Genomic DNA, 55167 nt, shown 5'->3' with positions numbered 1-55167 from the left:
CAGGCCGGCAACAAAACCAGATCGGGAAAGGCACCTCCCACCACGCTGCCATCATCACCTGCGTCATGCTGGACACGAGATCACGTGCACCCAGCACAGCCCCAGAGCAGCCACGGCGCCTGCCGGTGCGCTGGCGTACCGCGATGCTGTCCGTACCACTGCTGACCGCCGCAGCCGTCGCCTATCTCATCGCGACGCTGAGCGTCTCCACACAGCACGTCCACCATCAGTCCGCCGCCTGCCGGTACATCGCCGTGCCGTGGGCCCATTTCGCTCTGGCCTACGGCAGCCTGGGCGCCGCCGTACTGGCGGTGACCGCGTACATCATGGTCCTCCGCGTCGCCAAGCGCCGCCGGTTGGCACCGAACACGCAGCGGCGCGACAGCCTGTCCACCGTGTCTTTCATCATCGCCAGCCTGACGGTCGGCCTGACCGCAGCCGCCACGGTCATGACGCGTGCGGATGCCGCTGAGACGGAAGCCAACCTCAGCAAACCCATGTGCGAGGGCTTACCGGCAGTCGGTGTGGCGATGCCAGGCAGCCTGGCGAGGAGGAATGTGATCCTATGCTGGCTGCACCGACGGCCACGGGCCTCCTTTGTGCTGTGCGTCTTCGCAGGTGCCTTCGCTGTCGCAGCCAGAGCCGGTGCCTCAGCTGACCGCGCAGCCCTGATGGCCCGTACTGACGCCATCCATTCTGCTGCCCCAAGCCCAGTCGGCGGACCGGTCGTCGACCCAGATCTTCCGGGCGTAGCACCTGCCGCCGGGCCCGTGGTCGATCGCGTACACGATGACGCTCGATGTGGCTTTGAACGACCGAGCCCGGCCATGGAGCCGATCCGGTACCTCCGCGTAGCCCGATGGGCGGTAGCACCAGGACGTGCCTCGGTACCCGGGCTCCGCGTAGAAGCAGACCTTGCCGTCCCCTTGGATCGGTGTCGATGGTGCTGCAACCGCTATCGGCGTGGAGAGGGCCAGAATCACGACGAAAGCTGCTGCAGTGACGGAATGACGCATGCACGTGCTCCAGGGTGGTCGATACGACCACGCCAGGATCGCAAAAGCTCCCGCTCAAAGACGCCTGCAACACTCGTAGAACGCATATCGCAACGTTCTTGACCTCGCCTTCGCAGGAGGGCCCGCACCCGCACCCATTCCCGCGGCTTGGTCGCGGGGCCCGGCCCCTCCCTCTCGGCGGTACCGCCACGGACTCCGGCTGCCGGAGGCCGGTGACTTCCGCATCCCAAGGTGACGTGCCGGCTGCCCGGGCGACGACAATTCCCCTAGCAGCCGCGTATCCGGTGTCTGTTGTCATGTTCGGGCGGGGTCGTGAGGCTCCGTACTGAAGCGTGGTGGAGAAAGCTCCCCTGCATCCGATATCCATCCTGCGCCGCATCGGCAGGCGCCTGGGCGTGCTGGTCCTGGCGCTGACGGCCACGTGCGGGCTGCTGGCCGGCACCGCGGCACCCGCCCAGACGGACGCCACCGAGCGCTGGACCGTCATCGACTGGACCTGGCCTACGTCATTGTCTTGCCATCGCCGAAGCCGCTCGGTTCGCCTGGTTCCACCGCCGTTTCGCCGCCGTCGGCAGGCATGGGCTGTGACCTGTTCGGGCTGGAGGTCGAAGTGGTGGCCGTAGACTTGCCTGAATTGTGGCGTTGTGGCGATGGCTGGAATGGTGATGGCTTCAGGTTGAAGGGGCGGCTCGGGAGCGCTGCCGAGGGTGTCTTCGGGGGCAGCCCCCAGGTGCCGCGCCTCTGACGGGGCGGTGTACAATCAGGCGATCAGGCGGTTGAGTGGTCGCGTCATCGGAATGTGAACGAGTGCGGGAGTGCGGTGTGAGCGGGGCTGGGGGGCAGGACGGGTCGTCCGTGTCTGACGAGGAGTGGGAGCGGTTTCTACGGGACTCGGTGGCGGGTGCGGCCGGGGCTCCCATGGAGCCGTCGGCGCGCGCCCGTGAAGTGCAGCGGCGACTGCGGGAGCGCCCCGGGCAGCCAGAGGGCTGGCGTACGTACTCGCCGGCCCGGCCCCGGCGCAGAACAGGCTGGTACGTGGCCGGGCTGGTGGCGGCCGTGGTTCTCCTGGTCGTGGGGCTCTTTCCGCAGCAGGTCGTAGGTTGGTTCAGCGGCGGCGACGGGCAGGGCGGGGTGCCGTTGGCTGCCGAGTCTCAAAGCCCGCAGGAGGCGCCCGGCGCCGAGCCGGCTCTGCGTCCCACCCTCGCCGAGCCGTTCCGGGGCTCGCCCGCCGCCCACTGGGCCGATGGAGCGGCGGGAATCACGGCGCCACCGGCCAAGGCAACCGGCTGGATGAACGCCGCCCAGGTCAAAGGGGCGCTGCGGCAAAGCCGGGACTTCCTGGTGGCTGCGGGACTCGATGCCCGTGTGCTGCGCGGTGAGCGGCCCACGAAGGCGATCGCACTGCTGAATCCGCACCAGAACGACGTCCAGAAGTACCTCCGTACCGCCCTGTCCTCGTCCGCGCCGACCGGCGCGACCGACCCACTGCTGTTGTTCAGCCGCTTCAGGCCGGAGCAGACCCGGCTGGTCGGCGACCAGGTCAAGACGCGCGGTCGGCTCACGTACCGGGAAGGGAGCCTGGGGGCGGTCGAGGTGACGGCGGACGTCACCTTCGTCTACCCGGTCACCTCAGCAGGTGACAGCGGGCCGGACGCCGAGGTCGTCCGTACGATCGTACGGCGCAAGATCGTGATGAGCTGGGACGACCCGTCCAAGGTCGACACCGAGCCAGGCACGATGACCCTCGTCTCGTACGCGCTCGACATGACCAACGGCGGCTGTTCCGCACCGACCGGCTACTTCGTGCCGCCCTTCGGCACGGCCGACAAGCAGCGCGCTGATCAGGCGCACCGGGTCGACCCGTACGACCGCAGCAAGCCGATCGACACGGGCGACGGTACGACGGCCACGGGCGCCGACTGCGCGACCGCCACCCGCTCCTAGAGCCTGCCGAAACATGGCACGCCCGAGTCGTCCCACTGATGTCGCCACCCTCTGCTCGCCCATCCCCTTCACAGCGGCCAGCCTCGCCTGAAAGACCTGTCAAGCACTGGCGCTGCCTCGTTGGTGGTGTCCTTGGGGGTGGCTCAAGGCGGGCCGCCCGCGTATGCGGGCGTCAGCGCCGCGTGGTCGGCGCCAACAAATGCTGAGCGGGGCGGGCACACCTGTCACAGACGGGTGTTGCCTGTCACAGACGGGGGTTGAAGGGGGCCTGTACGGAGACTGGCCAGCCTCGCCGTCTCAGGCGGGGCACTGCGGTCTTCGCTCAGCAGGCCCCCGCCTGCCGTTACCGCTCATGCGGGGCATACTGCGCCGCGGTGTCTTCCTGACGAGTTCCGGCCGCACCCGGCATGGGAGCTACGCGCTCAAGCTTGGTCCAGCCGGTCCAACCCCGTTTCTTGAGCAGCTCGATCAGTTTCCGGGCCGGCGGCACAGCGTCGAACGCCAGGGTGTCCATCAGCTTGGCGAACGCTGGTTCGACGTTGATGTCGTCGACATAGCGTTCGCCCTGTTCGTCGGCCATCTGTGTGATGCAGGCAGTCAGTTTGTCGGCCAGTTCGGTCAGCGCCGGGTCATCGTCGGGACGGTCGAGAGCCTGTCCCAGGGTGAGGTAGAAGTCGACGCATCGCGGGTCGGTGATCTGCTCCCGCTTGCGTGCCACCCACTCCGGAATTCGCTCGGGCGAAAGCGCGGCCAGCGGAATCCAGCCGTCGCGTTCGAACTGGACGATCCGCTCGTCGACCCCGAGCGCCCGCAGCCGATCGAGGTACTCCACCACCTCAGGTGGCAGCGCCAGACCGTCCCCAGGAGCCAGACGGGCGATCTTCTCCCGGTGGCGCTGCCGCTCCAGGATCTCCGCCCGTAACCGCTTGTCGATGTCGGTGATCGCCGCGGTGAACTCCTCCTCGTCGGCCTGCAGCAGTTCTCGTACACGCCCCAACGGAATCCCGGCCCCGGCGAGGGTCCGGATCTTGATGAGAGCGACCACGGCGCCGGCGTCGTACCTCCGATAGCCGGAGCGGTCTCGCTCCGGCTCCGGCAACAGCCCTTTGGCGTGATAGTGCCGCACCGCGCGCACCGTCACCCCGGCATACGACGCCAGCTCGCCAATGGTCAGCACCGGACCAGTCTCCTAAAAGTCGGCCTGCCGACCGAGTGGTGTCCTTCGGATGATCTCCGCGATTTCCGAGGCGTGTGTGAAGACCAACCGATGGCCGGTGTCGAGCCAGAATGCAGAGATGTGCGGGCGCTCGCGGGTGAGTCGCTCGATGCCGGCACGCCAGAGCTGATTGTGCCGTGGCGTACGCCCTTCGCCACCGGTGCCGGCGATGAAGGTAGACATGATCATGTGGATGGGGTGATCGAGCTTCCGGTACCGGTCGAGAATAGCGGACCGCACCACATCGATTTCGAGATTCAGGTCGAAAATGTTCTGCGCGGTGAGCAGCACTTGACGCGCGGAGCCCGGTGCCTGCTGGGCCTCTTGCCGCCTCGCCAGCTCCTCCGCCATGGCCCGGAATTCCGTCAGGTCGGTCTCGGTGATGAACGGTTCGGGCAGTGGGTTCGCCCCGTCGATGAGGACAAGTTCGGCGACGTGGTCAGGGCGCTCGGCGGCGTAGTGCACAGCCAGGTCCGCGCCCAGCGAGTAGCCCACCAGCATGGGTGCTGTGGGCAGGTCGAGTTCCGCGAGTACGACGAACAGATCACTGAGGAATGCGTCGAAAGAGTACCGTTCGGCGGCCGAGGCGAGGCCATGGCCCTGGAGATCGAAGGTCACCACGTCGTGGTCGCGTCGAAGAAGCTCCGTCAGCTCGTGCAGGTCGGCCTGTGTCGAATTGAGTCCAGGACACAGAATCAGAGGTCGTCCCCGGCCGCCGCGGGACACCGGGATCGTGACGCCTTCGTGGTGGACCGTGAAGTGGCGCAACGTCCTATCGCTCCTCTCGGGCCGCTGTTCATCATCGGTCGGCATGCTGGTGAGCGCCCGTTGGCGAGGTCCTTGGTCGGCTGCGGCGCCAACTTCGCGGCTGCCGTTCGTCTTGCGTACGTCGGCGCCCTCGGCTCCATTGGCTTTCGCATACATGCCGACCATGTTGAAAGGTTGCCCCTGCGTCAGGGTCAACCGTCGCAGTGACCTCACGTACGCATAGCCCCACAGCCGCCACTCCTCTGCCTTCCGGCCCCACCCGCGCCCGCCCATACACATCGATACACATCGAGCGTATGGTCCTGTTCGCATTGTTACGACCCGTTTCGCGCTGGCAACGGATGGCGTACCGCCATGAGCAGCCGAAGTTCCGCACCTCGCGGTACGGCTCCTCCCCGGCCGAAGGCGCCCGGAACCACGGCACTTATGGGCCATTAACCCATGGCGCTGCACGGGAAACAGGTGTGCGGTCATAGGGAAACTCGTGATAGTTACTACATCTGCGAGGAACGTCTTCATTCGTCGGCAGCCTGGCCGAGCAGCCCAACCCGAACAGACTGGCCCGAGCGGGCCACCCCGAATCCCGGAATCGAGTAGAAGCCCGGTCGCGTCGCTGCGCGCCAGTTCCTACGGCCGGCAACACACCGTGGTTCACCCCTCCCATTCCTATCCAGTAACCCTGCCTATCCTGCTCACGGCGCCGACAGGCTTACCGAAAGACTGCGCCAGGTGTCCCCATCCGAGACCGCACACACCTTCCAAGTCGACTTGCGCGGCCTGGTCCACCTGCTTTCCAACCACCTCTACTCCAGCCCCCGGGTCTACCTGCGTGAGCTGTTGCAGAACGCCGTGGACGCCATCACTGCCCGGCAGGCGGCCGAGCCTATCGAGTCTGGCGCCATCACGGTGCGCACCGTGATGGCGCCAGACTCGACGCCGCCCGGAGCGAGTTCATCGGTCAGTTCGGCATCGGGCTGCTCGCCTGTTTCGTCATGGCGGACGACATCACGGTGGTGAGTCGGTCCGCGGCCGCCCCAGCAGCACCGGCCGTCGAATGGCGCGGGCACAGCGACGGCCGCTACAGCATCCGTACCCTGCCTGCCTCGGCTGTGCCGGAGGCAGGCACCACCGTCCGGCTCACCCCGCGCGCCGACAACGCCCAGTGGACGCACCCAGAGCAGGTCGCTTCCCTGGCCAGGCACTACGGCCGTCTCCTGCGGCACGAGGTCACCGTCGTCGACCCGCTGGGCGGGGCCCGCCAGGTCAACGAGATGCCCCCGTGGGAGCAGGCGCACCGTTCGCCGCTGGCTCGTCGCGAGGCGCTGACCGCGTACTACCGCGGCCTCTTCGACTTCACTCCGCTCGATACCATCGAGCTCGACCTGCCAGCGGCGGACTGCGCGGCGTCGCGTACGTCCTTCCCGTGTCTGTGAACCCGGCCCAGCGGGCAGGGCACCGCGTGCACCTCAAGGGCGTGCTGCTGACGGACCAGGCGCCCGATCTGCTGCCGGACTGGGCGTTCTTCGTGCGGTACGGGGTCGACACCACCAGTCTGCGGCCGACCGCGTCCCGGGAAGCGCTGTACGAAGACGGAACCCTGTCCGCCGTACGGGACGCCCTGGGCGAGCGGATCCGTGCCTGGCTCACCGGGCTCGCCGCCGGCAACCCGTCCCTCCTGCAGCGTTTCATCGACACGCACCAGCTGGCGGTCAAGGCGCTCGCCCGTCACGATGACGAGTTGCTGCGCATCGTGCTGCCGTGGCTGCCGTTCGAGACCACCGACGGCAACGTCACGCTGGAGGAGTTCGCACGGACCCACCCGGCCCTCCTGGTCACCCGCAGCGTCGAAGAGTTCCGCCAAGTGGCCCCCATCGCCGCAGCCGCGGGCCTGGGGGTGGTCAACGGCGGCTACACCTACGACCACGACCTCGTACACCGGATGCCCGCGATCCGGCCCGGTACGTCCGTCACCGACCTCGACCCGGCCACCGTCACCGCCCATCTCGACGCTGTCGACGCGAGCGCCGAACTGCGCGCGGCGGGCTTCCTCGCCGTCGCCCGCGAGACAATCGGCGTCCACAATTGCGACGTACTCCTGCGCACCTTCCAGCCTGTCACCGCCCCCTCGCTGCTCCTGGACGACCGGGAGGCGCGCCACGAGCGGACCCGGGCGAGTCTGGCCGCCGACAGTGACGGCCTGTGGGCCGACATTCTCGGCTCCCTGCACCACGAGACCCCACGCGCCCAGCTCGTGATGAACCACCTCAACCCGCTGGTCCGCCAGGCAATCACGGTCACTGAGCGCGGACTGGCCGTAGCCACCGCCGAGGCCCTGTACGGCCAGGCCTTGCTGCTCAGCCGCCCGCTCACAGCGAGCGAGGGCGTCCTTGCTCAACCGGGCCTTCACCGGCCTGCTCACCCACGCCATGCACCACACCGGCACGGCGGCACCCGGCTCCGAGCCCCGAAAGGAACGGCAGATGCTGGACACCCCCGCGGCCGTGTTCGAGGCGCTGCGTGAGAACCACGACCGCCCGCACAGCCTGCAGCGCACCGTCACCGCCGAAGAACTGGTCGAGGCGGCCGCTGCCTTCGAGAAGCCTGACGTCCTGGTAACGGCCCTGTTCGAGCTGATGACGGCCTACGAGTTCACGGGTGAGAACAGCAAGTCGCCCGTCGCCTTCGCCCGGCTGCTCAAGCTGTGGGACACCGCTCCCGAGACGTTCAGCGAGTGGGAAGTCCGTCAGGTCTTCTGGCGCTTCAAGTGGGTGATGGCCTCCCTGCTGCAGGTGCCCGAAGTGCCCCTGGGCAGCATCGGCGGCTGGATCGACCAGATGCAGGCCCGCTACGAGGCGGCCGACCACGGCCTGCAGCCCGTAGCCGCGATGCACTATCACGTCGCGTACCACACGGGTACCGATGTTGACGGCGCCTACGCCCTCTGGACTTCTCGTCCTCGAACCGAGCTGAGCGACTGCGAAGCCTGCGAGATCCGCCACCGCGCCCGGCACCAGGTGACCACGGGCGACGACGCCGGGGCCATCGACACCTGGCAACCGGTCCTTGACGGCGTCCTCACGTGCAGCGAGGAGCCACAGATGAGTCAGGCACGCGCACTGCTGCCGCTGCTGCGCGCCGGAAACCTCGACGCGGCCCGCTCCCACCACCTCACCGGCTACCGACGGGTCCGCGGCACCACCGGCGTGCAGGAAGAGGCCGGAGAGCACCTTGAGTTCTGCGCCCTGTCGCGCAACGAAGGCCGCGGGCTGGAGATCCTCGCGGAGAATCGCTCGCTGTTCGACGCGAGCGGCACCCCACTGGCAGCCCTGCCGCGACGGCCCTTCCGAAGGATTTCGTCGCTTTGGTGCGCGCGGCATGACGCCTGGCGAGCACGGGTCACCCCGAGAGCACCAGGCTCTGGGCGCGGGTCGCCGAATGTCTGGAGGACGGCACCGCCTCGTACGAGGACGAGTTGGGCCTGGACGAACGTCTGCGCGCGGAGCTCGCCGAGCACCGCGCGTATCTGCTCGTGCAGGACGACCTCTACGGGGAGGCTGTCACCGAGCTGAAGCGGGCCGCCTTTGGGTTCGAACAGGCGGAAATGCCCTGGCACGCCCTCGCCGCGCGGGCGCGCTCCCTTGTCTGGCTGGCCACCCCCGACGACGATACGGACGCTGCCTGCGACGCCCATGGAGCGGACTCCGAAGAGGGCCGGCAGCCAGCCGGTGCCGAGCGGCCCGACCCGGCCCTGATACAGGCCGGCGCCGATGCGGCCCTGCGCGCAGTGGAACGCCTCAAGACCAAGGCACCGCTCACGGGTGAGAGCCTCGGAGAGGGCGAGAGGACGTCCGGGCACGACGTCGCAGCGGAGCGGGTGCTGGAGTATCTGGTCGCGCTGTACTCCTGTACCTTCGTCGCCTTCCAGGAGGCGCTGCGGGCACCGGAGGAGTCCAGCCCCGCGACACAGAAGTTCGAAAAGTTCGTCCATACGTTCCATGACGAGGCGGAACGTTGGGCCGCCCCGCACCAGGCCGCCAACGCGCGGCAGCTCGCCGCCGAACTGGCCGACCGCCGGGATGATGCCGTACGCGCCGAGGCGGAGCTGCGCGCGGCGGTGCGGGACGTGGACGCCTCCGGACGGCCCTGGCGCGGTTCGCGCCCGCGCGCTCTGCTGGCTCAGATCCTGCTGGCCAAGGACGAACCGGCGGAGGCGGCCGAACTGCTGCACCAGGCGATCACCGACGCAGTGCGTCACGGCGACACCGGCTTCCCGCCGGCTCCGACGTACGCGTTGCTCGGCCGCGCCGCCTCGTACATGGGGATTTCGGCGGCGCCGTGCGCCACCTCTCGGAGGCCGCCGCGCGCTTCGACCAGGACGGAGCGCACCAAGAAGCCACCGAAACGCGGCTTGAGCTCGCCGGCCTCCTGGCGCACACCGGACAGCAGGCCGATGCCGCCGTGGTCCTGGAATCGCTCGTCCGCTACGAAGCCGCCGCTGCACTCGACGAGCGACTGCTCGCCCAGGCCCGGCTGAACCTGGGCCGCGGCCTGCGGGAACTGGAGGAGTACCGGGCGGCGGCCGAGGAGTTCGTGCGGCTGGCGCACACCTGCGCCGGATGGGAGGACGACCGCGCGGTGCACACCCTGGTGGCGGCAGATGCAGCCACCGCACTGGCGATGGCCGACCAGTGGGATGCGGCAGCCACGGCGTACGAGCGTGCTCTGGTGGCCCACGGCGAAGCCCCGAACCCCTCCTTGATCATGCACATGCTGTGCGAATTCGCGCACCCGACGATGCTCGCCCAGCCTGGACACGGCGCTGGGCCACCTGGCACGTGCCGACGCGATACGGACCGCCGAACCCGAAAACACCGACGCCTTCGCCTCCTGGTTCGAGTGCGGCTTCGCGCACTACCGCCGTGCCTGCGTCCTGCTGGAAGCCGAGCGCTTCTCCCCGGCTCTGGTCGAGGCGGAGGCCACCATCGCCACCCACGAAAGAGGAGGACCGGACGGCGAAACGCCGCGCGCCGAAGCCGTCCGGACCGCTGCTCTGATCGAGGGCCGCGGTCTTGGCCGGTTCCAGGAAGCCGCCGCTCGCCTGGAGGCAGCTGCAACACGCTGTCGGCGGGCGGACCTTGCGGAAGCCGCCGGCATTCTCGATCCTCTCCGGGAGGACTGTCAGACCCGCCAGCAGGGCTGAGCGCCCTTCAACCCTGCTCCCCGACCGCAGGGGTCCGGGCGGACTTGTCGCCGGCTGCGCGCGGCTGGCGACAAGGCGTTGCGGTTGATGGGCAGCGACAGGCACTGCACTTCGCCTCGTGCCGGCATGCGCGGCGCAGTCTCCGGCTCGCGCCTCGGGGGCGTGGCGGGATTCAATCCCCTCACCGCGTGACGCACATCACTTGCGCCTCCTACGTCACTCGCGCATCGACTCACAGTAATCCAACATGGCGCTTCATTGTGCACATATACCTTTTGCGGCTTTAGTGGTTCGATGTGCCACCCAAAGCGATGCGAAGTGGACTTTGTCGCATCGGAGGACATCGCGAGCGAGGGGGTGGGGAACCCGATGAGGCACCTGTGCCCTCTTTCCTGTCAATCTTGATCCAAGATGCAGGTCATTTTAGAGTTCATCTCACGTTCGTGGTGCCGCAAGCTGGCCTTCACGATTCGGGTGGAGCGGGGCCAACTTTCGCCTGGTGACGGGACTCGCCCGAACGGAACGTTCCTTCTCCTACGCTCAGAGGACGGCATTATGGCTACGCCTGACCGTTTTTCCGCTGCTGCGATCCTGCGTGAAGGTGGTGTCTTCTGGATCACCGGACTCGCGGAGTCCGGCAAGACCACGGTAGCTAGTATTCTGGCCCGGCAACTCCGGCAGATCGGTATCAGGCCCGTACTCCTGGACGGGAACGTCGTGCGCGAGGCCCTGGGTGAGACCAGGTCGTTCGACCGCGAGGGCAGGCGCAACATGGCCTACACGTACGCCCGCTTCGGTCGCATGCTGGCCGGTCAGGGCCAAGTGGTGATCTGCTCGACCATCTCCCTGTTCCACGACGTGCAGGCATGGAACCGGGAGAACATCGAGCGATATTACGAGGTGTTCCTCGACGTACCGTTGGAGGAGTTGAAGAAACGAGACAGTAAGGGGGTCTACAGCACAGCAGACCACAAAGAAGTGGTCGGGATCGGCGTCAAGCCGGAATTTCCGAAGAACCCCGACCTGCGGATAGCGAACTTCTCCGACACCGACCCCGAGTCGGCGGCGTCCCGCATTCTTGGGGAATGCATGGCGGGAACAGCCCGCTGACTGCCAGCCGCGACCAGTCGCTCGGACAACCTTGCGCGACGGGGGAAGGAATTCACGTGACTGCGACCCTCAAGCACGGCGACTTCACCAGCCTGGCCGAGGACTACTCCCGATACCGTGAGGGGTACGCACCCTCAGTCGTCTCCGCGTTGACCGGCCTGCTCGGCGGTTCCGCCGGGTCGTGTGATGCCGTCGACGTGGGGGCCGGCACGGGAATCTGGAGCCGCATGCTCGCGGAAGCCGGATTCCGGTCGGTGACGGCCGTCGACCCCAACGACACCATGCGGGCAACAGGAGAAAGGGACTCCGCGCACCACGACATCACCTGGCGTGCGGGGAGCGGCGAGGACACCGGCCTGGCCACCGCGTCGGCAGACCTGGTGACAATGGCCTCCTCCTTCCATTGGGTGGACTCCCAGAAGGGCACGAAGGAGTTCAGCCGCGTCCTGCGTCCCGGGGGTGGTTCGTCGCGCTGTGGAATCCTCGCTACATCCAGGCCAGTCCCCTGCTCACGGACATCGAAGCGGAACTGGACCGGTTGAAGCCGGACATGAAGCGGGTCTCATCGGCCCGGCAAGGTCTCATGGACGAACTCTCCGACCGGCTGGCGGCGAGCGAGCACTTCGACGATGTCATCCTCCTGGAAGGGCGTCACGAGGTGCAGCAAACCGTCGATCAGTACATAGGCGTATGGCGCTCGGTCAACGATGTCCGGGTGCAGCTCGGTGAGGAGAAGTTCGAGCAGTTCCTCGACTACGCGCGACGGCGCATCGGAGACGCGAAGACGGTGCGGACCATCTATCTCACCCGCGCCTGGGCGGCCCGCCGCGTCAGCGCCTGAAGCCGTTTGCTCACCGGGCAGGTGACAGGCGGATGAGCGTGATGGACCTCTTGCGTCCGGGCAGGTTGTAGAACATGACTGGTTCTTGGTGTGCTGAGCGGATTGGTCGTCACCGAACTTCCTTGCTCACCGCATTGCTCACGACCACGAACTTCCTCGTCGTCTTCGACGGCTTGGTGGTCACCGTGGCACTTCCTGCGGTGCAGCACAGTCTGGGTCTCGGCCAGGCCGGCGCGCAATGGATCATGACGGCCTACACCCTCCCACTGGGCGGCATGCTGCTGCTGGGCGGCCGATGCAGCGACCGCTACGGGCGTCGCCCGGTGCTCATCACCGGATTCGGACTGTTCATCACCGGCTTGCTGCTGGCGGGCTTCGCCCCGGCGCTGTGGCTGCTGTTGCCGGGTCGCATGCTGCAGGGTGTGGGCGCCGCGCTCGCGGTCCCCACATCCTTTGCGGTCATCAGCGCCCAGCGGTCGCCACGTGACCGTAACCGGTTGTTCGCCGCCGTCGCGGTGGCCGGCGGGCTGGGGGCGGCCGGCGGCGCCATCATCGGTGGCGTCGTCACGCAGGGGCTCGGCTGGCGGTACGTCTTCCTGCTCTCCGTGCCGGTCGCGCTCCTCGCCGCCCTGGTGACGCCCAGGATCTTGGAGCGCCAGCCGCCGGCCTCGACGACCGGCGGGCTGGACCTCCCCGGCGTCGTGCTTTCCACGGCCGGTCTCATGCTCCTCGTCTTCGCCATCACGAACACGGAGACCGCGGGTGCGGTTTCCTTCAGCGCGCTGGGCCCTTTGGGGCTGTCTGCTGTCGCGTTCACCGGCTTCCTCCTTCACGAACGCAGAACGAAGGACCCCCTGCTGCGTCTGGGGACTCTTTGTGTGCCTTCTTTTCGTACCGCGGTGCTCGCCATGCCGGCCAATGAGTTCGCCTACCAAGGAAGTGTCTTCATCGGGTTGCTCTTCTTCCAGCAGGCCCTCGGTTACAGTCCCCTCGGTGCAGGGCTGGCCTTCAGCCCTCTCGGGCTCGTGGTTCTGGCCGGCTCGTCCGTCGCCAACCGGCTCCTGCACCGCTTTCGCTGGACGGTAGTGGCAGCCGGCGCCCAGTTCGTCAGTGCTGTGGGACTGGCGCTGCTCGCCCTGGCCGGTCCGGGGAGCGCCTACCTGCCGCACATCCTGCCGAGCATGCTCATTTTGGGACTGGGAACGGTAGTGGGGGCTGTCTCGTTCAATGTCGCCGCAGGCAAGGACATTTCCGCCCATGACAAGGGCGTGGGCTACGGCGTCTTCGAAACTGCCAAGTACGTCGCGGGCGTCTTCGCCGTTGCGGGGTTGGGCAGTATCGCCGCGGCCCGAACCAGTTCAGCGGAGACGGTCAGTCAGACCGCGGCGCTGGCAACCGGTTATCAATGTGCCTTCTTCGTCGCAGCAGGCATCGCTGTTGTCGGCGGGCTCCTGGTCGTGGTGCTGGGCGATTCGTCGGGGCCGAAGAGGGACCGTCCGGATCAGGCCTCGGCAGCCACCGGCGGCGCAAGCGACGCGCACTCCTCTGCACGTCCTCCCGGCCAAGCAAACAAGGGAAAGCGATGAGCGAGAAAATCTACTACCTGCTCCACGGTATACAGGACCGCTACAACGCCCTCTACCAGGACAATATGGAGAAGCTCGGTGACCAGGACATTGCGGTCGCCAGCATCGGAGGTTCCGGCCAGTCGCTCCTGGGCAACATTCTTCTGGAGCTGGGGCTCAACTACGCAGACCCCTACATCGATACCGTGAACGCCGACGGCACGAGCAGCCCCGTACCAGCGTACGCCGAATACCGCAGCAGGCTGGCTGCGACCGATCGGAGCAACTGGCACGAAGAGGCCCGAGACAGGCCCCGGTGGCCCCGGTTCGTGAAGACACACCTCGCTCCTGAGTTCCTGGAAAACCGCCCTCTGCTGGGGGCGTGGATCCTGATCAGGGACCCTCGTGACTCCCTCTACTCCTGGCACAAGTTCCGCACCAACTTCGCGAAAGACCCGTTGGATCTGCTTCCCCACACCTTCGAGCAATGGCTCGAACAGGCAGGGCCTGCCGGGGTCAGCCGGCTTGAGGACTGGTCATCATTCTATGACGCGTGGGACAAGGCGCGCGGCGCCTTTCAGCGAAGCACCGTGACAACCTTCGAAGACCTCAAGACCAACCCGGTACCGGCCCTACAGAAAAGCCTCGAAGACCTCGAAGTGGACGTCAAGCACGCCGAATTACTGCAGGCGATCGAGCGAAGCAGCTTTGAAAGCATGCGAGCACACGAAGAAAAGCGCGCGGGCAGTAGGAGTAGCGGAGGCAGCGGAGACGGAACCAGGACCCGCATCATGCGCAGCGGGACTCCAAACGAATGGCACGGCTGGATGACTCCCAGTCTGCACCAGAAATTCAGCACCGGGAAGATCGCCGACGTTGCCCAACGCTTCGGTTACGAGACGACCGGCACGTAGACACGTGACGAAAGCGTCGGCAGCGGTGGCGTTGCGGGTGGAGAAGGAGAAAGCACCCTCCTGGGCGGCGGCGCCGGACAACTCCAGACAGACACGGCCTCCCGCGCACTCGACGCGCTCGATCGCGCCAGCGGCACCGTCCAGGTGGCCACCCGGGACCGTTTCTCGCCCTCGTTCCGCGGCATCCCGGAGGCGGAGAACGACCAGTCGGTACGGGTAGGGGCTAGCTGCGTCCTGCATGTCCTGGGCACTGGTCCGGCTCCAACGGTTCGCCCTGCTGGACAGCCGTCCCATGCCCGCGGGCGTCACCCCCTATGCAGCGGCGATCACACTGGCATCTCCACCACCATCGCGACCGACGACGGGCGATGTATCGACAGGTGGGGGCCGCGGGAAGCAGGGTCAGCGCGAGACCAGGGCAGCCGCCAGGCCCAGCATGACGGCCTGGCCACCGATCACCAGCCGCAGGCTGCGCCGCGGACCCCAGGCATCGGTCGTCCGGCCCGCCAGCAGAGCTCCGGCCAGATCCACCGCCCCGACAAGGAAGAGCAGGAAGGACAGCAGCCCGTAGGATTCGGAGGCGACCTCGGCAGTGTAGGCACCGAGGTAGGCGTAGAACATCAGGAACATCAGCCCGCCGCCGGCCGCCAGGAACGTGATGGTGACCAGCCGCAGCACGGCAGGGCTGCTCAGCGACGAAAGCCGTCGGCGCAACGGGGCCGGTTCACCGCCCGGCACGGACGGGACGGTCATCAGCAGTCCCAGGGTTGCGACGATCCCTACGGCGGCGATCAGCCAAACCGCCAGCCCAGCGTGCCTCCCAGCCAGGACCCGGCTGGGGCACCGGTGAACAGCGCGGCGGTCATCCCCGCCGTCACGACCGGCAGGTAGCGGCCCTGCGCCCCGGCCGGCGCCACGGCCGCCGCGGTGAGGAAGCCGCGGGGGTGACCACCGCCGCGCACGCTACGGCCACCGTCCGGGCTGCCATCAGCCACCAGTAGCCGGGCGTCAGAGCGGCGGCCACGTTCGCCAGGACGATGACGGCCAGCGCGCTGACCATGACCGTCCGGCGGGGCAACCGCTCGCACACCACCGCCAGCGTCGGCGCACCCAGGGCATACACCACGGCGAAGGCGGTCATCAACTGCCCGGCCGCCGCGACACTCCCCCAGGCCCGCGGCGACGGCCGGCAGGACTCCGGCGATGATGAACTCGTCCGTGGCCAGCAAGACCAGGAACAGGACATACAGCCAACCCGGCAGCCCGGGCTCGTTTCCCGCAACAGTTTCCATGCGGCTGCACGTTAAGTACTGACACCGGCGTCACCTTCAAGCCGCGGGGTCCACCCCGGCCTGGCGCAAGAGCTCACCGAAGCCCGCGTCCGGCCGGCCGGCGCGCAATCGCACAATTCGCTCGACGAGCTCGGCCCGGTAGCGAGCCGGCTCCGCGGCCTTCGCCTCCACCGCGGCCAGGCGCTCCTCATACATCGCCAGTACCTCGGCGGGGCTGTCCTGGCAGGCCAGGAAGTCCGCTGTCTTCATGTCCAGGCAAGGCGCCACCTGGCGGATGTCCTCCACCCGCAGCCCGGCTCCGAGCAGTTCTTGTACATTCAACACCCGGTGCACCGCGTTCTCGTCGTAGCTCCGCCATCCTCTGCCCGTGCGCTGCGCCTCCAGCAGCCCCTGCTGCTCGTATTAGCGAATCGAGCGTCAACTCGTCCCCGTACGCCGCGCCAGTTCCCCGATCTGCATGGCCCCTCCCCCGTTCCGCTGATGCGGCCACTCCACGAATTCCCGAGCTGACCGCGCAGGTGCGTTCCTGACGCCCACGTCTGGTCCCGCGTTCGGCACCGAGCGGGGTGCATGTGGTCACGGTCGCAAGGAAGCACCAAAAACCGGGGCCCGGGGATGATGATGAGCAGATGACTGTCACCTCACGCACTCATGCGTTCAACTCCGCTGCCGCTCAGTACGAGGCGAGCCGCCCCTCGTATCCGCCGGCACTCCTCGACGTCGTCGAGGCGTTCCTGCACCGGCCTTGGGCCGAGGTGCGCGCCGCCGATGTCGGCGCGGGCACAGGCATCGCGACCGCGCTCCTGCGTGAGCGGGGCGCCGAGGTGATCGGCGTGGAGCCGGGTGAAGCGATGGCTGCCGAGTCCCGCCGGGTGCTGCCGGACGTACCGATCGTCCGCGGCGACGGCAACCACCTGCCCCTCGCCGCTTCCTCGCACGACCTCATCACCTACGCGCAGTCGTGGCAGTGGACCGACACCAGCCGTTCGGTCCCGGAGGCGCTACGGGTCCTGCGACCGGGCGGTGCGCTCACCATCTGGTGGAACACCACAGCCTTCGACGTGCCATGGATCCACGCCCAGCAGGAACGCATCGCGCAGCACTGCGGGGTGCCCCCGCGCTCCGCGGTGCGTCCCGACGACCATGAGGCCATCCGGCTCGCCGGCCTGACCGGGTTGCAGGTCACGCGTCGGCACATCCGCTGGCAGCGCACCGTCCCCCTCGACACCCATCTCGCCAACATCAGCAGCCGCTCCGCCTTCCTCGTCCTCGACCAGAGCACGAACCGTGCCTTCCTCACCGAGGAGCGCGAACGACTGCGTAAGGCTTTCCCTGAGGAAGTGGTGGAAGAGATTTATGTTGTCGATCTGCTGCTGGCCGCTCGTCCATGACGTGGGCTGCGCTCTGACGCTCCCGTGAGAAGAGATACCGGCGATGTGTCTGGAGAAGCTGGAGAACCGTCGAATCCGAACTCACGGCCTCAGGACACCAGGAGGCGCGAAGACTGACGTGCACAGCGCGTCGATCTCTTCCTGGAGCGCCTGAAGGGCGTCGGTCAGCGTGGTCGCTTCGCGGTGAGCCCTCGCCGTAGAAGTGCTCGCCGAGCTGGATCTCGAACCCTGGCTCCCCGCGAGTAATCGGTTCCAGACGAAACTGGGGACACCCTTCAGGCTGCTCACCGAACTGGCTGCTGAGGTGGAACATCACCTCGATCCCGGCCTCGCCGAGAGTACGCTGGCCCGCCTCCAGGGCGGACAACAGCGCCAGGATGACATCACCGTGGCCGGCCTGCTGCTGCCCGAGTGCATTCTCGATCACCTATTGACTCTGGCGCGGCTCACTGCCTTGCCTGTCGGGACTGCGTTTTGCTGTGTCCAGACGGTCCGGTACTTCACCATGGTCAGAAGCATGGTTACGGCCGGGAGGGGCCCCACCGTCCGTCACCTCGCTCGGAACAATCCCCCAGGTGCCGCGCAGGTGCATGGCGGCGTTCCACATCGAAGGCGGGATTGCTCGGAATCCGAGCCCCTGCGTGCCGTTCACGGCGGACACAGCCCACCACCTTGAGCGAACGCCCCAGATGAGCGGCCTGGTGCGAGACCCCTTTCGGCCTCACACTCAACCGACGAACTCAGGCGGCACGGCGCGACTTACGGCGGCGTACTGCGAGCACGGTGCCGCCGCCGGCAGCGACCAACGCGGCGGCCACGCCGACGATCGTTGGCATGTTGTCGTTCGTGCCTGTTTCGGCGAGGCCGGAGCCCTTGGCAGCAGTCGGCGGTGCGCTGTTGGCCTTCATGGTCTTGTCGATCCAGTCGGCGTAGGCGGGTGCGCTGGTGTAGAGACCAGGGCCCTGCGAGCACGGCACATTCGGGGCACCGGGCCCCGAGGTGACGCCGATCAGCTCCCAGCGGCCGTTCCGGCCTTTTTGCACCTGCGGTCCGCCGGAGTCGCCGAAGCACGCCATGGCCCGGGGCACGGTGGTGATCGTGCACAGCCGGGTCCGGTCCGCGTAGCCGGGAGCACACTCGGACTCGGCGCCCCTGCGGGTGTTCAGCTCCTGCAACCGGGCCGGGAACGTGAACGCGCCGTCGACGGTGGTGCCGTACCCCAGGAGCCGGGTCGGTGTGCCGGGCGGCCCCGCCTGCTTGGCGATCTTGATGGGTTGCTGAGTGACCGGGCGGTCGAGGCGTACCAACGCGATGTCGTCCTTGTTGGCGGTCTTGTCGTCACCGTTCACATAGCCGGGGTGGACGAAGGTCCGGTCGATCTTCCGGACGGTGCCGCCGGACTTACGGTGGTCGCTGCCGACCCGCACGATGCCGGCCAGTTCGATCCCCTCGACCTTCAGGCAGTGAGCCGCCGTCAGCACCCACTGCGGATCGATCAGCGACGCTCCGCAGTTCGCGTCGTGCACACCGCCCTTCGGGGCCGACTCCGGAATGGTTGCCATGAAGGGGTAACTCTCGGTCGAGTTCGCCCCGTTGACGATGGCTCCGGCGCTGCCGGTCATCACGGTGGCACAGGCCACAGCAGTGAGCACGCCGACGGCAGCGGTGCGGACGGTACGGCGGCGTGACGGCTTCGAACTGAACACAGTGGCTTCCCTTTTGCACTGATTGGTGCTGGTTGGTGCTGGTGAATCCGTATGCATTCAGCTTCGTTGCCCGAAGGCCGTCGGACCATCCGGACAACGGGACGGTCCATGGTGTAGCCAGCCCCCTCCGCACCGGAGGTAAAGGCGAAGGCCGGAGGCTGCCAGTCCGTTGGTACGTCCGCTCCGCTACCTGCTTCCTTCGACGGCAGGAGCCGCGGACACGTCACCGACTGCCCACCCCGGGCGGCTGCCGCCGTTCAGACAGCGTCGCTTCCTTGCCGCTCTTGCCCGTTCCGACACTCTCCGAGGGCACAGCATCCAGGGCCGGGGCAATGATGGCGAAGGCCCGGTCGATCAGTTCGGCGGGGTCCTCGACACCGTCGCTGCTGCTCCACCGTTGCAGCACGGCATCGAAGGCGGTGAGCGCCATCCCGGCGGCCAGCTGCGGGTACAACACGGTGTCGGGGGCGAGGCCCAGACGCTGCGCCAGCTCTGCCGCCAGGTCGCCGCGCCACTGGTCCTGGCGTTCCAAGAAGCGCGCGCGCAGGGCCGGGGTGCGCAGAATGAGCTGGACCACGCGCAGAGCCCGGACGGAGTGACCGGGAGGGGCGGCGCAGGCGGCCATGGAGACCCAGACGGAGTGCCGTAGGGCCACGGAGGGCGGCTCCTCGACGGGGCGGGCCGCCAGCTCTGTGCGGATGCCGGTGCCCATGTCGGCCAGGAACTGGACGACCACGTCCTCCTTGGAGGCGAAGTACCGGAAGAAGGTCCGTTTGGACACACCGGCGGTGGCGGCGATCTCGTCGATGGTGACCGCGTCGAACCCCTTCAGCGCCAATAGCTGCAGGGCCGCTTCGCTCAGCTCGTCCGAGACGAGTTGGCGTTTGCGCTGGGCCATGGAGACGGGGTTGTCAGAACTCACCGCACCATCGTACCTCCATGCCAACCGTGACACCCGGAGACAGCTTGACACCGAGTGCCACTCGGGGCAACGTGTGCCACATGATGAAGAAGCAGCGCTGGACCGCCGAACAGATCCCGGACCAGGCCCGACGGGTGTTCGTCGTCACCGGAGCCAACAGTGGCCTCGGCCTGGCCACCACCCGGGCACTCGCCCGTAAGGGCGGACGCGTGATCCTCGCGGTACGGGACGTGGCAAAGGGCCACCGGGCCGCCGCGGAGATCACCGCGGAGCAGCCCGGCGCCGACCTCGCGGTGCGCCACCTCGACCTGGCCGATCTCGATTCGGTCCGGGCCTTCGCCGACCAGCTGCGCGCCGAGCAACCGCGGCTTGACGTCCTCGTCAACAACGCCGGCGTGATGGCGCCGCCCCGTTCACTGAGTGCGCAGGGCCACGAGTTGCAGTTCGCCTGCAACCACCTCGGCCACTTCGCGCTCACCGCCCTGTTGCTCGACCTGCTGGCCGCGGGTACCGATCCCCGTGTGGTCACGGTGACTTCGGCCAACCACCGGCAGGGGCGCCTCCACTTCGACGACCTCTCCGGCGAGCGCACGTACTCGCCCATGGGGTTCTACAACCAGTCGAAGTTCGCCAACGCCGTCTTCGGACGGGAGTTCCACCGGAGGCTGGCCGCGGCCGGCAGTCCGGTGCGCAGCGTGCTCGCCCACCCCGGCTATACCGCCACCAACCTGCAGACAAGCTCGCCGGTCGGCATGGTGAAGCTGCTCTTCGGCCGCCTTCTCCTCCCGCTCGCCCAGACTCCGGGGCAGGGTGCACTGCCTCAGCTGTACGCGGCCACCGCCCCCGAGGCGCAGGGTGGTGAATTCATCGGCCCGGACGGCTTCTCCGAATTGCGCGGTGGACCAACGCGGGTGCAGTTGTCCCCTGCGGCGTCCGACCCTCAGACCGGCCACCGGCTGTGGGAGCTGTCGGAACAACTGACCTCCACCCGGTTCGCGTTTCCGGTCGCCTCCTGAGCAGCCTTCGTCTTGGCAAGGGCCTGCCTGGCCGCCTCGGCCGGCGCGTCGGTCAGTGAAAGCTGAACCTCAACAACTAGCAACAGGAGATCACCCGCTCGCTGGTACAGGCGCGTTCGGCGACGAGGACCAGGCAGTTGGGGCGGTTGGTCCGGTATCCGTCAAGGAACTGCGTCTCGACGCCGGTGCGCCGACCGGAGTGGGAGCGCAGTTCCCCGTAGGGAATGGCCGCTGCGGTGAGATCGCGGTTTTCGAGGGGATGAGACAGTTGGCGGCCAGGGCCCGGAAGTAGGTGCTGCGCGGGTGGATGTGGCAGACGTAGTGCTCGTCCATGGCGCCGGCCTCGGGGCTCGTACCGGTGGGTGCGGCGGTGTCGTTCTCGCACCAGGTGACCAGGACGTAGCGGCGAGTTCGCGTCCGGCTGGAGCGTGAAACGAGAGGGCGGCCAGGACGGGGAGTGTCGTCTTGCCCCGGTCGCAGGTCGATCAGGGCGGGCTTGCCGGTGACGGCGGCACTCCCCCAGGTGCCTTCCAGGTCGTTTGCGGCCTGCCCGCAGAAACTTGCCCTGCCCCGACCCGGTGTTCGGCGCACCGTCAGCGGCCCACCAGCCGAAGTGGCGCAGACCCACGTTGCAGGCGCGCACGTGCAGCGCCTGGTGGAACCAGGTGGCGCCTCCCAGGAGCCATCCGAGGTCGTACAGAAAGCTGCTGTTGAAGTATTGGTGTACGAGCAGTGCGACGGCACCGGAGCCGTCATGTGCGGCGTGCCCTCGGTTCCGAGGCCCGGTGCTGGGGGCCACTTCGACCAGACGGGTACGCGTCCTGCGGTGAGGCCGCTATCGTCACCAGATGTCTGACGCCACGGAAAAGTTTGACGCCGCCATGTCCGCCTGGAGGGAGTGGCAGGAGGCTCCTTGGGGTCGGCTGCGCTACACGATCGCCGAGGCGAATCTTGTCCGGCACTTCGACGAGCCGGCCGACTCGCCCCTGCGTGTACTCGACTTGGCCGGCGGAGACGGCGGCGACGCCCTGCGCCTGGCTGCGCGGGGGCACCATGTCACGATCGTCGACTACACACCCGCGATGCTCACCACGGCAGCAGAGCGGGCTGACGCGGCCGGGCTGACGGATCTGATCGCCTGTGTCGAGGCCGATGTGAACGCGCTGCCTGCCGAGGTCGCCGACGGGGAGTTCGACGTGGTGCTGTGCCACAGCCTCCTCCAGTACGTGGACGATGTCCGCCATACACTCGCCGCGTCCCTGGCCCCTCTGCGATCAGGCGGCCTGTTCTCGGCGATGGCGATCAACCGGCATTCGGTGCCGTTGACCGTTGCCGTCCGTGAGATGGATCTGGCCGCCGCAGTGGCCGCACTCGACACGGACCAGGCCCGAACGCAGATGTTCGACTCGGCGCTGACGCTCCGCACGGCCGAGGAGATTGCCCGTCATCTGTCCGATCTGGGCTGCCAGGACCTGCACCATTACGGCATCCGCAGCGTCTGCGACTACATCACCGACGATGCTCGTAAGCGCGACCCTGCGTTCTACGAGGACCTTGAACGCCTCGAACTCGCCCTGACGGGCCGCCACCCCTATATGCACACTGCCCGCCTCTTCCAACTGGTCGGCCGGAAGCTCGAGTGATGCCCGGCCACGCGACATGTGCCCTCAACGCGGGTCAGGCAGCTGACGACACCTCGTACGTCGGCGGCTCAAGCTCCGTCACGTGCGTCCACGGGCGTGTACCGGGGAGAAGGGAACGGCGAGGCGTTTGACCTCGTGAAGGGTGGGGACGGTGTCGATGCTGTGGATGCCTGGCAGGGTGCCGAGGTCCTGGTCGACGTAGGTGTACAGGTCGGCCGGCGTGCGGAAGACGCCGTTGGCGACCAGGTTGGCGGAGCCGGTGACGGCGGCGGCGAAAGCGATGTCGGGGTGGGTGGCAACGGCTGCACCGACGCTGCGCAGGCGGGCGGGGGCCACCGTCAGCCACAGCTGGGTGCTCATGTGGTGGCCGAGCAGTTGGGGTTCGAAGTCGACGAAGAGGTCGAGTGCGCCGTGGTGGCGCAGGCGGTCGAGGTGACGCTGGATGCTGGAGGGTGAGCAAGCGGCGGCCTTGCTCAGCACCGGCAGGGTGGCGCGGCCGTCGAGGGCGAGTTCGGCGAACAGGGCTTGGTCGGTGGCATCGAGGCGGAGCGGGATGTCGCTGTCGGGGGAGGCTGTCGCAGGGGCGGTGGTACGGAAGCGGGTGGCGTGCCAGGTGGTGCTGGCGCCTTTGAAGATTTGCAACATGCAGTGGGCGGTGACGGACATGAGGTTCGGGGTGCGCGGGAGCGCTGTCAGCAGCAGGTCGTTGCGTTCGTCCGCGGTGCGGGCATCGATGGCGCAGTAGACCTCGGTGCCGCTGGCGGCGCGGGTGACCCAGCTGGTGTCAGGGCGGCGGGCGAGGCTGTCGGCGAGGGGGCCGGCCGCGGTGGGAGCGCAGCGCAGGCGCAGCAGCCAGCGGGTGTGCCCCAGTCGTACCAGATTGGGCCGGCCGACGATCCGCAGGCCGAGGCCGCGCAGGCGGCGGTAGCGGCGGGCGGCGGTGTGCTCGGACACGCCCAGGGTGCGGGCGAGCCGGCTGAAGGGGGCCCGTCCGTCGAGCTGAAGGGCGTGCAGCAGGCGCTGGTCGAGATCGTCCGGGCTGCCGGAATCCACCGCGCTCCCCCGTTCCGTTGCCGGTTCTTCCCGTATCCGAGCGTACGGCTTCCGGCCGGGAAGCAAGCGGCGGAAGGTGACCGGAAGCGGCCGGACCACCCGGCCTTCGGCCTCCGCGCTCTCGTGCGGGGAAAGGAGCAACTTGCCATGCACCGTCCGGCCATTGCTGTCATCGATCTCACCTGGTGGTCCGAGGGCCGTGGCGCCCGGGACCGGCTCGCGGCCACCGTCGACCGTTCCTTGCAGACCAGCGGGTTCCTCCTCGTCCGCGGCCACGGCCTCGACCCGCAGCTGCCTGAGCGGCTGAGGGCGGCGGCCCGCGCGTTCTTCGCGCTGCCCGGGGAGGTCAAAGCCCGCCTTGCCCGGCAGGACAGCCGGACCGGCTGGTTCGGCCGCGACCAGGTGACCACGGCGGCGTCCGAGGGCACCATGACTCCGCCCGATCTGAAGGAGTCATGGGCAGCCGGGTTCGAGCCCAGCACCGACCCCGCCCACACGGATCTGCTGCCCTCCCACTGGCCACCCCAAGTACCGCTTCTGCGTACGTACGTGACGGAGTTCGCCGACCGTATGCGCGCGCTGTCCGACACACTGTTGCAGATCATGGCCACCGCGTTGGGCGAGCCCGAGGACCTCTTCACTCGGCACACCACCCGCCCGAACGGAAACGTCCTGATCAACTGGTACCCGGCCAGCCACACCACCGGGCCCGCCGCGCCCGGTCAGTTCCGCATCGGACCGCACACCGACTTCGGGCTCCTGACCCTGCTGGACCGGCAGAACGGCAGAGGAGGGCTGCAGATCCATGACGATGTGGCCGGCTGGCAGGACGCACCGTGGGAGCCGGGCGCCCTCACACTCAACATCGGCGACCTGATGCAGCGCTGGAGCGGCGACCGCTGGCACTCCGGCCGCCACCGTGTCCTGCCGCCGCCCGTCGAGGCCCCGGCCGAGGAACTGACCTCCTTGGTGTACTTCCACGCCTGCGCCCCCGACACCCCGATCCCCTCGCTGGCCGCGCCCGTCGGACGCAGGCAGTACGAAACGGTGCGGGCCGGTGACTGGATCCGCGACAAGTTACGGGCCATCAGCTCTTGACGACCGTACCCACCGTTTCGTGCCCGGCAGGTGGTCCGCAGAGATCCGTACGTGCCGTGGACGTCCGGACGGGGCACACCGCTGCTCGGCCGGTTCTTGTCGTAACGAAGAATTGTCCTCCGCGCAGCAGTCCCGACAAGAGCAAGGCCAGTCGATTTCGAGAAGCGCGCCTCGCTCGGGTCCGGTGCGCCCTACGGTCGTCCCGGCGGTAGCGGCCGGGCGGTGGCGCCAGGTCAGGCAGAGAGGTCCGAGGATGGTCAATGCCCGTACGTATCCGCTGTGGCGTGATCTCGCGATGCGTGATGGCCTCCCCAAGGAAGCCCTCAAGACGGTGGTCAAGGCACCGATCATCCCTGAAGCGGCGCAGTCGTACGCACCTGTCTCGCAGCACAGCCTGGACATTCATCGAGCCGATGTCATCGGCGCGATTGAAGTACGCGCTCCAGGAGGCAAGGGCGCCGTCGAAATTGGCCTCGACGTAGCTGCCGCTCCTCGGAGAAGCAGTGCGCGACGGGTTTCACACAGCTTCACACAAGGGAGTGGGCCAGCTCGCGAAAGCGCCGCAGGAGCGGGTCGCTCGTGCGGCGGGTCGGCCACAGCAGGTGGAGGGCGACTCGCGGGGCGTGCCGCAGGGGCAGGTAGGTGACGCGGGCGTGGGTGTGGGCCCGGGCGGCTGAGATCGTGGTGGAACCGATGCCACGACCAGCGGCGATGATGGCGAGCCATTCGTCGTAACTACCGCATTCGACCACCTGGGCAGGCTGCTTCTCCGGCGGCCAGTCATCCGGGCTCGTCGCTCCGCTGACGGTGTTGACGACCAGGGGTGCGCGGACAGCTCCGACCAGTCCAGCTCGTCGCCGGTGGTGAGTGGCGAGCCGGCGGCGACTGCGGCCAGCCGGTCCTCTTCGAAGAGCAGCGTGCCGGTGACGCCGGAGGCATGGACGTCGCCGCGTACCAGTGCGGCATCGACATCGCCCGAGTGCAGGGCGGCGACGATGTCGTCACGCCGCAGGAGGGTCGCCCTCGCGCCTGTAGCGGTTTCGAACGCGGCCAGCAGGTCGCTGGTCCACGGGTCGGGCAAGGCCCACTGGAAGCCGATCCGCAGCCCCGCATGCCCACCCGCGGCGGCCAGGGCCGCGTCGAGGTCGCGCAGCACACCGCGCATCCGCTCGAACAACTCGCCGCCCGTTTCGGTGAGTTCGACGCCGTGCGATGTGCGGTCCAGCAACCGCGCCCCGACCGTCTCCTCCAGTTGCTGGACGGTACGGGACAGCGCCGGCTGAGTGATCAGCAGCTCGCGGCTCGCGGCCGTGAACGTACGCCGTTCCGCGACCGTGACGAACGCGCGCAGGTGCCGCAGTTCTACCTCCATGTCCCGCAGCCTAAGGGGCTTTCAGCCGCTATGCCCAGTGCGCATGGCCAGGCAGGGACAGGCATTTCCCTCGCGCGTCCCGCCTTCCTACCGTGGCAAGGGCGACAGATGACTGACCAGGAGAGGACGGGATGCGGCATGACGTCATTCACCGGCTGGATCGTGCGGGACACGGCGGACGGGCCGCGCGCGACGTTCGACCAGCTCGACACCGAGATGCTGGACGATCTCGACACGAGCGTGCGGGTGCACTACTCCAGCATCAACTACAAGGACGCTCTCGCCCTGCAAGGCAGGCCCGGCGTGGTTCGCCGCCACCCGCTCGTGGCCGGCATCGACGTCACCGGGGAAGTGGTCGCCTCCCGGCACCCGCGTTGGCGGGAAGGCGACCTGGTGACCCTGGACGGCGCCGGGCTCGGTGAAGAACTGCACGGCGGGCTCGCCGACCTTGCCGTGGTCAACGGCGACGACCTCGTCCGCGTACCCGACCCGTTCAGTCCGCGGCAGGCCGCGGCGATCGGCACGGCCGGGTTCACCGCGGCTCTGAGCCTGCTCGCACTCGAACGACACGGTGTGGACCCCGGGAACGGGCCGGTGCTGGTGACCGGTGCCGGTGGCGGCGTCGGCTCGATCGCCGTCGCGTTGCTCGCCGGAGCGGGTTACGAGGTCATCGCCGCCACCGGACGTCCTGACGCGCTCGGCGGCCGTCTCACGGCGCTGGGAGCTGGCCGCATCGTCGGCCGGACGGAGCTCACCTCGGCCGGCCGGCCCCTGGGCAAGCAGCGCTGGGCGGGCGCGATCGACGCGGCCGGAGGGAGCGTCCTCTCCGGTGCGCTGGCCGGCCTTCAGCACTCCGGTGTCGCCACCACCTGCGGGCTTGCCGCGGGCGCCGAGTACCCCGGCAATGTCCTGCCGTTCATCCTGCGCGGCATCTCCCTGGTCGGGATCGACTCGGTCCGCACCCCCGTCAGCCGTCGCGAAGCGGCCTGGCAGTGCCTTGCGCGCCACCTGCGCCCCGCGCTTCTCGACACCATCACCCGCGTCGTACCACTGACCGACGCCCAGGAAGCGGCAGCCGAACTCCTCGCCGGGAACGGCACCGGCCGCATCGTGGTCGACGCGACCCAACAGGCCTGAAAACGCCGGCAAGGGAAGAAAGAATGAGCACCACACCCAGGAAAGCAGGCGCCTTCGACGAACTCATGGCGCTGCGCGCCGCCCCCGACCGGCCGCCGGCGAGGTCACGGTCACCGGGACGGACCCGCTCTTCGCCTCGCCCTTCCGGATCGGCGGGACGCTCGCCGACGCACTGGCGGCCCGCGCGGTCGCGGCCAACGATCTGTGGGAGTCGCGCACCGGCCGCCGCCAGCGGATCGCGGTCGACGTGCGCGCCGCGGCCGCGACGGCCCTCGGCGGTGCGGACATGACGCTCGTCCGCGGCGCCGACGGCGGGTACCGGCCCGCGCCGCTGTCACCCGACGTCGAGCACATGGTCTCGCTCACCCAGCCCTGGCAGACCGCCGACGACCGCTGGTTCCTGCCGCACTTCAACCTTCCGCACCTTGAACGGCGGGTGCTGGAGGTGCTGCACTGCGAACCCACGCCCGTGTCGGTGCGGGCCGCGGTCGGCAGGTGGAAGGCGGACGACCTCGAAGAGGCGGTCGCCGCCGCCGAGGCGTGCGGCGGGGTGGTGCGCACGCCGGAGGAATGGCTGGCGCACCCGCACGGCGTCCACCTCGCCGCGCGGCCGGTCGTGGAGATCACCAAGATCGGCGACAGCGCCCCCGAGCCCCTGCCCGGTGGCGCTCGTGCCTCCGAGCCGCTGTCCGGGGTCCGGGTGCTCGACCTGACCCGGATCCTCGCAGGCCCGACGGCCGCACTCAGTCTGGCCGAGCACGGAGCGGACGTACTGATGGTGACGGCACCGCAGCTGCCTCAGGTGCCGCCCTTCGTGCGCGACACCAGCCACGGCAAGCGCAGTACCCACCTGGATTACACCAAGGCGGAGGAAGCGGCCCGGCTGCGCGCACTGGCCGCCACCGCCGATGTCTTCGTGGAGGGCTATCGCCCCCACCGCATGGAGGCACACGGGTTCGGTCCCGACGATCTCGCGACGCTCCGTCCGGGGCTGGTGTACGTGAGCGTCAACTGCTTCGGTTCGGGCGGCCCTTTCGGGACGCGTGCGGGCTGGGACCAGGTCGCCCAGGCCGTCACCGGAGCATGCACCATCCAGGGCGATGCGGCGAACAACGGCCGTCCGCAGCTGACGCCGGTATACCTCTGCGACTTCCTCACCGGATACCTGGCCGGCTACGGTGCCCTGCTCGCCCTCGCCCGGCGCACGCGCGAAGGCGGCTCGTATCACGTGCAGGTCTCACTCTGCCAGTCCGCGACGCTCCTGCAACGCCAGGGCCTGATCGACGACTTCGCCGAGGCCCCGGGCCGCCTGACCGCCGACGAGTTCGAGCGTTACGCCGTGACCGACGACGGAACCGCCTACGGCGATCTCAAAAGTCTCGGCCCGGTCATCCGGATGAGCGAAACCGCACCACGCTGGTCGAAGCCCACCCCTCGGCTCGGCAGCTCCCGCCCCGAGTGGTTGCCTCGTTGAGAGAGCCGCCGAGGAAGTGCGGGGCCGAGGGTGGTCGAAGGCTGTCTGTGAGCTGCGGGTGGACCGGATGACGCAACTGGTTGGCTGGTGGCCGTACCCGAATTACGGGGGTGTGCCACCGGCCGGCCCTTCGTTGCTCCTGCCGCTCACCGGGCTTCTTGCCCCTGCCAGTCCGGCTCCCCCGGCCCGGTCAGCCGTACAACGCCACGCGGAACAGGGCCGCAAGCGCGTGATCGATGGGGTGGGGCTGTGGCCTGCCGGAGGAGTCGAGCCTGTTCCACCTCTGCATGTTCACCGCCACCGCCATCCGCCGCTTGCCGTCGGCACGGGTCATGGCCAGCGCTCCACCGCCCCAGACCGTACCGCCGTGTCCCCAGAAGGTGCCTTGGCCGGGCCCCTCCATCGGGTGCAGTCCGAGGCCGTAGTCGATCTTCCTCCCCTCTTGGGAGATGATCGGGACCGTACGTTGCATCTCCGCCAGCGCCGACGGGCTGACGATCGCCCCGGTCAGCAGCATGCCGAAGAAGCGGTTGAGGTCCGCGACGGTGGATATCAGCGAAGCCGCCGGCCCCACCCATGACATGTCGTAGACGCTGTAGTCGCGCGGCGGGTCGATCATGCCGAACCATGCCTCGTAGAGCCGCGAGTGCGGTCCCTCGACGTACGGTCCGGCGGGGAACCCGGTGTTCTGGAGCCCGGCGCGCTCGATGACGTTCCGGGTGATGTACCGCTCGGCCGTGGTGCCGGTCACCTCTTCCAGGAGTTGGACGAGGAGCAGGTAGTTGGTGTTGGAATACACCCCTGACGGACCGCCCGGGGTGCCGACGGCAGGTGCGGCGACCCCCATCCCGATCAGGTCGACCGGGTCGAACCGTGTGAACCGGTGGTCGTCCAGACTCTGCGGTCCGGTGTCCCCGAGGGCGGGGAACCCCTTGAGGGAGGGGTAGGCGTACGGAAGATACTCGGCGAGGCCGCTGGTGTGGTTCAGCAGCATCCGGACCGTGATCGCGTCACCGCGTTCGCCGGGGACCAGCTCCGGAAGGTACCGGCCGATCGACGTGTCGAGACCGACCTGGCCGCTGTCGACCAGCTGCAGGACCGCGGCGGCGGTGAAGGGCTTGGTGATGCTGCCGACACGGTGCCGCATGCCGGCGGTGACGGGGCGGCCGGTGCCGACGTCGGCGACCCCGGCGGCGCCGCGCCAGACCTGGTCGCCATCACACACCTCGGCGAACAGGCCCGGTATCCCGGCGCGATGGACACTTTCCAAGGCGGCGCTCAGCATCGCCGGGTCCAGTGGATTCTTCACGTCATGCGTCCTTTCGCATTCCCAGGAGCGAGCGCCGTAACGGTCGCCCGGCCCTGGGCAGCAGGGCACGAGTGGTATGCCGGCTCGCCCGGCATCCTCTTGCCCTCATTATGCACGCGGTGCGTGCAACACCAAGTGCACAGCTAGGATGAGACTCGGCGAGAGGAGCAAGATGACAGCCCGAAGGCGCTGGTCGACCGAAGAGATCCTGGACGCGGCAGCGGAACTGTTGCGCACGAGCGACGCCGAGTCGTTCAGCGTGCGCAAGCTGGCCGCGGCGCTGGGGACCGACTCCTCCAGCCTCTACCGGCACTTCCGCAGCAAGACCGAACTGCTGCGTGCGGTCGCCGACCGGATCCTCCTGGCCGCGATGGACAGCTACCGCCCCGAGGGCGACTGGAAGCAGCGCATCATGTCGCTGGCCCAGCGGGTGAGGGAGGCCTTCGGGCAGCAGCCGCAGCTCGCCGCGGTCTGGGGACGCTACGCATCGAGCGGCACCGGCTCCCGGCTGGTCATGGAAGAACTACTGCAGGCCCTGCGCGCGTCGGGATTGCCCGACGAGGAGATTCCGACGCGGTACCACCGGATCGCGGTCCTCCTCGCCGCGCTGATCGCCGCCGAGGCCGGAGTCAGCGCCATCACCCCCGAAGAGTACGAACAGGGCATGGAACTCTTCCGCGTCGCGGTCCTCGGCGCCGACCCCGAACGCTTCCCCGCCCTGTCGCACTTCGCCCGCGACGTCCGCCCCCTCGGCGCGGACCGCCACGCCGCGTTCGAGGAGATCCTGGCCACTCAACTCGCCCACATCGAGGCCGCGATCCGCTCGCGCTAGCCGACCGGTTCGGAGGGCCGGCCCCGTAGGGGTCGGGGTCCGCGCGGCGAGGCAGGCCCAGCTGAGGGTGAGTGCTTCGGACCTGGCAGAGGCCGCCGACGCCGCGATTGCCGATCACATGCTGGACAGGCGAAGGGCTCCGGACCAGCTCTCGCACCGGACGCGGCCGGAGTCGAAGATGATCTCCAATGCGAGCCGCTCGCTGTCCGGGTCCCCGTCTTCGCTGACGGCCAGGACCGTGCCGCCAAGGTGAGCGGCGAACGGGGTCTCGCCGCTGATCGGTGCCACCTCGACGCGGCCCGACTCCGCCATGTCGTACCCCGCGACGGGAGCCGACGTCTCCACGGGCAGGCACCAGTCCGAACCAGTCGTGACGTGCGTGGCGACCGCCTCGCTGTCGATCAGCCACACGTCCAGCGGACCGGACGGGGCCTCCGCGCCGTACCGGTGCCACGAGGCGACCACCTGCTCAAGCCGCCGCCCGACCAGGTGATCAGGACGCACACCGGCCCCGTGCAACGGACACTCGCTCACTCTCTTCGCCTCCACCCGACGACCGTACCGTCAGGCGAACCCCCAGCTCACAGCCTTATTCGGGGCAAGCCTCAGCCGGCGTCGTGAGTGGCGGGGAGGTGCAGGGTGAAGGTGGTGCCGGGGTGGGGGTGGTGGGTGTGGGCGGTGAGGGTGCCGTGGTGGCGCTGGGCGATGTCGCGGGCGATGGCCAGGCCCAGCCCGCTGCCACCGGTGTCGCGGCCGCGGGCCTCGTCGAGGCGGGTGAAGCGTTCGAAGACCCGTTCCAGGTCTTCGGGGGCGAGTGGGGTGCCGTCGTTGTGTACGGAGATGTCCCACCCGGGCCCGCGCCGGGTGACGGTGAGGGTGACGTGGTTGGGTGGCGTGCCGGTGGGCGTTGTCGAGGAGGTTGCGCAGGAGCCGGTGGAGTTGGAGGGCATCTCCCGTTGCGGGGGCTTCCTCGGGGAAGGGCCCCAGAACGACCGGGTGACCGCGGTGAGCGTATTCGTGTGCGAGTTCGTGGGCGATCTCGACCAGGTCGACGACATCCCCGGGGCCGGGTGTGTCGGGGCGTGCGAGGTAGAGGAGGTCGTCGGTAGTGCGGCGTAGCCGGTGGGTGGCTGTGAGAGCGTCGTGGACGGCGTCGGTGAGGTGTTCGGGGTGGGCGAGGGCGACTTCGAGCTGGGTGTGCAGGGCCGTGAGGGGCGAGCGGAGTTCATGGGAGGCGTCGGCGACGAAACGGCTCTGCCGTTCGGCGGCTTCTTCGAGGTGGTTCAAGGTCGTGTTGGCAGTCTCGGCCAGCGCACGGATCCGGTCGCGGGCGACGGGGACAGGGACCCGCCGGTGCAGATCGGTGGTGTCGGCGATGTCCGCCACCTGCGCCCGGATGGCCTCGACGGGTCTGCGGGAGCGGCGTGTGGTGATCCAGGCGGTGGCCGCCACGATCAGGGTCACGGCCGGGACGCCGGCCTTCAGAGGAACGTCGAGGGTGGCGACAGCCGCGTCGGTGTCTTCGGGCGGGACCAGGTGGTAGACCGTGCGCCGGCACCTGCCGGGCGCATCCACCGGGTCCGTACAGCGGTGGTCGGGGAGGGTGTAATGGGCGGCGACCGCGATCAGATCCCGGTGGAGCAGGCGATCGATGCGCTGGCGGACCTGCTCCCGGACGGTCTCAGCAGCCGGATCGTTTCCCCGGGGAAGGGCGGGCTCGCTCTGGGCGGGCCACCGCCGCGCGAGATCACGGGTCCGCTCGGCGCTGAGGGTGACGGTGCGGGACCAGGTGGGGCCGGCGTCGGGCGGGGTGGGCGGCAGGAGTTCGGCCAGGCCGTCCAGGGGGACGGCGATGCCTGGAGCAGGGTGCAGACGACCGCTGTCGTCGATCTCGACCTTGGGCCAGAAACCCTGCTCGAAGACGTGGCTCTGGTCCATGGTCGCCTCGGTCGCCGCGGTGGTGTGGGCCTGCACCGCGGCGAGCTGGGCGGTCTGCCCGAGGGGCTCGTGCTCAGTCACTGGTGCTCCCGGTGGGGGCGAGGCGGTAGCCGTAGCCGCGAACGGTTTCGATCGAACGCGTCCCATAAGGGGCGTCGATCTTGCGGCGGAGAGCGGAGACGTACACCTCTACGGTCGAGGCGTCACCACGGAAGGCCGAATCCCACACCTCGTCGAGGATTTCGCCCTTGGACAGCACCCGCCCCTCGGCGCGCATCAGCGCGACGAGCACGCCGAACTGTTTGCCGGTGAGGTGGACGGCCGTGGCGCCGCGTCCGCCCGGCGAGTGGCCAGGTCGGCCCACAGGTTCCCGTAGGACAGTACGGACGCAGTGCCGGCGCGGCCGCCGCGCCGCAGGAGTGCCCGCAGCCGGGAGAGGAGGACGACGCAGGAGAACGGCTTGGTGAGGTAGTCGTCGGCTCCGGTGTCCAACCCCTCGGCTTCGTCGTGCTCGCCGTCCTTCGCGGTCAGCATCAGTACGGGTGTGGTGACACCGGCGGCCCGCAGCCGGCCGCACACCCCGTAGCCACCGGATCTTCAGGTTTTCTTCGGGTCGGTGTGCGCAGAATGCGGCCGTCCAGCTCTTCCGGTACCGCGCCGGGAAGCACCGCTGCGCGTGCTGCTGCCGTTCCGCCTGCCATGCCCGGACGGGAAGAGGCAGTCCGGCCGGCCCGTCGGCGCCACCCGGTCATTTCGAGTGGACTGCCGACGAGAGCTTCTTTCGTGCCGGGCCACCTCGTCTTCTCCTCGCATGACCAGGACGGATACGGCCGAATTGAACTCACGTTGCTTTTAAAGTTAAACGACTCATGCACATCGTTTTTCTCATGCACAACGATTACGGCATCGGCGGCACGATTCGAGCCACGTACAATCTGGCTTCGGTTCTGGCCGAGCAGCATGACGTGGAAATCGTCTCGGTGTTCCGGCACCGCGATGTTCCGATCATGGGTGTTCCGGCGAAGGTGGGACTCACCCCTCTCGTGGATCTGCGTGCCGCGTCTGTCAACGCACACACCGCTCGCCAGGCCCGCCCGGCCGGTGTCCGCGTGGGGCAGGAGCACCTGACCTTTTCGGGGCATGGTTTCCGGTTGCGGCACGAGATACGCCATCGCTATCAGTTGCTGGACGCCGTCACCACCGTTTCCGAATTCGACGCCCGGTCGTATCGGCAGCTCAATCTGCCGGGGGTGCGGGTGGAGGCGATACCGAACAGCGTTCCCCGGACGTCCGTCGCGTCAGCTGACGGTAGCGGCAAGGTGATCCTCGCCGCGGGACGACTGATCCCGCTCAAACGGTACGACATTCTGGTGAAGGCGTTCGCCGAGGTGGCCGAGAAATACCCGGACTGGCGTCTCCGCGTCTTCGGCGAAGGTGACACCACGGGCAACGAGAAAGAAGCGCTCACCCAACTGATCGATGAACTCGGACTGGGTGAGCATACGCAGCTCATGGGCAAGGTCGATCCGCTGGAACCGGAATGGGTGAAAGGTTCGATCGCCGCCTCTGCTTCTGATCGCGAGTCGTTCGGCATGACCATCGTCGAGGCGATGCGGTGTGGTGTGGTCTGCCCGTGGTCTCGACGGACTGCCCTGTGGGGCCTCGTGAAATCGTCGAGGACGGTATCGACGGTTGTCTGGTGCCGCCCGGCCAGGTCGACGCCATGGCCAAGGCACTGCTGAAGCTCGTGGGCGACGACCAACTGCGGCGGAGCATGGGTGAGGCGGCGCTGAAGAACTCCGCTCGCTTCGATCCCTCGCTGATAGGTGAGCGGCACCAGAATCTTTATCGGGATCTGCTGCGCTGCGGCCCTGGACGTCGTTCGATCGGCTTCCGGCGGGAAGCTGGATTTCGAGCACGCACTCACGCCATGGATACCGCGCACGCCGTGCGGGCCGCTACGCGTTCCATGGCGAGCCAGTTCGGCGGTTTCCGGTAGCTCCAGGGCGAGTGCGCGGTCGCGGGCCTGCCCGTCTCGCGGTGAATGATGGATACGCCTACGGCCCGTTGGCCGATGAATGGCTGTGGGGAGGCCATGCGAGCACGGTGGTGACGTTCGGTGCGTCGGTGACGGGCGCCGCGACATGGTCGGGCCACTGCCAGGCACGACTGGAGGCCGGGATGACGAGCAGTGTCTTCCCCAGCGCCACGAGCTGAGCGAGTTGTGACTGGGTACGTACCTCCGGTCCGGGCCCGTCCGGGTAGGACCCGTCCAGCCGAGGCCAGCGGGCGATGGGCAGGTCCGGCACATTGCGGACGTCCGCCAGCGTGAGTTGACGGCGTGACGCGAGCGGATATCCCGCGGGAAGGAGCGTGACCAGGCCTTCGACGCTTGACCTGCTACGGCATAACGGCGAAGGGCCGGCCTTGGCCGTCGGCCTCCCGGCCAAGGCCGGCCCGTCAAAGCCAGCCGGATTTACCCGGCCACGCCAGACATCACCACCGGCTCCAGCAGGGCTTCCAGGCTCTTTCGGGCGATCTGCTTGCGGAACTCCCCTTCGTAGGAAGCGTCCCCGGAGTCGTGCACCGTCTCGGTCACCCAGACCGCGGATGCCTGCCGCTCCCACGTGTGGTTCAGGCAGGTGTCGGAGTAGCTGTCGAGCAGACTGGAATCGTGCTTCTCGATCTGCTGGGTCAGCGCGTGGGCGAGCACATCGGCGTCGTGCAGGGCGAGACTCATCCCTTGCGCGCTCATCGGGCAGATGAGGTGCGCGGCGTCCCCGACCAGGTAGAGCTTGCCGTGACTCATAGGGCTGAAGACCACCCCGCGGAGCGGCACGACCTGCTTGCTCGTGATCGGGCCCTTGGGTGCCACGGGCGCACCGAAACGAGCTTCCAATTCCCTCCAGATCCGCTCGTCCGGCCATTGTCCGGTGGTGTCGGTGAGCGGGCACTGGAGGTAGAGACGGCTTGTGTTCGCGCCGCGAGTGATCTGCGCGGCGAAACCGCGGGAGTGCACTGCCAGCACGGCCAGGGGGTCCGCCGGGACCTCCGCCATGGCGGACAGCCAGGCGTATCCGAACTCATGGGTGGAGCAGGTGAGGACGTCGGCGGGGATGGCTGTCCTGCTGACGCCGCGGTAACCGTCGCTGCCGGCGACGAAGTCGCAGCTGACGGTCTGTGTCACGCCGTCGGCGTCCCGGTAGTGGACGAGGGGGTGCTCGGTGTCGATGTCGTGGAGTGAGATGTCTTCGGCCTCGAAGCGCAGGTCGCCGCCGTCACGGAGAAAGACTTTGACGAGGTTCCGGACGAGGGTCCGCTGGGGGCAGTACACACCGTCGACACCATCCACGGCGCCACCCATCTTCCACTGCCGCTTCTCTCCGTCGATCAGTGAGCCTTTTCAGTCTGCCCACTGATCGGGTGATGGTGAGGCGGTGCGCAACGCACGAGGCACCCGTGCCGTTGAGGGAGGTGTTCAACGTCTCGACTCAACAGCGCAGGTGCCTCGTTGGTTCCTTATCCTGCCGCACTCGACTTGCCGCACGCCGTGGTCGAGTGGGTCACGATGCTCATCGTCACCCGCGAAGGTGACCGCCGGTGCAAGCTCCCGCCGCACCAGCGTGCCCTGATCGGTCTGGTGTACCTGCGCCGCCACGACACGCTTGCCCAGCTCTCGGCCGGTTTCGGCATCTCCGTCGGGACCGCTCACGCCTACGTCGGCGCCGTCATCACTCTGCTCGCCGTCCGTGCGCCGGGCCTGCTCAAGGTCCTGCGGGAGAGCGATCCCGGCTTCGCCCTGCTCGACGGGACTCTTGTCGAGTGCGACCGCGTCGGCGACGGCCAGGCGGACTACTCGGCCAGGCACCGGCGTCACGGAGTGAACGTGCAGGTGGTCACGGATCCGGCGGGACGGCTGCTGTGGCTCTCGCCCGCTCTGCCGGGCCGAACCCATGACCTCACCGCCGCCCGCACCCACCGGATCATCAGGATCTGCGGACGCCAGGGCGTCCCACTCGTGGCCGACCTCGCCTACCAAGGAGCCGGCCCCTGGCTGACCACGGCGGTCAAACGACGACCCCGCCAAGAGCTCACCCTGACCCAGAAGACCGTCAATCACGCGCTCGCCCGCACAAGAGTCCCGGTCGAGCGTGGTGTCGCCCGGCTGAAGACCTGGAGGATCTTCCGTCACGCCCGCTGCAGCCCGAATCGAATGACGTCAATCGCCAGGGCTGTCCTCACCCTGGAGCGGCAACGCTGAAAAGGCTCAGTAGCGGCATACCTGCGTCGGAGGAACTGTGGCTATGGCCCTCTATGACGTCGCCCAACCCCCACTCGTGCAACACGCGTACCCCGTAGGCGTCGAGAGATCCAGCCCGGTGCCGCTGCTCCACGTATGCGCGGCTGTACTTTTCCAGGACGACGCAATCGATCCCCTTCCGCAAAAGGAAATTACCCAGCGCCAGTCCGGCGACTCCGCCTCCGACGATGACGACGGCTGTGTCCTTGCCGGTTTCAGTCATGTGTTTTCCAGCTCCTTGCAGAGTGCGGTGCGGGGCCGAACGCGGGAGAGCGTGAACGGCCGTGCCGCCCGGGTGGTGCGGCGCGCTGCCCTCCACACTGGCCCCGGCAGGTGGCGTCGACCACCGGCGAATGCACGCGGGATACCGGAAAGCCGCCAACCTGACGTCGTCCACCTCGACGGAGCCCGTCTTCTGTCCGTCGCGACGTGCGTGGCCCCTCACCGTCGTTCGTTACGCAAGTCCGCTTGGTAGCTTCCGGGTGTCTGCCCGACGATCTCGGTGAACGCCTCGATCAGGCTGGTGGGGTTCGACCACCCGCACGCCATCGCGGTGTCGGTGACCGACATGCCGTTGGTGAGGTGGGCCAGGGCGTGCTGAATGCGCAGGGTGGTGCGCCACCGGTGGAAGCTCATGCCGAGTTCGGTGTGGAACAGACGGCTCAGGGTGCGCTCGCCGGCTCCCGCGACGCGTCCCAGCTCGGCCAGGGTCGCGCACTGAGCAGGGTCGGCATGGAGGAGGTCGGTGACGGCCCGGAGCCGGTCGTCTCTGGTTGCGGGCAGGTGCAGGGACTGTTCGGGGGTGTCGGAGAGTTCGTCGATGACCACGGCGAGCAGCCGCTCGTGAGCGCCGGGGCGGGGCTCGGGCCGGTCGCTCGTCAACGCCAGCACGGCCTCTCGAAGCAGGGGGCTGACGGCGAACACGCTGGGGTATGCCACGAGTTGGCCGCACAGGTCGACCGGAATGTTCAACAGGCGTGCGTCGGTGCCGCCGTAGAAACGGTGGGAGTGGGCGAAGCCGGGCGGCGTCCACGTCATACGGTTGGCCGGGGCGACCCAGGTGCCGCGTTCGGTCGTGGTGGCAAGCGTGCCGGCCGCGGCATACACGAGCTGTCCCTGGACGTGGGAGTGGGGGGCCAAGTGATAGCCGTGCGGCAGCCATCCGGCGCCGCTGGGACTGTGCTGCGGTTCCGGATCCGAAGGTCCCGACGACGGTTGGCGGCCTTTGGGCATGGGGTGCAAGCCTACCGACGGGGCGCCGGCGGCTTGCACTTCGGCGAGTGTCCGCCGCGCGACTTCCGCGAAGTCGTCGCGGTTGGCCGCGTCCCTCCAAGCCTCAAGCAGGATCCACGGGGGCGGTCGGCTCGGTGGAGTCAGTAGGGTCGTGGGTGATCAGGTCGCCCGGCTGGCACTGGAGGACGTCGCAGATTCTCGACAGGGTCGAGAAGCGGATGGCCCTGGCCCGGCCGTTCTTGAGCACGGACAAGTTGACGACGGTGATGCCCACCTGCGCGGACAGCTCCGTGAGCGTCATGCCGCGCTCGGCGAGGAGTCGGTCGAGGTGGATCCGTATCGCGTGGAACTCCTCTTCGGGCATCAGATGGTCCCTTCGAGGTCCTTTCTCATGTGCACGCCCTCGCGCATGATCTTACCCATGATCACAGCGGCGAGTCCGGCGAGAACGAGCACCAGTGGTCCGGTGACCGTCGGCCCGGAACCCGCGACCGGCGCCATGCTGCCGACGAGCCAGGACTGTGACCACCCGGCGACGAGGCCGGCCAGCAGCGTGCCCGCGGTGACGAACCAGCCGAGTACGGAGAGCTGTCGTGACACCGTGTCAGTGAACGGCCCCTGCTGCACGACAGCCTTCAGCAGTCGGAAGAAGAGCAGCAGCGCGAGGGAGCCGAACAGCAGCCAGGGCAGTTCGCCGCCGAGGTCCGCGGCGCGCTGCCCTGCCGAAGGGCCTGCCTGGCAGAGGCGCGTGGCACTGCCGGACGCTTTCACGCCTTCTCCGACCGGCAGGTCGTCCGACAGGAAGGCATTGCGCCAGAAGTCCGTCTGCACGCAGACCTCCCCGTCGTCGAGCATGTGCGTGACCCCTGTGCCGATGAAGGCGAGCCCGCAGAGCACCGCCAGCGCAAAGGTCACCGAGGTCAGGGCCCTCGTGAGTCGCGTGTCCATCGCAGCCTCCCCTATCGTTTTTCGATACCCCCAAGACTAGAGCGGCATATCGATAATCGACAAGTCGGGGGCTGGCGCCTGGCGCCTGCAAGGCCGCGTATCCGTGGTACAGGGTTCCTGTCGTTCAGGAGGGTGTGAGGGTTCGGGAGGGCGCAAGGCTTCAGGTGGACGCGGGGCCGAGACGCGCGCTCGGTAGCATCAGGTGGAGATGTTGCACTGTGTCTGACCAGGAGAGGGAGTCATGAGCGACGACATCCTGTCGATCTTTCCGGTCGAGCCGCAGTGGCAGCCGGAACACGATGCGGTTGAGCGCGTCGTGTCGCTCGTGGAGAAGCTGGTCCCCGGCGCAGGCCACGGTGGGGGCGTGGAGTTGAACGTGCGGTGGCACGACGCGGTGACCTTCGTCGACTGCGGGAGCAACCTGGAGACGATCAGCTGCCCCCTGTGCCAGGCAGCGATCGACACCCAGTGGTGGAGCGACGCCCTCACGGACCGCTACGACGGCGGCTTCACCGCCCTCACGGTCGATGTTCCGTGCTGTGGGGGAACAACCAGCCTGGACGCACTGGATTACGACTGGCCTGTGGGATTCGCCCGCTTCGAGATCGCCATCTGGAACCCTGAGCGCGCCTGGTTCAGCGAGGACGAGCTGGCGGCACTGGCGGACGGGCTGGGGCATCCCGTCAAGCAGATTCGGGCTCATCTCTGAGCCGCAGACTCGGTGCTACGGATTTTCTTCCGGCGGAAGGCCCGGAAGTGACAGCCATCAGCGTCATCCATCGTCCTCCGGATCGTTCTTCGAGGCGCGCCGCCCCCGTGTCATCGCGAGGACGCTGCCGGCGACGGCGATCACAGCGATGGCCAGGGCAATGCTGAATCCGCCCTCCGTGTCCCAGTACACGTCCTCCAGGCTGATCAGCAGCGCCGCTTCGTCCACCACGAGGGCCAGGCCCACCCCGTAGGCCAGTCCCATCCAGGCGCGTGCCCGTGCCGTGCGATCGGCCAGGCTCGCCGCGCCCACCACCGCGAGCAGCAGGATTCCCCAGACGTAGTGGTGGATGTGCACGCCGCCGGCCTGCATGTCGCCGACCCCGGCCACGTCGATGTGGATGAGCCAGGTGAGCAGACGCATTCCGCCGAAGGTGACGGCGAATCCCCACCAGGCCAGGATGAAGCCCCGGCGTTTCGGGGAGATGCCTGGCAGCAGGCGCAGCCAGGGTGAGGGACGTTTCGTGTGCCCGGACGGTGCGTGGCCGGACGTCTTCGAGGACTTCATCCGGTCTCTCCCGCCGTGAACTTTTCGATCAGTACGGCCATGGCGTCCGGCGCGCTGTAGTGGGCCGCGTGGGCCGCGCCCGGGATCTCCTCCGCGCGGCCGTCGGCGACCAGACCTGCCACGCGCCGGGTCCATGTGCCGGAGGCGATGGTGTCACCTGCTCCGCGTACGACGAGCGTGGGCGCGCGGACGTGGGACAGGTTCACCTCGAATGACTCGGCCGCGTCCCGCAGCGAGCGGTGGAAGGAGGCGGCGCAGCGCAGCGGGCCGGTGACCAGGTAGTCGAACGCCGCCAGACAGAGCAGGCTGAAGGGTTCTCCGGGGACGTCCGCGACGAGCCGTCCGAACTGGCGCCAACCGGAAACCCTCGGTTCGAGCGCCGGGCCGACCAGCACCAGGCGGCTCACCAGGTGAGGATGGCGGGCAGCCAGGGCCGCGGCCACCTGGCAGCCGACGGAATTGGCCACGAACAGGCTCGGGTCCGACGACAGCCGCTGATGCAGGCAGGCCAAGGCATCGGCGAGCTGTTCGACATCGGGTGCGCGGCGTGCGGCGGCCCGCGAACGCGCGTTGCCCGGCAGGTCCGGCACCACGACGGTCGCCCCGCTCTCGGCCAGCCGGCGCGCGAGCGGCACGAAGTACCGCCCCGAGAGTCCGAGTCCGTGGACGAGCACCATGACCGGACGGCCCTCACGTGGCGGGGGTCCGAATCTGCGGGCGAAGAATCCGATGTCACTCATGTGATCCACGTGCCCACCATCGCCTCCCGTACAACACACGGCCAGCTCGACGCGCAGGCTGGGCGACCTGCGGCGCCGTGCCGTCGGCCCGCGTGCGGGGGCGTACCGAGGCCTGTCGGTCGGATGTCGGGGCGCTGTCGGCGGGGTCCGGCACATTGACGGGCGTCCTCCCGGGCGCCCACCCGGCAGACGTACGCCACGTAAGGAGCCTCCATGCCCACCTCCGGCAGCCCCCTGATTCTCATCCCCGGCGCTCAGCACGGCGGCTGGTGCTGGCGCAAGACGCTCGCACCGCTGCGAGCCCGGGGCCACGACCCGTACGCGGTCACGCTCACCGGCCTCGGCGAGCGAGCGCATCTGCTGACCCCGGACGTCGATCTGGACACGCACGTCACCGACGTTCTGCAGCTGATCGAGGCGGAGGAACTGACTGATGTGACGTTGGTCGGGCACAGCTACGGTGGCATGGTCGCGGCCGGTGTCACCGCCCGGCTGCGGCACCCTGCCGTGCGCCGGCTGATCTATCTGGACAGCCCGGTACCGGTGGACGGCGACAGCATCGTCAGCGTGACCCCCTTCGGCGGCCACCTCTCCCGCATGCGCACGGTGATCGACGGTGTGGAGGTGCTCCCGCCGGGCGACGCGGCCGCCATGGGGGTACGGGGCGACGACGCGGCCTGGGTGCAGCGTCGGCTGAGCCCGCATCCGTACGCCACGGTCGCCACGCCACTGCACCTGCCGGACGGCTGGAACGACGGCGTCGAGCAGGTCTACATCCGCTGTGTCACCGGGGACGGGCAGGACCACGGGCCGTGGGCCGACATGTCCCGAGTCGACACGTCTGCCGGCTGGCGCTCCTTCGAGCTGCGCAGCGGCCACGACGCGATGATCGACGAGCCAGTCAAGCTGGTCGAGCTGCTGGACGAGGTGTGCACCACCGAGGGAGTCGTCGCATGAGGAGAGGGCGGTGACGGCCGGTCACCGCACCGATCGCGCGTCCTCTTCGTGACCTGCCTCCCCGGCGAACGGCTCCCGAGCCGTGCCGCGTGGCCTTGGCACGTCCAGGCCCGCCTGTGCCCGCCCGTGCCGTCCAGGCCCCTCCGTTCAGGGCAGGCTGTACGTGCCTGGCGCCAGGGGGATTGCCGGTCTGTCAGGGGGTACGGATGCGCTGCCCCGCGGGCCCCGCGGTGACGTGGTAGTCGCTCCACAAGGGCCAGCCCAGTTCGCTGTACGGTCGGCGCTCGCGCTGGCCGCGCACCTTCATGAAGTCCAGGCCCCCCACCATCCGGCCGGTGGCATTGCCCTGTCCGTCGCACACCAGGCGGCACAGGCCGTCGCAGTTGAACGGGGTGTCCACCGGTGTGACGATCACGCCCCCGGGCGGACCTGGTGCAGCCAGGCCTGGGGGATCTCGCGGACGGCGGCGGTGGACAGGATGCCGTCGAAGGGCGCTGCTTGCTCGTAGCCCTGTTCCCCGTCGCCGGTGACGACCGTCGGCGTCATGCCGAGTTGGGCCAGTTTGCTCTCGGCCCGGGCGGCGAGGGCCGCATCGATGTCGACCGTGACGAGGGCGGCGGCACCGATGCGGTGGGCGAGCAGGGCGGAGTTGTAGCCACTGCCCGTTCCGATTTCCAGGATTCGCTCGCCGGGCCGGGGGTCGAGATGGTGCAGCATGCCGACGACCGCGGCGGGACACGAGACGGAGCTGGTGAAATCGCCGCAGTCGGTGGGCCCGTCCTCGGGCCGGATCTCGCCGAGGGCGATCTGGGTGATGAGCGGGGCGAGCGGCCGGTAGATCCGCTTGAGCCAGGCGTGGGGCCGCTCGGTGCGGTCCAGCACCGGGAAGCGGCCCTCGCGTTGGGCAGTGGACCAGTACCGGTCGGGGACGAAGTGTTCGCGCGGGATGTCGAGGAAAGCCTGCCGCAGCCACGGACGGCCCTCGAAGTAGCCCGGCCCGTAGGTGTCGATCGTCGCTGCGCACCGCCGGCGCAGCTCGGCCGCATCCAGGTGTCGAGGGGGCTCTCAGGAGCGGCCTTCGTCGTCATCTTCGCCTTCGTCCTCACCCTGCGGCGCCGGGTTTCCCGGGTCGCCCGGGCTGGAGAACGGGCCGCCGACCTGGCCGTCGGCCTCCTGTCGGTGTCCCATGGGCCTTCCTTCCCTGCTGAAGTGGTCTACGCCGACGAGTCTCCCCACCCCGCTTCTTGATCACTAGATCCCGGCGCATTTGTCCAGGTTCAGCTCACTCGTCAGAGTCAATCTGTTGGTGATTGCTGCCGGAATCGTTGACGAAAGGTGCCGCGGTCAGCGCACGAGCGGGAGGAAGACCGTGTCGACGATCTCCTCGAGTACGTGGTCGGGGACGGGGGCGAAGGTCGTGAGGATCTCGTGGCGCAGCAGGTCGAAGGGGAGGGACTTGATACGTCCGGTGAGGCGTTCGGGGGTGATCTCCCCGCGGTCGACGGCTCGGTCGAAGAGTACGTCGGCGGCTTCCTCGCGTCCCGTGGTGAGGAGGTCGCCAGGGCTGGCGCCCGTCTCCTGGTAGTAGCCGGCCAGGTGCACACTCATGACGGTGATGTGCTGGACGCGGGTGGCGTTGATCGTCCGCATGAGGGTGAGGACGTCCTCGCGCAGACTCCCCGTGTCGGGAGTGTCGACCCGCCACTGTTCCAGGACGTGGGTGATGACCGCCCGGACGAGTTCGTCGCGGTCGGACCAGCGGCGATAGAGCACGGGCGGGCTGGTTCCGGCGCGCTGGACGACGGCGTCCATGGTGAACCTGGCGTAGCCGTTGGTCGTGAGTTCCTCCCAGGCCGCGTCGAGCAGTGCCTTCTCCAGTGCCGCTCCGCGGCGCCTCTCGGGCATCCGAACCTCCTTTAGATAGACTTGCCTATCTTATTCCGGGCGCCTACTCTGACGACCGCAAGATACGATCTTATATCTTAAGGCGGTTGTTCCATGAGTTCTTCCCACCCGGAGCGGGGCGAGGCCGCGACTGCGGCAGCGGCCGAGGCCAGGCCCACGGCAGCGGTCGGAGCCGGTTCCGCGCCACCGGACCCCGACCGCGTCGACCCCGCCGTGTGGCGCTTGGCCTTCACCGTCATCGTCGGCGCCCTCGCCGTCGTCTTCGACACCACCGTCGTCACCGTCGCCCTCAACGACCTCGCAGCGGAACTGGGCGCTCCGCTGTCCACGATCCAGTGGGTGAGCACCGGCTATCTGCTGGCCGTGTTCGTCACCATCCCGCTCGCCGGATGGGCCCAGTCCCGGCTCGGCGGCAAGCGCCTGTGGATCACCGCGCTGGGCACGTTCCTGCTCGGCTCGGTGCTGTGCGCGCTGGCCTGGGACGCGACCAGCCTCATCGCCTTCCGCGTCGTCCAGGGCATCGGCGGCGGCATCATGATGCCGCTCATGGCCACTCTGGTCGTCCAGGCCGCCAAGGGCCGCAACATCGGCAAGGTCATGGCCACCGTCACCCTGCCCACCGCGCTCGGCCCCGTCCTCGGCCCGGTTCTGGGCGGCGTCATCCTGAGCCTCGCCGACTGGCGCTGGATCTTCTTCGTCAACATCCCCTTCTGCCTCGTCGGCATCTGGCTCGCCCGGCGCAACCTGCCCGACGACCGCCCCGCCCCCGGCCGCCCCCGCGCCCGCCTGGATGTCGTCGGCCTGCTCCTCCTCTCCCCCGGTGTCGCCGCCGTCATCTACGGGCTGTCCCGGGTCGAGGGCAGCACGGGCGTCGTCAGCGCCACGGTGCTCGTGCCGCTGACCGGCGGTATCGCCCTGGTCGGCGGCTTCGCCGCCTGGGCGCTGTCACGTGCCGGTGCACTGGTCGACCTGCGGCTCTTCCGTCACCGTCCGCTGGCCTCCGCCGCTTCCTTGAGCTTCCTGGGCGGTGTCACGCTGTACGGGGCGATGCTGCTGCTGCCGCTGTACTGGCAGCAGGTCCGCGGCGAGGACGCGCTCGGCGCCGGGCTCCTGCTCATCCCGCAGGGCATCGGCGCGTTCCTCGCGCGCACCCGGGCCGGTCACTACACCGACCGCGTCGGCCCTCGCTGGGTCGCCTTCGCCGGGTTCGCCCTCGCCACCGCGGCCACCGTGCCGTTCGCCTTCGCGGGAGCCGGCACCGACAAGGTGTGGCTCATGGCCGCACTGCTCGTACGCGGTATCGGCATGGGCGCCGCCATGGTCCCGCTCAACGGCGCCGCCTACATCGGGCTGACCCACCAGGAGATCCCCGACGCCAGCATCATCGCCCGGGTCGCCCAGCAGCTCGGCGGCTCGGTCGGCACCGCCGTACTCGCCGTCGTCCTCCAGCACACCCTCGGCGACGCCCGTACCCCGGACACTCTGGCCGGCGGCTTCAGCGACGCCTTCTGGTGGTCGATCGCCTTCAGCGTCGTCGCCGTACCGCTCTGCCTGCTCCTGCCCGGCCGGCCTGAGCCACAGGCCGCGGCCAGATGACCGGCCAGGTGACTGGGAGGCATCTGGTTGAAGTCAGTGGTGGGAATCAGATGGCTGGGGGTGGGGGCTGCGGGGTCTGTGGGGTCAGGTGACTGGGGACGGGGTCAGGTTCTGCAGGTAGGTGCCGAACCCATGGGGGGCTCGGGGGTGGTCCGTCCTGAGGTGAGGACCGGGCAGTGGTCGGTCCTGAGGATGCGGGCGCCGGTGCGTCGCAGCGCGGTTGCCAGCGCGTGGTCTTCGCTGTGGGTGAGGGCGGGGAAGCCGTGGGCCCGATGGTAGGCGTGAGCTGCGACGCCCAGGTTGGCGCCGTGTACGTGGGGATGGTCCCAGGCATGGCCGCGCTCGGGGCGTCCGGCGAAGTAGCGGGAGTGGTGATGCTGGGCGGTGACATTGCTGAGGGAAGGGTGAGGGGCGATGCGTATGGTGCCCAGTACGCAGTCCCATCCGGCGATCGCCTGCTCGACCTGGTAGGTCAGCCAGGTGGCGGGAACGAGGGTGTCGGCGTCGGTCGTGGCGATCCAGGCCCGGTCCGCCGCGGGCCCCAGCAGGCCGAGACCGTGTGCGACGGCCGCGGCCCGGGCCGCTCCGACGTTGCGCCGGGCCAGCTGAACGACATGGGCGCCGTGGTGCCGGGCGAGAGCGGCAGTGCTGTCGAAGCAGGCGTCGGCGGCGACGACGGTGACCACCGGCAGGTCGTGTGCGAGCAGCCGTGGATGCTGAGTGGCGGTGTGCAGGGCGCGGAGGGTGGCAGGCAGGGTCGCCGCCTCGTTGTGGGCGGGAATGGCGACCACCAGGGCGGTGGGAGGCAGGGGCGGGCGGTTCACACCAGACCCTCGGCTGCCGCGGGAGTGGGGGCGGTGCTGCCGTCGGGCAGGCGCCGGGTGAAGGTCTGCAGTACGAAGTCGGGGTCGTCCAGCCGGGTGACGGGGGCGAGTTCGGGTACGGCGGCGAGCAGCGGGGCGAGCTGGGCTCCGGTACGCAGGTGGTCCTCGACCGGGTGGTCCCAGTGCACGGTGACCAGGGTCGCCCCGGGCTGAAGGCTGTCGACGGTGCGGTGGAGGACGGTGTGCAGGGTGGCGTCGTCGAAGTAGTAGAGCAGTTCCGACAGGACGACGAGGTCGAAGGTCCCGTCGGGCCACTGGTCCGGGATCGCCAGGGGGCGTACCTCGACGTGCGGCTGGTCCTGGTTGCGGGCGGCGGCCGCACGGACGGCTGACGGTACCCGGTCGGTGGCCAGTACTTCGTCGCACCGTTCGGCCAGGAGCCGGGTCAGGACGCCGACGGAGCAGCCCGGCTCGAAGGCCCGGCGGTAGCGGCGGCGGGGCAGCGCGGCGACGGTCAGGGCGTACTTGCGCTGTTCGTACCACCGGTCCGCCAGGTGCCAGGGGTCGGCGGCGTGGGCGTACATGTCGGCGAAGTAGGACGGGGGCGTTGCCTGGCTGGTGCTCATACGAAGACCGTCTCGAAGGGGCGGGTGTGGTGGGCGAGTTCGGTGGGAGGGAGGATCACGGTGTCGGGGGCAGGGCCGGCGTCGGTGTCGGCGTTTGTGTCTGCGTCGGTGTCGGTGCCCGCGTGGGTGACGGCGTCGGTGGCGAGGCTGAACGGGGTGATCTGGCTGGTGAAGTGGTGGATCGCTGCCTGCTTACGGTCCTGCGCCCAAGGGGGCAGGAGCAGGCGGCGCGCGGTGGGCCAGGGCACGCGCGGGTCGCCGGGTGAGGCCCCAGTGCCACATCCATATCGGGTAGTGCCAGCAGGGGATGCCGGCCTGCCGGGCGGCGGCGGCCGCGGCGCGTCCGGCGGCCTCGTGGTCGGCGTGCAGATCGCCGGTGAACGGTGCGACGCACAGCCGGGCTCCGGTCTGCCGCAGCAACGTGGCGAGCTGTCGTGTCAGCTGTTTCTCGTGGGCGCCGACGTCCGTGTCGGGGATGTGCAGCCGGTGCGTACGGCAGTCGCGCGGGGCGAGGGCACCGAGGGCGCGTTCGAGTTCGGCCGCGCGCAGTGCGGCGATCCGGCCTGCGGGAAGGTGCGGGTGCGAGCCTTCCCCGTCGGTGACGGTGACGAGCTGGATGGCGCCGGTGAGCTGCACCATCGTGCCGCCGAAGCCGAGTACCTCGTCGTCGGGGTGGGCGGCGACCACCACGACGGGCCCGGACGGCGGCGGTACGGCGGGCAGCTGTGCCAGGCCGTCCCAGGCGGCCCAGTGCTCCTCCGGGGTGCCGGGGGCCTCGATAGCCGCGGCGGCGGTCTCGCGGTCGAAGGTTTCGGTCATCGGCGCGGCCCGGCTTCCTGCGCCACGAGGGACCCGAGTTCGGCGAGGTTGCGGTCGGCGTGATGCTGGCGGATGTAGACGGTCAGGTCGGCGACGTTGCGGGCGTGGCGCGGGTCGTGGCACAGAGGCCCCGCGCCGGTGGCCCGCCCGACCCGGTCCAGGACGTCGCGGCAGGCCTGCTCGGCGATCGCCCTGACGCGCAGGCCGCGCAGCCGGGCGGTGCCCGAGGTGTCCGACGGGTCGGCGTCGATGGCCTGCGCCGCCTGCTGCAACACGCTGTGCGCGCCGTGCAGCGCCATGTCCACCGCGCCCAGGTGCGCGGCGGTCAGCGGGTCCGGAGTGCCGGCGGAACCGGCGGCGGTCTGGAGAGTGTCGGCGACGGCCCGCGCACCGCCGAGCCAGCATGCGGCGACTCCGATGCCGCCGTGCTGAAAGCCCGGCCGGTCCAGGTAGGCCCCCACGGCGCCGACGGGCCGGGCCGGCACCGCCGTGAAGCGCACGTCAGGGGTGTCGCTGCCGGCCATCCCGATGGCCTGCCAGGTTCCCTCCAGGGGCACGTATCCGGGGTGGTCGGTGCGTACGGCGAAGAGCCGGCGCCCGTGCGGAGTGTCGGCGGTGACCAGGGCATGGGTGCACGAGTGTGCGCCGGAACAGTAGGCCTTGTGCCCGTCCAGGAGCCACTGGCCGCCCTCCTCACGGGCGAGCAGGCCGGTGTTCGGTGGCTGCGCGGCCCACACGCCCCAGCACTCCCCCGGGCCGGGCGGGGCGGAGCCCAGTTCGTGCAGGATGGCCGTGGCGTCGGCGTGGCCCTCGGCCAGGCGGGCCAGTGACAGGTCGGTGCGGCCGAGTGCGTACAGGGCGGCGAAGCGCTCCTGGGTCCGTCCCGCTCCCGGCAGCGGCAGGGCGTGGGCTTCGGTGTCCACCCAGGCGCGGAACCGGGCGGCCACCGATCGCCGCATGTCCTCGGCGTCCGGGACGAGTCCGCTTTCCTCTCCCGCCGTACCCGCGGTTCCCACAGCTCCCGCGGCTCTCGCAGTTCCCACAGTCACTTCTGGTCTTACCTTTCGCGCAGCTTCACCGGTTCGGCTGTCGCCTTCCGGGAACGGTCACGGCCCGCAGCCTCGTACCGGGCCGGTTCGCTCCCGAATACCCCGTGAGGGGTCTCTTATACGGTGCTGTCGCTCGGGTCACTTCCGCGCCGGCGGAGGGCTGGCAGAGGCCGGCGGAGGGCTGAGGGCATGACGCCGTGCCGCCCTGCCGTCCTGCACACGTACGGCGCCATGTGGCGGTGCCCGTACGGGACCGGGCTGCCTGTGCACCGATGAGTGGCCGGAGCGCGGCTCCGCAACGTTCTGCCCACCCCGCGATCGCCGCCATGGCGCTCCTCCGGCGGACTCGGCCGGGGACATGCGAGCCCTCGGGCCGCAGCCCCGGACGGCGCGCCCCCGGCCAGTACGTCCGCTCGGTCGATCTTTTTCGACGGCGTCTCCATCGCGAAGATCTACAAGCTCGGTGACCACCACTACCGTGCGGAAGGCTTCGCGGACGGGGCGTCCTTCGGCTCCATCGAGGCCCGGCCGGACCGGCCGTACGCCGCGGGCAACCTCACCGCTCATGTGATCGGCACCGTGGAGGCGGACACGCACAGGCCGTACGGGGTCTTCCGGATCGGCGGCGTGTGGGCGGCCCGCAGACCGTCCTCAAGAACAAGTACGGCGTGGTGCTCGGGGGCGTCAACCACCACCACCCGGAGCTTGCCACGCTGGGCCTGAAGATGACCGACGTCCTCAGCGGCCGGCCCACGCTGCTCGACCGTCGTCCCACGGGCGGAGTCACGCCGCGGAGCACCCTCTTCCCCAAGCTCCCCAAGGGGTGCTCCAAGAGCGCCTGAGGGCTATGATCACGGTCGATCTGACAACCGAAAATCCAGTCGGGCCGTGTTTCGGATGTGACACGGCTCGACGTCGAGGGGGAACTTCACATGCGTATCCGTACGGGGGTGGCGTCCGCCGCCCTGGCCGGTCTGCTCGCTGTCGGCGTGGCTGTCCCGGCGCAGGCCGACAGCGCCGGCGCCGCGCAGGACCGCAGCACCTACAGCAGCGAGTCCGCCCGCGCCGCGGCCGGGGTCGGGGCCTTCCAGACCCTGGGTGACCGGGTGCACTACTCGCACACGGTGCAGGGAAACATCAACGCGCACGGCTGGTGGAAGCTGCTGCGCGGACCGCGGGCCAAGGCCAAGGTCACGGTCTGGCTCCAGGTCAAGACCGGGTCGGGCTGGAAGACCCTGAAGAAGAACGACAAGACCGTCTGGCCCGGTGGCGGGAGCAACAAGCGGACGGCGGCGGCGTGGAAGTGCACCAACCTGATACAGAAGCACACCTTCCGCAGCATCATCGACGTCGACCTCATCGGGTATCCGGACGACGCCTACAAAAAGATCACTGACCCGCAGACGCTGTACTGCGGCACGTGATCGGGCTCTGACAGCGGCGCCGGAGGGGTCCCCTTCCGGCGCCGTTTGTTCTTTCTGTTCTTTGGAGTGCATGTGCTTTCCCCCACCATGATCGTTGGGCTGCACGGGGTCTTCACGCCCTTCCCGTGGTTCGACCGAGTGGTCGAGCGGGATGACGAAGACGCTGAAGGTGTCGAAGGCGCCGGAGGAGTCGAAGGCCCCGAAGACGTCGAAGGCTCTGTCGAGGAGGATCTCCTCGGCTCGGCGATCGACCGGGCCGGTTCCTACGGCTGGCAGACCGTGAGCAGCTGGCTGACCGAGGACGGGGCGACCACGGCCGCTCATGAGCCCACCGCGTGGGCTCATGAGGAGGTCGGCGGTGACTGGGCGCAGGACGGGAAGGTGCACCAGCTGGGCTGGTTGCAGGCCGGAATCCTCACGGACTCACCGCGTCCCGGGCTCCCCCTCCGGCCGATCGCCCTGGTGTTGACCGAGACACTCACTCGCGTGGGCACGATGGAGTTCACCGGTGTGCATGCCGTGCTGCCGCTTGCGGCGGTCAAGCGGAACACGGCTTTCCATCAGGCCGAACTGGCGCCGTGGTTCGGTCTGGCGGATCCGGACGCCCGGCATGAGGTGGTGGTCACCGTTTCCTGCCGTACCGGCACGGGCGGGGTGGGCGACGGCGGGATGCGCGCGGGCGATGCCGAGGCCGTGTGCGAGGCGGTACGGGAGATGGCGCAGGGGGCCGTGGACTTCTCCGTATCCGTTGACTCCCTCGAACCCGCCAACTGCCCCGACTCCGCAGGCTCCCCCGAACCCGCCGACTCTTCCGGATCCGGACACCGAAGTGCTCTGCCAGGGCTGGACCTCGACCTCGACAGTGGGGTGCACACCGTGGGGATGCGCGAGGTGATGCGCTGGGACTGCCGTACGCGGGAGTGGTCGCCGGACATCGCGGTGTGGCTGACGGAGATGGTGGTGGACGGTTTGCGCGGGCTGGGGCGGTCGGTGCCGGTGGCCGTGACGGCTTCGCTGGCGTCTCCCGTGTCACCGACAATGGCGTCTCCCGCGTCGCCTCCGACGGCGTAGCCCGCGCGCTCCAGGGTCTTGAGGAAGGCGACGGACCGGCATAACGTTTGGGGCCAAACGTCAGACACCACTCCGCGAACGTGAACACGGCCGGGAGTCCGGATGACCGAGCCCCACCCCCGCATGACGCTCGTACTGACCGAGAACTGGACCATGACCGGCGGCAGGTGCGACCTCGGCGCTCTGGTGCGCTGGGCCCGCGAGGCGGAAGACGCCGGATTCGACTCGGTCATGCTCAGCGAACACATCGCGCTCGGGCCGGACTCCGGCGCCAAGGGCCCGATGCCCAACCCGCGCGAGTACGCCCTTCCGGGAAACCAGGCCCCGGACACACCATGGCCCAGCTCCGTCGTCCTGCTCTCCGCCATGGCAGCCGTCACCGAGCGGATCCGGCTCGCCGCCGCGGCCGTACTGGCGCCGCTGCGCCACCCCTCCTCCTGGCCAAGGAGCTGGCCACCCTCGATCTCCTGAGCAAGGGCCGGCTCGTCGTGCTGCCGACGGTGAGCTGGAGCGAGGACGAATACGCCGCGCTCCAGGTGCCGTTCGCGCGGCGCGGCAGGCTGCTCGACGAGCACTTGGCCGCCTGGAAGCTGCTCTGGCAGCCCGGTCCTGCCACCTTCGAGGGCGAGCACTACCGCTTCCGCGACGCCTGGCTGGAGCCGAAGCCGTACCGGACGGGCGGCCCGGAGCTGTGGTTCGGCGGCTCGTCGCTGCACGGCGCGGTGCTGCGGCGCCTGGTGACGTACGGCCACGGCTTCAACCCGCTGGGACGCCCCGCGCCCGGCGAACTGGAGAAGCTGCGCGCGGCGATGGCGGAGGCCGGGCGCGACATGTCCGGGTTGGAGATGGTCGGCGGGACGCGCGCCGTCTTCCCCGACGGGACCTCGGTGGCCGACCTCGGCCGAGCGCTGGAGTCCGTACCGGAGCAGATGGAGCAGGGCTTCACGACCTTCTGCATCAAGCCTTCGCAGTTCACGGACGACCCGGAGGGGGTCGGTGACTTCTGCCGCGAGGTGATGCGACGGGTGGGGCGGCTCGCCGGGTGACGCGGCGGCGACAGGGCGAGAGCCCTCGCCCGGCGACGCGGCGGGCTCCCGGCACGGGCACCCCACCCGGCGCGGGAACTCCCGCCCCAGCGGTGCCGTGCCGGCCGCCCCACTGCGATCCCGTACCGGTAATTGGTGCAGCCCTCTTGCGCCGGAGACAGCTCCCGGGCATATGTTTGGGCCCAAACGACACCGGACGAGAAGAGGTCTTCCATGCCCGGACCCGCAGACCTCGTGCTGGTCAACGGCACCGTGCTGACCGTCGACGCCGCGTTCCGCCGCACCCAGGCCGTCGCCGTGCGCGACGGCCTGATCGCCGCGACCGGAAGTACCGCCGAGATCCGTGCGCTCATCGGTCCCCGTACCGAGGTCGTCGATCTCGAAGGGCGCACCGCGCTCCCCGGGATCAACGACTCCCATCTGCACGCCGCCGCCTTCGGCGCCACCCGGCCGCCGCTCGCTCTCGACGTCGCCTGGCCCGCCGTGTCGTCGATCACCGGGGTACGTGAGGCCGTGCGCCGCAGGGCCGGTGAGCTTCCGGCGGGTGACTGGATATTCGGCAACGGATGGGACACCGGCTACCTCAAGGAGTGTCTGGCCGAGCCGGGCCGCGCCCCGCGACGCCAGGACCTGGACGAGGTGTCGCCGGAACACCCCGTGCTGCTCTACGAGTTCTCCGGGCACACCTCCTGGCTCAACTCCCGTGCCCTGCAAGCCGCGGGCATCACCGCCACCACGCCCGTACCGCCCGGCGGTGTCATCGAGACCGACGCCGACGGCGCCCCGACAGGCATTCTCCGTGAGGGCGCGCAGGACCTGGTGAACGCCGTGGTCCCGCTGATGGACGACTCCGCACGCGAGGCCGCCGTCCGCTCCGCGATCGCGGTCTGCCACGCCGAGGGCATCACCAGCTTCACCGAGCCGGGGCTCGGGCCCGGCGGCACTTCGCTCTTCCTGGGGGTCGCGGACACCGAGACGCTCAACGTGTACGCGCGTCTGGAATCGGCCGGTGAGTTGCGGGCACGGGTCAGCGTGCTGCTGCTCCCCTGGAGATGGGCGGCGCGGCACGGCATCTGCCCGACCGGCTGGCCCAGCTGGAAGGGGTGTGCGCGGCAGCCGACCCGCGGCGGCTGCGCGTACTCGGCGTCAAGCTGTTCGCCGACGGCATCCCGCCGAGCCGTACGGCCTGGATGCACGAGGAGTACGAGGGCGGCGGGTACGGCAGTCTCTGTCTGCACGGCCACAGCGACGCCCAGCGGGTCGAGGAGCTGAACTCGATCGTGCGGTACGCCCACGCCGCGGGCCACCAGCTCGGCGTGCACATCACCGGGGACCACGGCATCGACGCGGTCGTCGAGGCCTTCGAGGCGGCGCAGGCCGAGACCCCGCGCCCGGACGCACGCCACTACGTCATCCACGGCGACTTCGCCTCGGTCCGCTCGCTCGCCACGCTCGCGCGGCACGGCTGGGGCATCAACATGAACCCCGGGGTCAAGGACGCCACCGCGGACGCGATGGACGCGATCGTGGGGCCCGAGCGGTCCGCCTACCAGTGGCCCGTACGCAGCGCCGTGGCGGCCGGCATCCCGGTCACCGCCAGTTCGGACGCGCCCATCACCTACCCCGACTGGCGCCGGGGTGTGGCCTCGATGATGCTGCGGGAGGCGAAGGCGAGCGGGCGGCAGAGCGGCCCCGAGCAATGTGTCGACCTGGAGACCGCGGTCCGCGCGTACACCTCGAACGCCGCGTGGCAGGACTTCGCGGAGAGCTGGAAGGGGACGCTGGAGCCCGGCAAGGTGGCCGACATCTGCGTCGTGGACGGTGGTCTCGCGCACGCCGATCCGCACGGGATCGCGACGATGCCGGTGGCGATGACGATCTTCGACGGGGAGACCGTCCATGACGCCCGGTGACGCGGTGCGACCGACCCCGCAGTCGGCTGCCCCGCCATTCACCCGGCGATCCGCCGGGGCGCTCTCCGGCCGCTTCGCCCGCTGGGCCGTCGCCCTCTCCCCGCGGCGGAAGTGGGCACTGTTCGGCTGCTGGTTCGCGCTCGACGCCGTACTGGCGCTGGCTCCGCCGGTGTACTGGGCGGCGGGCGATCCGCGGTTCCAGAGCGGGCCTGGAATCCCGTTGTCCGTCTGCTACTTCCTCGCCCTGGGCGCGCACATCTCGGCAGGCGTCGTCGCCCTGTACTGCGTCGAGTCGGCCCGCGGCGAGATCGACTGACACCTCCTCGGCATCGGCACGGAGAGGGGATCACCCCGGTGAATGTCTTCCTCGGCTACGGCATGGTGGCGCTCTTCTTCTGCGGAGTGCTCTGCACGCTGTACGTGCACCGCAGGCGCGACGCCGACTTCACCGACTACGCCGTCGGCGGGCGCAGCTTCGGCAGCGGCTATCAGACCATGTCGGTCCTCAACACCTGGTTCCCCGGCTCGGTGTTCATCGCCGACGCGGGCATGGCCGCCGGCAGCGGGGTGATCGGCTTCCATCTGCTGGTCTACGGCCTGTTCGCCTACCTGCTGATGTATCTGATGTCCCGGCGGGTGTGGATGTGGGGCGAGCGGCACGGGCTGCGCACCCAGTCCGACCT

At 69.1% G+C, this 55167-nt stretch carries 53 protein-coding genes and 8 pseudogenes (1 of these 61 only partly in view); 29 read left to right on the top strand and 32 right to left on the bottom strand.

The features are described 5' to 3' along the window. Window positions 1-1871: 1871 nt before the first annotated feature. A complete protein-coding gene (locus ACEXOX_RS43575) occupies window positions 1872-2960 on the top strand; it encodes a hypothetical protein (protein WP_406526128.1) in 1089 nt (362 codons plus the stop codon). Between the two features lie 343 nt (window positions 2961-3303). Here ACEXOX_RS43575 and ACEXOX_RS43570 read toward each other — a convergent pair whose 3' ends face one another. Further along, window positions 3304-4137, bottom strand: a complete 834-nt coding sequence (locus ACEXOX_RS43570) for a MerR family transcriptional regulator (protein ID WP_406526127.1) — start codon at window positions 4135-4137, stop codon at window positions 3304-3306. A gap of 12 nt (window positions 4138-4149) precedes the next feature. Next, entirely contained in the window at window positions 4150-5139 is a 990-nt protein-coding gene (locus ACEXOX_RS43565) for an alpha/beta fold hydrolase (RefSeq protein ID WP_406526126.1), read from the bottom strand. Between the two features lie 534 nt (window positions 5140-5673). Here ACEXOX_RS43565 and ACEXOX_RS43560 point away from each other — a divergent pair. The 8 genes and pseudogenes from ACEXOX_RS43560 to ACEXOX_RS43525 form a co-directional block, all read left to right on the top strand. Continuing rightward, a pseudogene (locus ACEXOX_RS43560) lies at window positions 5674-7403 on the top strand (HSP90 family protein); the annotation flags it as partial. Between the two features lie 21 nt (window positions 7404-7424). Beyond that, window positions 7425-8513 carry a hypothetical protein gene (locus ACEXOX_RS43555; RefSeq protein WP_406526714.1) on the top strand — a complete coding sequence of 363 codons (1089 nt, stop codon included), beginning with the start codon at window positions 7425-7427 and terminating at the stop codon, window positions 8511-8513. Continuing rightward, a complete protein-coding gene (locus ACEXOX_RS43550) occupies window positions 8417-9478 on the top strand; it encodes a hypothetical protein (protein WP_406526125.1) in 1062 nt (353 codons plus the stop codon). Before ACEXOX_RS43555 ends, ACEXOX_RS43550 begins: the two co-directional genes overlap by 97 nt. Before the next feature lie 1221 nt (window positions 9479-10699). Further along, a complete protein-coding gene (locus ACEXOX_RS43545) occupies window positions 10700-11254 on the top strand; it encodes an adenylyl-sulfate kinase (protein ID WP_406526124.1) in 555 nt (184 codons plus the stop codon). Between the two features lie 56 nt (window positions 11255-11310). Next, on the top strand, window positions 11311-11796 hold the full coding sequence (locus ACEXOX_RS43540; protein WP_406526123.1) for a class I SAM-dependent methyltransferase: 486 nt from the start codon (window positions 11311-11313) through the stop codon (window positions 11794-11796). Window positions 11797-11837: 41 nt separating this feature from the next. Next, entirely contained in the window at window positions 11838-12095 is a 258-nt protein-coding gene (locus ACEXOX_RS43535; RefSeq protein ID WP_406526122.1) for a hypothetical protein, read from the top strand. A 122-nt stretch (window positions 12096-12217) separates the two neighbouring features. Continuing rightward, window positions 12218-13681 (top strand): MFS transporter, encoded by a 1464-nt coding sequence (locus ACEXOX_RS43530; RefSeq protein ID WP_406526121.1) that lies wholly within the window; start codon window positions 12218-12220, stop codon window positions 13679-13681. Beyond that, a complete protein-coding gene (locus tag ACEXOX_RS43525) occupies window positions 13678-14574 on the top strand; it encodes a sulfotransferase domain-containing protein (protein ID WP_406526120.1) in 897 nt (298 codons plus the stop codon). The genes ACEXOX_RS43530 and ACEXOX_RS43525 overlap by 4 nt, the downstream gene beginning before the upstream one ends. A gap of 402 nt (window positions 14575-14976) precedes the next feature. Here ACEXOX_RS43525 and ACEXOX_RS43520 read toward each other — a convergent pair whose 3' ends face one another. The 3 genes and pseudogenes from ACEXOX_RS43520 to ACEXOX_RS43510 all read right to left on the bottom strand — a co-directional run. Then, window positions 14977-15327 carry a hypothetical protein gene (locus ACEXOX_RS43520; protein WP_406526119.1) on the bottom strand — a complete coding sequence of 117 codons (351 nt, stop codon included), beginning with the start codon at window positions 15325-15327 and terminating at the stop codon, window positions 14977-14979. 121 nt (window positions 15328-15448) lie between these two features. Continuing rightward, entirely contained in the window at window positions 15449-15715 is a 267-nt protein-coding gene (locus tag ACEXOX_RS43515) for an MFS transporter (RefSeq protein WP_406526118.1), read from the bottom strand. A gap of 187 nt (window positions 15716-15902) precedes the next feature. Beyond that, window positions 15903-16256, bottom strand: a pseudogene (locus ACEXOX_RS43510) (MerR family transcriptional regulator); the annotation flags it as partial. A gap of 239 nt (window positions 16257-16495) precedes the next feature. On the opposite strand from ACEXOX_RS43510, the gene ACEXOX_RS43505 reads away from it, so the two are divergent. Then, complete coding sequence (locus ACEXOX_RS43505) at window positions 16496-17257, top strand: class I SAM-dependent methyltransferase (RefSeq protein ID WP_406526117.1); 762 nt, start codon at window positions 16496-16498, stop codon at window positions 17255-17257. An 81-nt stretch (window positions 17258-17338) separates the two neighbouring features. Here the strand turns inward: ACEXOX_RS43505 and ACEXOX_RS43500 are convergent, their stop codons facing one another. The 3 genes from ACEXOX_RS43500 to ACEXOX_RS43490 all read right to left on the bottom strand — a co-directional run bounded on the left by ACEXOX_RS43500 (window position 17339) and on the right by ACEXOX_RS43490 (window position 19861). Then, a complete protein-coding gene (locus tag ACEXOX_RS43500; protein ID WP_406526116.1) occupies window positions 17339-17545 on the bottom strand; it encodes a hypothetical protein in 207 nt (68 codons plus the stop codon). Window positions 17546-17997: 452 nt separating this feature from the next. Beyond that, entirely contained in the window at window positions 17998-18963 is a 966-nt protein-coding gene (locus ACEXOX_RS43495; RefSeq protein WP_406526115.1) for a S1 family peptidase, read from the bottom strand. 223 nt (window positions 18964-19186) lie between these two features. Beyond that, complete coding sequence (locus ACEXOX_RS43490; protein ID WP_406526675.1) at window positions 19187-19861, bottom strand: TetR family transcriptional regulator; 675 nt, start codon at window positions 19859-19861, stop codon at window positions 19187-19189. A 104-nt stretch (window positions 19862-19965) separates the two neighbouring features. On the opposite strand from ACEXOX_RS43490, the gene ACEXOX_RS43485 reads away from it, so the two are divergent. Continuing rightward, window positions 19966-20901, top strand: coding sequence for an oxidoreductase (locus ACEXOX_RS43485; protein WP_406526114.1), 936 nt, complete (start codon window positions 19966-19968; stop codon window positions 20899-20901). Between the two features lie 848 nt (window positions 20902-21749). Then, the gene (locus ACEXOX_RS43480; protein WP_406526113.1) at window positions 21750-22544 is read left to right on the top strand and encodes a methyltransferase domain-containing protein; all 795 of its coding nucleotides are present in this window, start codon (window positions 21750-21752) and stop codon (window positions 22542-22544) included. A gap of 78 nt (window positions 22545-22622) precedes the next feature. On the opposite strand, the gene ACEXOX_RS43475 is transcribed toward ACEXOX_RS43480, so the two are convergent. Beyond that, window positions 22623-23597: an Lrp/AsnC family transcriptional regulator gene (locus tag ACEXOX_RS43475; RefSeq protein ID WP_406526112.1), complete on the bottom strand. Its 975-nt coding sequence runs from the start codon at window positions 23595-23597 to the stop codon at window positions 22623-22625. Between the two features lie 147 nt (window positions 23598-23744). Here ACEXOX_RS43475 and ACEXOX_RS43470 point away from each other — a divergent pair, with 147 nt between their 5' ends. After that, entirely contained in the window at window positions 23745-24695 is a 951-nt protein-coding gene (locus ACEXOX_RS43470; RefSeq protein ID WP_406526111.1) for an isopenicillin N synthase family dioxygenase, read from the top strand. 527 nt (window positions 24696-25222) lie between these two features. Here the strand turns inward: ACEXOX_RS43470 and ACEXOX_RS43465 are convergent. After that, window positions 25223-26067: pseudogene (locus tag ACEXOX_RS43465) on the bottom strand (LysR family transcriptional regulator). A gap of 138 nt (window positions 26068-26205) precedes the next feature. On the opposite strand from ACEXOX_RS43465, the gene ACEXOX_RS43460 reads away from it, so the two are divergent. Both ACEXOX_RS43460 and ACEXOX_RS43455 read left to right on the top strand, forming a co-directional pair. Beyond that, a complete protein-coding gene (locus ACEXOX_RS43460) occupies window positions 26206-27204 on the top strand; it encodes an MDR family oxidoreductase (RefSeq protein ID WP_406526110.1) in 999 nt (332 codons plus the stop codon). Between the two features lie 247 nt (window positions 27205-27451). Then, window positions 27452-28678 carry a CoA transferase gene (locus ACEXOX_RS43455; RefSeq protein WP_406526109.1) on the top strand — a complete coding sequence of 409 codons (1227 nt, stop codon included), beginning with the start codon at window positions 27452-27454 and terminating at the stop codon, window positions 28676-28678. 190 nt (window positions 28679-28868) lie between these two features. On the opposite strand, the gene ACEXOX_RS43450 is transcribed toward ACEXOX_RS43455, so the two are convergent. Beyond that, the gene (locus tag ACEXOX_RS43450) at window positions 28869-29987 is read right to left on the bottom strand and encodes a serine hydrolase domain-containing protein (RefSeq protein ID WP_406526108.1); all 1119 of its coding nucleotides are present in this window, start codon (window positions 29985-29987) and stop codon (window positions 28869-28871) included. Window positions 29988-30159: 172 nt separating this feature from the next. Between ACEXOX_RS43450 and ACEXOX_RS43445 the strand changes: the two genes are divergently transcribed. After that, window positions 30160-30819 (top strand): TetR/AcrR family transcriptional regulator, encoded by a 660-nt coding sequence (locus ACEXOX_RS43445; protein WP_406526107.1) that lies wholly within the window; start codon window positions 30160-30162, stop codon window positions 30817-30819. Between the two features lie 114 nt (window positions 30820-30933). Here the strand turns inward: ACEXOX_RS43445 and ACEXOX_RS43440 are convergent, their stop codons facing one another. From ACEXOX_RS43440 to ACEXOX_RS43425, 4 genes and pseudogenes are all read right to left on the bottom strand, one after another. Then, the gene (locus ACEXOX_RS43440; protein ID WP_406526106.1) at window positions 30934-31323 is read right to left on the bottom strand and encodes a hypothetical protein; all 390 of its coding nucleotides are present in this window, start codon (window positions 31321-31323) and stop codon (window positions 30934-30936) included. 101 nt (window positions 31324-31424) lie between these two features. Then, on the bottom strand, window positions 31425-31769 hold the full coding sequence (locus ACEXOX_RS43435) for a sensor histidine kinase (protein WP_406526674.1): 345 nt from the start codon (window positions 31767-31769) through the stop codon (window positions 31425-31427). Window positions 31770-31902: 133 nt separating this feature from the next. Next, a pseudogene (locus ACEXOX_RS43430) lies at window positions 31903-32757 on the bottom strand (sensor histidine kinase); the annotation flags it as partial. Window positions 32758-32830: 73 nt separating this feature from the next. Further along, a pseudogene (locus ACEXOX_RS43425) lies at window positions 32831-33345 on the bottom strand (response regulator transcription factor); the annotation flags it as partial. 281 nt (window positions 33346-33626) lie between these two features. Here ACEXOX_RS43425 and ACEXOX_RS43420 point away from each other — a divergent pair. Further along, window positions 33627-34756 (top strand): annotated as a pseudogene (locus ACEXOX_RS43420) (glycosyltransferase). A gap of 58 nt (window positions 34757-34814) precedes the next feature. Here ACEXOX_RS43420 and ACEXOX_RS43415 read toward each other — a convergent pair. Both ACEXOX_RS43415 and ACEXOX_RS43410 read right to left on the bottom strand, forming a co-directional pair. Continuing rightward, window positions 34815-35144, bottom strand: a pseudogene (locus ACEXOX_RS43415) (LysR family transcriptional regulator); the annotation flags it as partial. An 89-nt stretch (window positions 35145-35233) separates the two neighbouring features. Continuing rightward, the gene (locus ACEXOX_RS43410; RefSeq protein WP_406526105.1) at window positions 35234-36109 is read right to left on the bottom strand and encodes an FAD-dependent monooxygenase; all 876 of its coding nucleotides are present in this window, start codon (window positions 36107-36109) and stop codon (window positions 35234-35236) included. Window positions 36110-36268: 159 nt separating this feature from the next. On the opposite strand from ACEXOX_RS43410, the gene ACEXOX_RS43405 reads away from it, so the two are divergent. Next, the gene (locus ACEXOX_RS43405) at window positions 36269-37018 is read left to right on the top strand and encodes a transposase family protein (protein WP_406518867.1); all 750 of its coding nucleotides are present in this window, start codon (window positions 36269-36271) and stop codon (window positions 37016-37018) included. Here the strand turns inward: ACEXOX_RS43405 and ACEXOX_RS43400 are convergent. The 4 genes from ACEXOX_RS43400 to ACEXOX_RS43385 all read right to left on the bottom strand — a co-directional run bounded on the left by ACEXOX_RS43400 (window position 36996) and on the right by ACEXOX_RS43385 (window position 39238). Beyond that, entirely contained in the window at window positions 36996-37280 is a 285-nt protein-coding gene (locus ACEXOX_RS43400) for an FAD-dependent monooxygenase (RefSeq protein WP_406526104.1), read from the bottom strand. The two genes, ACEXOX_RS43405 and ACEXOX_RS43400, sit on opposite strands and share 23 nt — an antisense overlap. A 218-nt stretch (window positions 37281-37498) precedes the next feature. Next, window positions 37499-38290: a helix-turn-helix domain-containing protein gene (locus tag ACEXOX_RS43395; RefSeq protein ID WP_406526103.1), complete on the bottom strand. Its 792-nt coding sequence runs from the start codon at window positions 38288-38290 to the stop codon at window positions 37499-37501. A 103-nt stretch (window positions 38291-38393) separates the two neighbouring features. After that, window positions 38394-38654: a helix-turn-helix domain-containing protein gene (locus ACEXOX_RS43390; protein ID WP_406526102.1), complete on the bottom strand. Its 261-nt coding sequence runs from the start codon at window positions 38652-38654 to the stop codon at window positions 38394-38396. Further along, window positions 38654-39238: a DUF2975 domain-containing protein gene (locus ACEXOX_RS43385; protein WP_406526101.1), complete on the bottom strand. Its 585-nt coding sequence runs from the start codon at window positions 39236-39238 to the stop codon at window positions 38654-38656. The genes ACEXOX_RS43390 and ACEXOX_RS43385 overlap by 1 nt, the downstream gene beginning before the upstream one ends. 241 nt (window positions 39239-39479) lie before the next feature. Here ACEXOX_RS43385 and ACEXOX_RS43380 point away from each other — a divergent pair, with 241 nt between their 5' ends. Beyond that, the gene (locus ACEXOX_RS43380) at window positions 39480-39947 is read left to right on the top strand and encodes a hypothetical protein (protein ID WP_406526100.1); all 468 of its coding nucleotides are present in this window, start codon (window positions 39480-39482) and stop codon (window positions 39945-39947) included. Between the two features lie 63 nt (window positions 39948-40010). Here the strand turns inward: ACEXOX_RS43380 and ACEXOX_RS43375 are convergent, their stop codons facing one another. Continuing rightward, window positions 40011-40514 (bottom strand): hypothetical protein, encoded by a 504-nt coding sequence (locus ACEXOX_RS43375; protein ID WP_406526099.1) that lies wholly within the window; start codon window positions 40512-40514, stop codon window positions 40011-40013. Further along, complete coding sequence (locus tag ACEXOX_RS43370) at window positions 40511-41254, bottom strand: alpha/beta fold hydrolase (RefSeq protein WP_406526098.1); 744 nt, start codon at window positions 41252-41254, stop codon at window positions 40511-40513. Before ACEXOX_RS43370 ends, ACEXOX_RS43375 begins: the two co-directional genes overlap by 4 nt. Window positions 41255-41467: 213 nt before the next feature. Between ACEXOX_RS43370 and ACEXOX_RS43365 the strand changes: the two genes are divergently transcribed. Next, window positions 41468-42211: an alpha/beta fold hydrolase gene (locus ACEXOX_RS43365; protein WP_406526097.1), complete on the top strand. Its 744-nt coding sequence runs from the start codon at window positions 41468-41470 to the stop codon at window positions 42209-42211. A gap of 193 nt (window positions 42212-42404) precedes the next feature. Here the strand turns inward: ACEXOX_RS43365 and ACEXOX_RS43360 are convergent, their stop codons facing one another. From ACEXOX_RS43360 to ACEXOX_RS43345, 4 genes are all read right to left on the bottom strand, one after another. Beyond that, window positions 42405-42626: a hypothetical protein gene (locus ACEXOX_RS43360; RefSeq protein ID WP_406526096.1), complete on the bottom strand. Its 222-nt coding sequence runs from the start codon at window positions 42624-42626 to the stop codon at window positions 42405-42407. Next, window positions 42623-43093: a methyltransferase domain-containing protein gene (locus ACEXOX_RS43355; RefSeq protein ID WP_406526094.1), complete on the bottom strand. Its 471-nt coding sequence runs from the start codon at window positions 43091-43093 to the stop codon at window positions 42623-42625. Before ACEXOX_RS43355 ends, ACEXOX_RS43360 begins: the two co-directional genes overlap by 4 nt. A gap of 183 nt (window positions 43094-43276) precedes the next feature. Further along, window positions 43277-43399 (bottom strand): hypothetical protein, encoded by a 123-nt coding sequence (locus ACEXOX_RS43350; RefSeq protein WP_406526093.1) that lies wholly within the window; start codon window positions 43397-43399, stop codon window positions 43277-43279. A gap of 156 nt (window positions 43400-43555) precedes the next feature. Then, on the bottom strand, window positions 43556-44116 hold the full coding sequence (locus ACEXOX_RS43345) for a TetR/AcrR family transcriptional regulator (protein ID WP_406526092.1): 561 nt from the start codon (window positions 44114-44116) through the stop codon (window positions 43556-43558). A 93-nt stretch (window positions 44117-44209) separates the two neighbouring features. On the opposite strand from ACEXOX_RS43345, the gene ACEXOX_RS43340 reads away from it, so the two are divergent. Further along, on the top strand, window positions 44210-45712 hold the full coding sequence (locus tag ACEXOX_RS43340; RefSeq protein ID WP_406526090.1) for an MDR family MFS transporter: 1503 nt from the start codon (window positions 44210-44212) through the stop codon (window positions 45710-45712). A 104-nt stretch (window positions 45713-45816) separates the two neighbouring features. Here ACEXOX_RS43340 and ACEXOX_RS43335 read toward each other — a convergent pair whose 3' ends face one another. The 5 genes from ACEXOX_RS43335 to ACEXOX_RS43315 are packed head-to-tail and all read right to left on the bottom strand — an operon-like array spanning window position 45817 to window position 48940. Continuing rightward, on the bottom strand, window positions 45817-46536 hold the full coding sequence (locus ACEXOX_RS43335; RefSeq protein ID WP_406526089.1) for a glycosyltransferase: 720 nt from the start codon (window positions 46534-46536) through the stop codon (window positions 45817-45819). Then, window positions 46533-47162, bottom strand: coding sequence for a class I SAM-dependent methyltransferase (locus ACEXOX_RS43330; RefSeq protein ID WP_406526088.1), 630 nt, complete (start codon window positions 47160-47162; stop codon window positions 46533-46535). Before ACEXOX_RS43330 ends, ACEXOX_RS43335 begins: the two co-directional genes overlap by 4 nt. Further along, entirely contained in the window at window positions 47159-47410 is a 252-nt protein-coding gene (locus ACEXOX_RS43325; protein WP_406526087.1) for a hypothetical protein, read from the bottom strand. The genes ACEXOX_RS43330 and ACEXOX_RS43325 overlap by 4 nt, the downstream gene beginning before the upstream one ends. Next, window positions 47355-47981, bottom strand: coding sequence for a PIG-L deacetylase family protein (locus tag ACEXOX_RS43320; RefSeq protein ID WP_406526086.1), 627 nt, complete (start codon window positions 47979-47981; stop codon window positions 47355-47357). The genes ACEXOX_RS43325 and ACEXOX_RS43320 overlap by 56 nt, the downstream gene beginning before the upstream one ends. Then, the gene (locus ACEXOX_RS43315; RefSeq protein ID WP_406526085.1) at window positions 47978-48940 is read right to left on the bottom strand and encodes an acyl-CoA dehydrogenase family protein; all 963 of its coding nucleotides are present in this window, start codon (window positions 48938-48940) and stop codon (window positions 47978-47980) included. The genes ACEXOX_RS43320 and ACEXOX_RS43315 overlap by 4 nt, the downstream gene beginning before the upstream one ends. Before the next feature lie 719 nt (window positions 48941-49659). Between ACEXOX_RS43315 and ACEXOX_RS43310 the strand changes: the two genes are divergently transcribed. The 8 genes and pseudogenes from ACEXOX_RS43310 to ACEXOX_RS43275 form a co-directional block, all read left to right on the top strand. Continuing rightward, window positions 49660-49872 (top strand): hypothetical protein, encoded by a 213-nt coding sequence (locus ACEXOX_RS43310; protein WP_406526084.1) that lies wholly within the window; start codon window positions 49660-49662, stop codon window positions 49870-49872. Window positions 49873-49962: 90 nt separating this feature from the next. Then, window positions 49963-50454 carry a hypothetical protein gene (locus ACEXOX_RS43305; protein WP_406526083.1) on the top strand — a complete coding sequence of 164 codons (492 nt, stop codon included), beginning with the start codon at window positions 49963-49965 and terminating at the stop codon, window positions 50452-50454. 87 nt (window positions 50455-50541) lie between these two features. After that, entirely contained in the window at window positions 50542-51525 is a 984-nt protein-coding gene (locus ACEXOX_RS43300; RefSeq protein ID WP_406526082.1) for a hypothetical protein, read from the top strand. Between the two features lie 102 nt (window positions 51526-51627). Then, a pseudogene (locus ACEXOX_RS43295) lies at window positions 51628-52571 on the top strand (TIGR03619 family F420-dependent LLM class oxidoreductase). 213 nt (window positions 52572-52784) lie between these two features. Further along, on the top strand, window positions 52785-53843 hold the full coding sequence (locus ACEXOX_RS43290) for an amidohydrolase (RefSeq protein ID WP_406526081.1): 1059 nt from the start codon (window positions 52785-52787) through the stop codon (window positions 53841-53843). Continuing rightward, window positions 53738-54484, top strand: coding sequence for an amidohydrolase family protein (locus ACEXOX_RS43285; RefSeq protein ID WP_406526673.1), 747 nt, complete (start codon window positions 53738-53740; stop codon window positions 54482-54484). The genes ACEXOX_RS43290 and ACEXOX_RS43285 overlap by 106 nt, the downstream gene beginning before the upstream one ends. Next, window positions 54471-54800, top strand: a complete 330-nt coding sequence (locus ACEXOX_RS43280) for a hypothetical protein (RefSeq protein WP_406526080.1) — start codon at window positions 54471-54473, stop codon at window positions 54798-54800. Before ACEXOX_RS43285 ends, ACEXOX_RS43280 begins: the two co-directional genes overlap by 14 nt. 38 nt (window positions 54801-54838) lie before the next feature. Continuing rightward, window positions 54839-55167 carry the 5' end (the start) of a sodium:solute symporter gene (locus ACEXOX_RS43275; protein WP_406526079.1) on the top strand. The gene runs 1177 nt beyond the window's last position, so 329 of the gene's 1506 nt are visible here — the first part of the coding sequence; its start codon is at window positions 54839-54841; the stop codon falls past the right edge of the window.

The sequence above is a fragment of the Streptomyces sp. Ac-502 genome, assembly GCF_045222935.1.
In the GTDB taxonomy this organism is placed as follows: Bacteria; Actinomycetota; Actinomycetes; order Streptomycetales; family Streptomycetaceae; genus Streptomyces; species Streptomyces monomycini.
The sequence above is the reverse complement of the archived record's forward strand: the minus strand, read 5'-3'. Positions and strand labels throughout refer to the sequence as shown.

Bases quoted from the DNA above. Each gene is read 5' to 3' on its own strand.
- ACEXOX_RS43555 (WP_406526714.1), top strand. From the start codon at position 7,425: ATGCTGGACACCCCCGCGGCCGTGTTCGAGGCGCTGCGTGAGAACCAC.
- ACEXOX_RS43545 (WP_406526124.1), top strand. From the start codon at position 10,700: ATGGCTACGCCTGACCGTTTTTCCGCTGCTGCGATCCTGCGTGAAGGT.
- ACEXOX_RS43535 (WP_406526122.1), top strand. From the start codon at position 11,838: ATGGACGAACTCTCCGACCGGCTGGCGGCGAGCGAGCACTTCGACGAT.
- ACEXOX_RS43525 (WP_406526120.1), top strand. From the start codon at position 13,678: ATGAGCGAGAAAATCTACTACCTGCTCCACGGTATACAGGACCGCTAC.
- ACEXOX_RS43520 (WP_406526119.1), bottom strand. From the start codon at position 15,327: ATGACCGTCCCGTCCGTGCCGGGCGGTGAACCGGCCCCGTTGCGCCGA.
- ACEXOX_RS43515 (WP_406526118.1), bottom strand. From the start codon at position 15,715: ATGACCGCCTTCGCCGTGGTGTATGCCCTGGGTGCGCCGACGCTGGCG.
- ACEXOX_RS43505 (WP_406526117.1), top strand. From the start codon at position 16,496: ATGACTGTCACCTCACGCACTCATGCGTTCAACTCCGCTGCCGCTCAG.
- ACEXOX_RS43490 (WP_406526675.1), bottom strand. From the start codon at position 19,861: ATGGCCCAGCGCAAACGCCAACTCGTCTCGGACGAGCTGAGCGAAGCG.
- ACEXOX_RS43485 (WP_406526114.1), top strand. From the start codon at position 19,966: ATGATGAAGAAGCAGCGCTGGACCGCCGAACAGATCCCGGACCAGGCC.
- ACEXOX_RS43480 (WP_406526113.1), top strand. From the start codon at position 21,750: ATGTCTGACGCCACGGAAAAGTTTGACGCCGCCATGTCCGCCTGGAGG.
- ACEXOX_RS43470 (WP_406526111.1), top strand. From the start codon at position 23,745: ATGCACCGTCCGGCCATTGCTGTCATCGATCTCACCTGGTGGTCCGAG.
- ACEXOX_RS43460 (WP_406526110.1), top strand. From the start codon at position 26,206: ATGACGTCATTCACCGGCTGGATCGTGCGGGACACGGCGGACGGGCCG.
- ACEXOX_RS43445 (WP_406526107.1), top strand. From the start codon at position 30,160: ATGACAGCCCGAAGGCGCTGGTCGACCGAAGAGATCCTGGACGCGGCA.
- ACEXOX_RS43435 (WP_406526674.1), bottom strand. From the start codon at position 31,769: ATGCCCTCCAACTCCACCGGCTCCTGCGCAACCTCCTCGACAACGCCC.
- ACEXOX_RS43400 (WP_406526104.1), bottom strand. From the start codon at position 37,280: ATGACTGAAACCGGCAAGGACACAGCCGTCGTCATCGTCGGAGGCGGA.
- ACEXOX_RS43395 (WP_406526103.1), bottom strand. From the start codon at position 38,290: ATGCCCAAAGGCCGCCAACCGTCGTCGGGACCTTCGGATCCGGAACCG.
- ACEXOX_RS43390 (WP_406526102.1), bottom strand. From the start codon at position 38,654: ATGCCCGAAGAGGAGTTCCACGCGATACGGATCCACCTCGACCGACTC.
- ACEXOX_RS43385 (WP_406526101.1), bottom strand. From the start codon at position 39,238: ATGGACACGCGACTCACGAGGGCCCTGACCTCGGTGACCTTTGCGCTG.
- ACEXOX_RS43380 (WP_406526100.1), top strand. From the start codon at position 39,480: ATGAGCGACGACATCCTGTCGATCTTTCCGGTCGAGCCGCAGTGGCAG.
- ACEXOX_RS43375 (WP_406526099.1), bottom strand. From the start codon at position 40,514: ATGAAGTCCTCGAAGACGTCCGGCCACGCACCGTCCGGGCACACGAAA.
- ACEXOX_RS43370 (WP_406526098.1), bottom strand. From the start codon at position 41,254: ATGAGTGACATCGGATTCTTCGCCCGCAGATTCGGACCCCCGCCACGT.
- ACEXOX_RS43365 (WP_406526097.1), top strand. From the start codon at position 41,468: ATGCCCACCTCCGGCAGCCCCCTGATTCTCATCCCCGGCGCTCAGCAC.
- ACEXOX_RS43350 (WP_406526093.1), bottom strand. From the start codon at position 43,399: ATGGGACACCGACAGGAGGCCGACGGCCAGGTCGGCGGCCCGTTCTCC.
- ACEXOX_RS43345 (WP_406526092.1), bottom strand. From the start codon at position 44,116: ATGCCCGAGAGGCGCCGCGGAGCGGCACTGGAGAAGGCACTGCTCGAC.
- ACEXOX_RS43340 (WP_406526090.1), top strand. From the start codon at position 44,210: ATGAGTTCTTCCCACCCGGAGCGGGGCGAGGCCGCGACTGCGGCAGCG.
- ACEXOX_RS43330 (WP_406526088.1), bottom strand. From the start codon at position 47,162: ATGAGCACCAGCCAGGCAACGCCCCCGTCCTACTTCGCCGACATGTAC.
- ACEXOX_RS43320 (WP_406526086.1), bottom strand. From the start codon at position 47,981: ATGACCGAAACCTTCGACCGCGAGACCGCCGCCGCGGCTATCGAGGCC.
- ACEXOX_RS43315 (WP_406526085.1), bottom strand. From the start codon at position 48,940: ATGCGGCGATCGGTGGCCGCCCGGTTCCGCGCCTGGGTGGACACCGAA.
- ACEXOX_RS43305 (WP_406526083.1), top strand. From the start codon at position 49,963: ATGCGTATCCGTACGGGGGTGGCGTCCGCCGCCCTGGCCGGTCTGCTC.
- ACEXOX_RS43300 (WP_406526082.1), top strand. From the start codon at position 50,542: ATGATCGTTGGGCTGCACGGGGTCTTCACGCCCTTCCCGTGGTTCGAC.
- ACEXOX_RS43290 (WP_406526081.1), top strand. From the start codon at position 52,785: ATGCCCGGACCCGCAGACCTCGTGCTGGTCAACGGCACCGTGCTGACC.
- ACEXOX_RS43280 (WP_406526080.1), top strand. From the start codon at position 54,471: ATGACGCCCGGTGACGCGGTGCGACCGACCCCGCAGTCGGCTGCCCCG.